Genomic DNA, 56636 nt, shown 5'->3' with positions numbered 1-56636 from the left:
ACGTCGAGCCGGACGGCGTGCTGCCGGAGCCAGTTGGCGAGCTTCCAGCCCTGGGCCTCCTGCGCGGAGCTCGGGTACTGGCCGATCGCGTTCGAGATGGTGCAGTCGAGCGCGTTGCCGGTGTTGTGGTTGCTCGTCGACGGTTCACCCGGCCGGTAGTCACCCACGTAGCACTGCGTCTCGCCGGTCAGCTCGGCGATCTGCGTGCGCACGAACTTCGTGCGGGCGGAGGCGTTCGGCGCCCGGACGGCCTCGGACGGGTTCGTGTTCTCCGGCGGCGTGCCGTAGGGACCGGGGTCGCCGGGGTCCGGGTCGGGGTCGCCGCCACCGCTGTCGCCGATGCGGTGCGAGGCGTTCTCGTTCTTGAGGCCCGCCTTGAGGTTGCCCTTCGCACCCGCGGCGAACGTCTGGTTCGTGCCGCCGTACCCGCTGTTGAAGTAGACGGTGACGGGCTTGCTCGTGCGGTTCCACACCGACGCGGCGTTGTTCTTCACGCACACGCCCTGACCGTTGCCGGAACCCTTGAACTCGTAGCAGCTCGGCTGGCTGTCGCCGTAGTTGGCGACGGAGGTGTCGAAGTCGGACACCGATCCGGCCTGGTCGCTGTTGTAGTACAGGCAGAACTCGTCGTCGTTGCAGACGCCGTCACGGGCCTCGGCCGGCGAGCCGACGCGGTGCGAGGCGTTCTCGTTCTTCAGCCCCGCCTTGAGGTTCCCCTTGGCACCGGAGCCGAACGTCTGGCTGGTGCCGCCGTACCCGCTGTTGAAGAACACCGTGACCGAGCTGCCCTTGCGGTTCCAGACGGACGCGGCGTTGTTCTTGACGCACACGCCCTGGCCGTTGCCGGAGCTCTTGAAGTCGTAGCAGGTCGGCTGGCTGTCGCCGTAGTCCGAGATCGACGTGTCGAAGTCGGACACCGAACCCGCCTGGTCGCTGTTGAAGTAGAGGCAGAACTCGCCCGACTCGCAGACCCCGTTGCGCGCTGTCGCCGCGGAGGCCGGTGCCGTGCCGAACACCACGCTGAGCAGCGCACCTGCCAACGCCGCGAATACCAGTCTTCGTAACACCGTGAGCCCTTCTGTCGGAGGATCCCGGAAATCGGTTGTCGCGATCGCGCGGTGGGTCAGCACCGCTGGCTCGTGGCGGCGGAGCCCTCGCCGCTCGACCACTCGAGCTGGCCGTAGGCCTTGGTGCACACGGTCAGCGTGTTCGCGCCGGAGGACCAGACCTCCTTCTGGTGGTTGCCGCCGCACTTGTAGTCCTCCAGCCCGGAGCTGGTGGAGACGCCGGAGCAGGCCCACCACGTGCCGCTGTGCGAGCTGCGGAAGCCCTCCCACACGTAGGTGTAGGACCAGTTCTTGTTGCAGCCCTTGAACTGCTTCACCGACGCGATGGTCGTGCCGCCCGACTTGATGTACGCGGTGGTGCCGATCTGCGTCACGCCCGACGAACAGGCCGGGTTGGTCTCGGCGTTCGCCGGTGACGCGATGCCGAGCAGCGCGCCCATGACGAGCGCGGCGGTGCCGACGGTGCCGGCGATCCTGGTGAACATCCTTCTCCCCTTGCTGTGTTTCCGTGCGGGTGCGGGTCAGTCGGTGATGTAGCCGGTCACGGCGCAGCCCCCTCAGCAGGCGATCGGGGCTGTCGACTTCATGGCGCCGACACTGCTGAGCAGCGCTCACATCGACCTGACAGGTGTGGTGGGTCAGGTGTCAGCGCCGTGTCAGAACCGCAGCACAACGCCGGTTTCGCCGGTTTTGCGCCGGACGTCAGCGAGCGGTGCGCGAACGGTAAGCGGGTTTCGCGATCGTCGGCGCATGACGTGGATGCGCAAGCCCTGGGTGGGCCCGTTGGCCTTCGTGGTGGTGGCGTTCGTGGCGTTCTCGCTGCCGCCCTACCTGACCGGTGACCGTCTGCAAGCCCGCGTGCAGTCGGACTGGGGACCGCACTACCCCCTGCTCGTGCTGCACGTCGTGTGCGCGTCGGTCGCGATCCTCACGTGCGTGGTGCAGATCTGGCCGTGGTTCCGCACGCGCTACCCCGCCCTGCACCGCCGCATCGGACGCGTGTACGTGTGGGCGGGCGTGCTGCCGTCCGGCCTGGCCGGTCTGGTGATCGGCTGGATGACGCCGTTCGGCCCGGTGGCCGCGGTGAGCAACGTGATGCTGGCCGTGCTGTGGCTGACGTTCACGTGGCTGGCGTGGCGCGCGGCCAGGCAACGGCAGTTCCGCGACCACCGCAAGTGGATGATCCGCAGCTTCGCGCTGACCGTCTCGATCATCACGAACCGGATCTGGGGCGTGGTGGCGTTCCTGCTGCTGGCCGGCAGCGTGCCGGAGGACCGGCTGCCGCAGACGATCGCGGGGATCTCGACGTGGACCGGGTGGACGGTGTCGTTGCTGATCTCGCAGTGGTGGCTGGAACGCAGGCCGGCGCGGCGCCGTGCCGCGGTGGAGCAGCGCGAGGCCGTTCCCGCCTGACGCCGGAGCGACTACGGTCGGCACGCATGAGGCTACTGCTCGCAGTTCTGATGATGGTCGTCCTCGCCCCGGTCGCGTCCGCCTCCCCGGTCACCCCGACCGCGCGGTGCGAGTTCATCCCCACGCCGGAGAACCCGGCCGCCCGCCCGGTCCAGCCGCCCAGGCCGGTCGTCCCGGCCCGCGGCACCGTCAAGGTCACCATCGTGACGAACTACGGCGTGGTGGTCGCGAACCTCGACCGCGCCAACGCGCCGTGCGGGGTGGAGAACTTCGCGCACCTGGCGCGGAGCTGGTTCTACACGATGTCCCAGTGCTGGCGGCTGACGGACACCACGCGCCTGGGCGTGCTGCAGTGCGGTGACATCTACCGGGCGGAGGAAGGCGGCCCCGGCTACCGGTTCGCCGACGAGGTCACCGGCCAGGAGACCTACCCGCGCGGCACGATCGCCTACGGCAACCAGGGTCCCGGCACGAACGGCAGCGAGTTCTTCATCGTCCACTCGTTCGCCAACATCAGTCCCAAGTACACCGTGATGGGCCACGTGACCCACGGCATGGACACGCTCGACCGGATCGTGAAGGCGGGCATCGTGCCCGACCCGGACGGGCTGCTCGACGGCGCGCCGAAGAAGCCCGTGGTGATCCTGCACGTCCTCGCGGCCTGACAGCCGTCCGCGACCGCGTTGTTAGGGTGTCGCGGTGCGGAAGATCCTGGTCATCGGTATCGGCGCGGGCAACCCCGACCACCTGACGGTGCAGGCCGTGAAGGCGTTGCAGACGGTCGACGTGTTCTTCGTGCTCGACAAGGGTTCCGTGAAGCAGGAGCTCGTGGACCTGCGCGCGTCGATCCTCGCCGAGCACGTCACGCGGCCGTACCGCTGGGTCGAGGGCCGGGACCCGGACCGCGACCGCACCCCCGCCGACTACGCCGCCACGATCGCGGCCTGGCGCCGTGACCGCGCCGACGTGGTCGAGGAGTTGCTGGCGGAGCTGGGCGAGGACGAGGTCGGCGCGTTCCTGGTGTGGGGCGACCCGTCGCTGTACGACTCGACCCTGGCGATCCTCGACGACCTGCTGGGGCGCGGCGCGGAGTTCGCCGTGGAGGTGATCCCCGGCGTCACGTCCGTGGCGGCGCTGACGGCCGGGCACCGGGTGTCGTTGAACCAGGTCGGCAAGCCCGTGCAGATCACCACCGGCCGCCGCCTCGCCGAGGGCTGGCCGTCCGATGTGGACGACGTGGCCGTGATGCTGGACGCCCAGTACTCGTTCGAGGGCGTCGACCCGGACACCTGGATCTACTGGGGCGCGTACCTCGGGATGCCGGACGAGATCCTGGTGTCCGGACGCGTCGGCGACGTGGCGGCGGAGATCCGTTCGGTGCGGACCGAGGCTCGGGAGCGCAAGGGCTGGATCATGGACACCTACCTGCTGCGCCGCCCTTGACCGCCTACTCGGCGATCAGCCGTCGCACTGACCGTTCCACGAGCTCACGGGTGGCGTTCGGCGTGCTGAAGGCGAGGATCGACATGTGCACGACCAGGTCGAGCAGGTCGGACGCGTCGAAGTCGGCCGAGACCTTGCCCTCCGCCTGAGCCTGTGCGAGGGCCTCGACCTTGTGCCGGTAGGCCTCGGCCTCCGCCTGGGGAACGTCGTCGAACCCGTTCTCGAGACGGTGGTAGGCCGCGAGCCGCAGCAGCCGCGGCTCCTCGACGTAGGCGTCGAACAGCCGGCCCGCGTAGCCGGGCAGGTCCTCCGGCGTGATGGGTGTGGACGCGATCATGCGGTCGATGTGGATCTTCAGCAGCTCGTCGAACAACCCCTCCTTGCTGCCGAAGTAGGCGTAGATCATCGCCTTGTTGCAGCCGGCCTTGGCCGCGATGCGGTCGACCCGCGCCCCGGCGATGCCGTACTCGGCGAACTCGTCCGCCGCGGCTTCGAGCAGCTTGGCCTTGGTCGCTTCCTTGTCCCTCACCACACCTCACATTCTAACCAACCGGTTGGTCGAATCAACTAACCAGTTGGTTGACAGCGCTCGCGGCTTCTGGTTGTCTGGACTTAGCAACCAAACGTTTAGTTAGTACGAGCGGTCAGGAGCAGAGGTCATGAAGGTCGCACTGGTCACGGGAGCGTCGTCCGGCATCGGCGAGTCCACCGCGGTGGAGCTGCACAAGGCCGGCTACACCGTCTACGCGGCAGCCCGGCGGGTGCAGCGGATGGAGGGCCTCCGGGCGCAGGGCATCCGCACGCTGGCGATGGACGTCACCAGCGACGAGTCGATGGCCGAGGGCGTCGAGAAGATCATCGGCGAGGCCGGGCGGATCGACGTGCTCGTCAACAACGCCGGTTACGGGTCGTACGGCGCCGTCGAGGACGTGCCGCTCGACGAGGCGCGGTACCAGTTCGAGGTCAACGTGTTCGGACTGGCGCGGCTGGTCCAGCTGGTCTCGCCGCACATGCGGCGGGCGGGGAGCGGGAAGATCATCAACGTCTCGTCGATCGGCGGGCGGATCTACGAACCGCTCGGGGCCTGGTATCACTCCACGAAGTTCGCGGTGGAGGGGCTGAGCGACTCGCTGCGGCTGGAGCTCCGGCCGTTCGGGATCGACGTCGTGGTGATCCAGCCCGGCGGGATCAGGACCGAGTGGGGCGGCATCGCGGTCGAGAACCTGGAGAAGACCTCGGGCGGCGGCGCCTACGCCGAGCAGGTGCGGCAGCTGGCCGCGTTGTTCGCGCAGACCGAGCGCGGCAGCGAGCCGAAGGTCATCGCGGACGTCATCGTCAAGGCCGCCGGGGCGAGGAGGCCGCGCACCCGGTACGCGGCGGGGTTCGGGGCGAAGCCGATCCTGTTCACCCGCAGGGTGCTGCCGGACCGGGCGTTCGACGCGATGTTCCTCGGTGCCCTGCGCCTCTTCGGCCGGCCACGGGAGCAGAAGGTCTGAGCAGGTACCTTCGGTTCAGAACCACCGAGGGGAGTCGTGTGCACGAGGGGCTGTCGCCGGAAGCGGAGAAGCTGTACCTCGCGATGGTACGCGGGGGCCAGGCGGAGCTCGGCGCGGCGCACGACGAGCTCGAACGGCTCGGGCTGGTGCGCGAGTCCTCGGTGCGGCCGCCGCGGTCGGTGCTGGCGGCGATCGCCTCCGGCCACGAGGCCGCCGCGGTGCGGGCCCGCGAGACCGCCGAGGTGCTGGCCGCCGCCTACGCCGCACACGGGGCGAACGAGGTCGACTTCGTCGAGGTGCTCCAGGACGCCGGCGAGGTGATCAGCACCTTCGAGGAGATGCAGGGCCGGGCGCGGGCGGAGATCAGGGCGCTCGACCCCGGCTCGTACCTCAGCCCGCAGCCGGAGGCCAGTTCCGCCCAGCCCCCGGCGCTGGCCCGCGGGGTCGGGTACCGGGTCGTCTACGACTCCGAGCTGCTGCAGACCGAGCTCGGGTTCGCGTCGGTGCAGGAGAGCATCGCGGCGGGCGAGCAGGCGCGGACGTTCCCCGGTGTGCCGTTGAAGCTCGTGATCGCGGACTCGGACCGGGCGTTGATCGCGGTGCCGACGGTCACCGGCGGGAACGTCGTGGCGCTGCTCATTCACCCGTCCGTGCTGCTCAGCGCGTTGATCGAGCTGTTCGAGGCGTTCTGGCGGATGTCGGTGTCGATCACCCCCGGCAGCCACGAGGGCACCCAGGAGGAGCCGACGACGGCGACCAGGAGGGTGATGGCGCTGCTCAGCGCCGGTCTGACCGATGAGTCGATCGCGCGGGAGCTCGGCGTGAGCGAGCGGACGGTGCACCGCCGGGTGAGCCGGCTGCAGCAGTTGCTGGGCGCGCAGACCCGGTTCCAGCTCGGCGTGCAGGCGTCACGGCGCGGGTGGCTTTAGTCACCCAAAGTCACGAGCGCACAAACGTTCATCACTCCGCGTGCCTCTTTCGTGACGGTTTTCAGACATGGCGACTTTCTGCCACTACCCAGGAGTGTTAATCGGGCGGTTTCCCCTTTCTCCTCTGGTGCAAGCGCGGCCTCGTCGGCCGTGCGGGGGCAGGAGGGATCCACCAGTGAGGAAGTACTTCAGAGGCGGCATGGCCGCGGTGGCAGGGGTGTTGGTCGCCACCAGCGTCGTGCTCACGCCGACGGCGAGCGCCGCCGCCAAGGCCGACCCGGACACGCAGGCACTCGCGGGCGCGCTGGCCACCCAGAAGATCACCTGGGAGGAGTGCGCGTTCCCCGGCGTCGCCGAGGAGACCGTCAAGCAGTTCAAGACCGTCAAGGGCCTCGCCTGCGCGACCGTCCAGGTCCCGCGCGACTGGCACAACCCGGCCGACGGCACCACGATCGGCATCCGGGTCTCGAAGACCCAGACCGCGTTCAAGGGCACCGCTCGCCAGGGCATCGCGCTGGTCAACCCCGGTGGCCCCGGCGGCTCCGGCCTGCCGTGGGGCCCGGCGATGGCCCTGCGCGCGCCGGTGCTCGCGAGTCAGTACGACTTCATCGGCTTCGACCCGCGCGGTGTCGGCCTGTCCACGCCGCTCACCTGCAGCTACACCGTCCCGAACAGCACCGACGTCGACGTGCTGAACAAGGCGAAGGTCGACGGCTGCCTCGAGAACCCGCTGACCAAGTTCATCACCACCGAGCAGACCGCGTACGACATGGACTTCATCCGCGTCCTGCTCGGCGAGAAGAAGACCAGCTACATCGGCTACTCCTACGGCACGTGGCTCGGCACCTGGTACGCCGCGACGTTCCCGTCGAAGGTCCACCGCATGCTGCTCGACTCGTCCGTCGACGCCTCGCAGTCGACGCTCGAGAACACCTGGGACCTGCAGCCGCGCACCCGCGACCGCCAGTTCCAGGAGGCGCTGCTGCCGTTCATGGCGCGCCACGACGACAAGTACGGCCAGGGCACCGACCCGATGGAGATCCGCCGCAAGTGGGAGAAGGGCGGCGGCACGCGCGAGTTCGTCGGCCAGCTCTTCGTCGCGTGGTTCGTCCTGCCGGCGATGTACGACACCTCGCAGTACCACGCGGCCGCGTCCGCGGTGGCCTCGGTGATCGACGCGACCAACCCGGCGGGCTCCGACGCGGAGAAGGTCGAGCAGGTCGTCGCGAAGATGCTGACCTACCCCGGTCTCACCGAGGAGAACAAGGCGTTCATCGCCAAGGGCAAGCAGAACGCGCTCGCCGCGGTCGCCAAGAAGGAGCGCGTGGCGGTCAAGGCCACGACCGACGCCGCCGAGGTCGAGACCTGGGACGCGACGTTCGAGGCGATCCGCTGCCAGGACGGCCAGTGGAACCAGAACCTGCACTACTGGAAGTACTGGCTGGCCGACCTGACCGTGAACGCGCCGTTCATCGCGCCGTTCATGGACACGCCGCTGTGCGCGTACTGGCCGACGACGAACTCGATGCCGAAGCCGGACAAGAAGACGTTCCCGCGTCTGCTGATCGCGCAGTCCGAGCTCGACGCCGCCACCGCCTACGAGGGTGGCCTGGCCACGTCCAAGGCGCTGCCGAACGCGAAGATGATCAGCGTCGACAACGAGGGCTCGCACGGCCTGTTCCCGTACAACACGGACTGCGTCGACGACCCGATCACGTTCTACTTCCAGACCGGTGCGACCCCGCGCAAGCAGTACACCGGCTGCCAGGGTCTCCCGTTGCCGGGCGAGGACACGACGTTCGAGGTCGGCGGCAAGATGACCAACGGCAAGGTGAAGATCAAGATGATCACGCCGGCGGTCAAGCAGGCCAACAAGATCGTCAAGGACCTGCTGAGCGGGTCCGCGACGGCGGCGGCCGACGAGTCGGGCATGCCGGCCAACCTGTAACACCTCCGGTGAAAGCTGCGGCCCCTGCCACGTTCGTGGCGGGGGCCGTTTCCACTTCGTGCTGGGCACCGGTTCCGCCTCGCGGGGAGCGCCGTCTCCACCTGGCGTCTTCCTAGCGCTGCCACCACTTCTTCTTGACGACGTCGGTGATCACGCACGTGATGTTGTCCGGGCCGCCGTTGCCGTTCGCGAGCGCGACCAGCTGCCACGCCGCCTCGGTTCCGTCCTGTGTGGACAGCAGGATCTCGTGCACGTCGTCGAGGTCGGTGTAGTCGGTCAGGCCGTCGCTGCACAGCAGGTAGCGGTCGCCGAGCTCGGCCTGGTGCCACGTCAGGTCCGGCTCGTGCGAGTTGCCGGACTGCAGGGCTCTCAGCACGTAGGCGCGGCGCGGGTGGACCAACGCCTCCTGCGGCGTCATGCGGCCGGCGTCGACCAGCGCCTGGACCATGGTGTGGTCGTGCGAGAGCTGGCGGAGGTTGCCGTCCCTGACCACGTAGGCGCGGGAGTCGCCGATGTGCGCCAGCTCGAACTCCAGGCCCTCCCAGCGCATCGCGGTGAGCGTGGTGCCTGCACCCTGCGGCACTTCGGCGTCGAGCCTGCGCGCGATCTCGGCCACCGCGGGGCCGAGGTCGTCCTGCCACCCGGCGAGGACGTTCACCGCCAGGGCGCTCGCGAGCTCGCCGTGCTCGTGGCCGCCCATGCCGTCCGCCACCGCCTGCAGGTCGGGGCGGACGTAGACCGAGTCCTCGTTGTGCTCGCGGACGAGCCCGGGGTCGGTCGCCACGGCGATGCGCAGCTCGTGTGTCATCTCTCCAGTAGATCAGTTGTGAAGTGAGTTCACAAGCAATACGGTTGTGAACATGGATGAGACGGTCAACGCCGGCGACATCGCGCGCCTCGCCGAGGTGGGGCGGGCGGCGGTGTCGAACTGGCGGCGGCGGTTCGAGGACTTCCCGTCGCCGGTCGGCGGGACGGCCTCCAGTCCGTTGTACCTGCTGCGCGACGTGGAGTCATGGCTTCGGCGAAACGGGAAGCCGTTCAAGGTCTCCCCGGCCGAACGCCTGTGGACGCGGTTGCGCACCATCGACGACCTGAAGCTCGGCGAGGCGCTGGCCGCCGTGGACGCCGACGTGGCGACGTTCGAGTTTCTTCATGCACGGTACGTGGAAGCGCACTCACGGCTGCTCAACCCGACTCCGCCCGAGGTCATCGAGGCCGTGCTGGCCACGACGGATGGCGCCACGGTGATCGATCCCGCGTGCGGCACCGGCTCGTTGCTGATGGCGTCGACGGGCCGCGAGAAGATCGGCCAGGAACTCGACCCGGTGTCCGCGGTCATCGCCCGGCGCCGGATGCCGAAGGCGCAGATCATCACCGGCGACTCGTTGCGCGAGAACGGGATCGCGCACCTCGCCGACGCCGTCGTGTGCGATCCGCCGTGGCACGACCGGGCGTGGGGCCACGAGGAGCTCATCGGCGACGCCCGCTGGACCTACGGCCTCCCTCCGCGCGGCGAACCGGAACTGGCCTGGCTGCAACACTGCCTGTCGCTGGCCAAGCCCGGCGGACTGGTCGCGGTGCTGCTGCCGTCAGCGGCCGCGTCACGCAGACCGGGCAAGCGAATCCGCGGCAACCTGCTGCGCGCCGGTGCCGTGCGCGGCGTCATGACCGTGCAACCGGGCCGCGACCTGTGGCTGCTGCGCAACCCGATCGGTCGCGCGCCCGAACACATCGCCCTGCTCCCCGGCCCCGGCCCGGTCGAGCCGAACACGCGCGTCATCGACCTGCTGGACGACGACGTCGACCTGAGCCCGGCCCGGCGCAGCGGCACCGACGTGTCCGCCTACCTCACGGCGCAGCCGACGTTCGCCGTGCCGAACCTCCCCGAACTGCAGGCACAACCCGCACCGGGCATGACCACGATCGGCGAACTGGTCCGCGCCGCACCGGGCACGCACGTCGTCACGTCCCCGACCGGCGCCACGTACGAGATCAACCCGAGGCGCCTGGACCCGGACTTCCTGGAGGGAGTGCTGCGCGCGGCGTTCGCCCGCACCCCGACCGGCTCGACGCGTCTCGACGTCCGGCGCACCCAGGTCCCCTCGCTCCCGTTGGCGGAGCAGAAGCGGTACGGTGCGGCGTTCGCGCAGCTCAAAGCACTGGAAGCAGGCTTGGACGATGCGGCGGAACTGGTCCGTCTGGGCTACTCTGGTCTTCTGAGCGGACAGATCCGGCCGGCATGATCGGACTGGTTTCACCCGATCGTGATGTCCTGAAACGCCGTTACGATTCCCTCGCTAACGAGGAAATGCGCGGGGCCGGCGACCGGGACACGGCGGTTAGGCTGCGCGGGTGCTGATCGCCGACCGCTACGAGATCGACGACCTGCCGCTGGGACGGGGCGGCATGGGAGCCGTGCACAAGGGCCGGGACCTGCGCCTGGACCGGCGGGTGGCGGTGAAGCTCCTGCGCCTGCCCGGCAGCGACGAGGAGGTGCGGCAGCGGTTCGCGCGCGAGGCGAGGATCGTCGCCAGGCTGGAACACCCCGGCGTGCCGGTCCTGTACGACTTCGGGACGTACGAGCAGCGCCTGTTCCAGGTCATGCAGTTCGTGGACGGCGTGACCGTCGCCGACCTGGTGGGCGAGTTCGGCCCGCTGCCCCAGGCGTGGGCGGCGTCGATCGCCGCGCAGACCGCCGCCGTGCTGGCCGCGGCGCACGAGCGAAGCATCTGCCACCGCGACCTCAAGCCCACCAACCTGATGCTGTGCCCCGACGGCGCGGTGAAGGTGCTGGACTTCGGCCTGGCGCTGTTGCGGGAGAGCGACGTCGCGCCGTTCAGCCGGGCCGGCCAGATCCTCGGCACGCCGTCGTACATGGCGCCCGAGCAGATCCAGCGCGGGGTCGCCGAGCCGCGCAGCGACCTGTACGCGCTGGGGTGCGTGCTGCACGAGATGCTGACGGGCGAGCAGCTCTTCACCGGGCCGACGGCGTACGCGGTGTTCGACAAGCACGTCAAGGAGGCGCCGCCGCGGGTGGCGGGGCCGCTCGACCCCGTCGTGCAACGGTTGCTGGCCAAGGATCCGGGTGGGCGGCCGGCCACGGCGGTCGAGGTTTTCGGGGATTTGCAGGGGTTCGCGCAGGATTTGCCGCCGTTGCCCGGGTTCGTGCGGGCGGGGTCGGCTGGGGCGATGTACGCGAGTGTGCAGTTGGCTCCGGGGGCTGGTGCGGCCTTCGCGTCGGGGTCGGCGGCGGCCTTCGCGCCGGGATCCGGTGCGGCTTTCGCGCCGGCGGCAGGGTCGGCTTTCGCGCCGGCGGCGGGGTCGGCTTTCGCGCCGGGGGCGGGGGCGGATTTCGTGGCGGGAGCGGGTTCGGCACGCGCGTCGGAGCCCGGTTCGCCGCTCACGCCGGAATCGCGTTCAACCCCCACAACGGCAACCGGCTGAACCCCGCGCCGAACGCCGGCGCGCCACGCCAATCAGGCCCCGCTTCACCCACCGCGCCGGGATCCAGCCCGCCCGTCGCGCTGGAACTCGCTTCGCCCGACACGCCGAAACACGTCGCCCCGCATGCCGGAACCCGCCTCACCGCCAACGGCAGGCCCCGCCTCACCTCCCGCGCCGAGATCCGACCCACCCCGCCGCACCCCTCAAGCCGGTATCCGGTTCACCTCGTGATCCCCGGTGGCCCACAGGTGCTGCACCGCGTAAGCCCGCCAGGGCCGCCACCCCTCCGCCCGCCTGACCAGCGCCGCCGGCGTCGAAGGCAGCCCCAGCGCCTCCGCGGCCAGGCGGATCCCCAGGTCGGTGGGCAAGAACGCGTCCTCGTCCCCCAGGGCGCGCATCAGAATCGTTTCCACCGTCCAAGGGCCAAAACCGGGCAGCGACGACAGCGAAGCGCGGGCCTCCGCGCGGTCGGCGGAGGGTGAAAGGTCCACACCGGACCGCAAAGCCGCCAGTAGTGCCGCCATCGTCCGGCGGCGGGACGCGGGCACGGCCAGCACGGCGGGGTCGAAGTCCAGCGGGAACAGGAACAGGTCCTGCACCGCCGTGCCGCAGGCGGCCACCAGGCGGGCGGCGTGGGTGCGGGCGGCCTTCGTCGAGACCTGTTGGCCCAGCACGGCGCGGATGGCGAACTCCGCGCCGTCCACCGTGCGCGGCACTCGGCGGCCGGGGGCGGCGGCGACGAGTGGTGCGAGCAGCGGGTCGGTCGAGAGTGCGGTGTCCACTGCCACGGGATCCACGTCGAGGTCCAGCAAGAACCGGCAAAGGTCCAGAGCAGTGGCCAAATCGCGAGGATCGCTCAACTCCACTGTGCACGCGATGTGGTCCGGAAACGGTTTCAGCGAGGCGATCCCGTATCCGCGAGGCAATCGCAAGGTGCGGCGGTAGACGCCGTTCCGCCACTCCTCCACGCCGGGCACGGCGGTGGCGATGAGGTGGCCGAACAGGTTGTCGAGGCACAAAGGTGCTTGAAAGGACAACCTTTTGGAGAACGTTTTCCACTGCACGACACCCGAGCATGCCCTGATTCCGAGCGGGACGCTGGCGGAAAAGAGACATCACATTGGACGGGGCCAACCGGGTGACCTGCTTCGCGGCGCGAAAATCCGTGGCTAGTCTGGCTCCTGCGCCGTTGCAACGAGAACAGGTTTCAGCAGGGAAGGGCGGCGTCGCGTGCGATGAGAGCGGCCTGGACGCGGTTGTCGCACCGCAGCTTCGTCAGCAGTCGGCTGACATGGGCCTTGATGGCCCCCTCCGAGAGGTACATGAGCCGAGCGATGCGCGCGTTCGCCATGCCCTGTGCCAGGTACACCAGCACTTCCTGCTCTCGCCGGGTGAGCAGGCTGATGCGGCTGCGGGCGGCGTCGCGGCGTTCCGAGTCGGCGCCGGTGAAGTGGTCGATCAACGCACGTGTGGCGGACGGCGACAGGATCGCCTCGCCCGCGGCGACGGCGCGGACCGCGCCGACCAGCGAGTCGGGTTCGCCGTTCTTGAACAGGAATCCCGCCGCGCCGGCACGCAGCGCGGGGAAGAGCATCTCCTCGGTGTGCGGGGTGCAGAGCATGATCACCTGCGTTCCCGGCACGTGCCTGCGGACCATGCGCACCGCCGCGAGGCCTTCCATGCCGGGCATGGCCGCGTCCATCAGCAGCACCTGGGGGCGCTGGCGGCGGGCGAGCTCGAGGGCGCCGGTGCCGTCGCCCGCCTCGCCGACGACCGCGACCCCGCCGGACCGCTCCAGCACGCCGCGGACTCCCGTGCGGACCAGGACCTCGTCGTCGGCGATGCCGACGGTGATCGTGCGCGGCTTGTCCACCAGCTGCAGACCCCCAGTCGCCCACGAGGTGCTCGGTGTCAACGTCATGCGTGCTCCCTGTCAGACCGGACCAGTCACCAGTTTGTTCCCGAACGAGGACGAGCGGAAGGCAGGCATAACGACCAGGTCGCGAACCGTCTCGCGCATGCGGGGGCGTAACGGGTCGCATCGTGCAGCACACCGCCCACGACCTGCGCCGTTGCCGCAACGAGACGTCTACGCCCTGCCGTTACGGCTGGAGGAGAAGGACTCATGACCAGCACCGGACGTTGCGCGCTGTGCGCCGGCGAGCTGCCTCCCTCCGAGCAGCGCCGGTCCTACTGCTCCAACGCCTGCCGGCAGCGCGCCTACCGCCGCCGTGCCACCGTTGCCGCGCCCGTGAGCAGACAGAACCTGCGCGTGCTGTCGAACCTGCCGGCCGCGCGCGACACGTTCGTCGGCCGCCAGCAGGAGCTGTCGAAGCTGGACCAGCTGCTGCGCCGGCACCGGCTCGTCACGCTGGTCGGCGGTGCGGGCGCGGGCAAGACCCGGCTCGCGCTGGAGATGGCGGGACGGTTGCGGCGCGGGCGCACGGACCGGGTCCTGCTCGTCGAGCTCGGCGAGGTCGTCAACCCCCGCCACGTGCTCCCGGTGCTGGCCAGGGCCCTCGGCGTGCTCGCCCGGCCCGACGAACCGTTGCGCGACACCGTCGTCGAGACGCTCGTCAACATGAAGGTGGTCGTGGTCCTCGACAACTGCGAGCACCTCCTCGACACGTGCGCCGAGCTCACCGGCACGCTGCTCGACCGCTGCCCCGGGGTGCGGGTGCTGGCGACCTCCCGCGAGGCCCTGTGGATCACCGGTGAGGTGAGCTTCCACGTCGAGGGGTTGCCCGTTCCCTCGACGGACCGCGACCTCGTCACGACGGCGGCCCCGCGGTCGGAGGCCGTGAAGCTGTTCGTGGAACGGGCCCGCGAGCGCAAGCCCGACTTCCGGCTGACCGCCGAGAACACCGCCGCGGTCGCGTTGCTGTGCGCACGGCTGGAGGGCATGCCGCTCGCGATCGAGCTGGCGGCGCGCTGGGTGCAGCTGCTGCCGGTCGCGGACATCTGCGACCGCATGGACGAGCCGCTCGAGCTGCTGACGCTGGGCTGCCGGAAGTCGCCGTCCCGCCAGCGTTCGCTGCGCGAGGCGATCGACTGGAGCTACCAGCTGCTCGCGCCGGACGAGCAGTTCGCGCTGCGCAGGCTGTCGGTGTTCGACGGCGGCTTCGACCTCGCCGCGGCCACCGAGGTCTGCTCTTCGGAACGGTCGGCGGAACCCGTTCTCGACGTCCTCTCGCGGTTGCAGGCGAAGTCGTTGCTCACGGCGATCAGCGGGGCGACGAGGTTCCGGCAGCTGGAGTCGATCCGGTTGCACGCCAGGGAGAAGCTGCTCGCGGCCGGGGAGCTGGACATCGCCTACGAGGCGCTGGCCCGCTGGTTCACCGACCTGTCGGACGTGCTGCTCACCGCGCCGCTGTCGGTGCCGGCGGACGTCCAGCACAAGCTCGACAACCACGTCGACAGCCTGCTCGGGACCGTCGAGTGGGCGGCCGAGCGGTCCGACGAACGACTGCTGCTGCTCACCACGGCACTCGCGGACTGCGCGGCCCGCAGCGGCCGGCTCGGGCAGGCGCGGGTGATGCTGCGCGACGCGTTGCGGCGTCCGTCCACTCGGGACGACTACCGCTGCGTCGCGCTGAACCACGCCGCGCGCTTCGCCGCCGAGCAGGGCGACAACGCCGAGGCCGCCGAACTCTCCGCGGAGGCGTCCCGGCTGGTCAGGGCATTGGGGCAACCGGCGTTGGTGATGAGCTCGCGCAGCACGCTGGCGGCGGTGCAGCGGTCGTCGGGCGAGTGGGAGGCGTCGGCGAGGAGCAACACCGAGTGCCTGCGGGTCGCCGAACTGCTGGGCGAACCGCTGGCCCGGGCGAAGTGCCTTGTCGACCTGGCACGCACGTCGTTATCGCTCGGCAAGCACGAACGCGCCGAGAAGGACGTCATGAAGGCATTGCCGATCTCGCGCGCGTCGGGCATGCCCGCGCGGATCGCGTCGGCCTTGAACACGCGTGGCGTCGTGGCGTTGGTGCAGAGCGACCTCGACGAGGCCGAGCACGCCTTCCAGGAGGCGTTGCGGATGGACGGGATCAACCCGCTGACCGCACCGGACGCCTTGGAGGGTCTGGCTGTCGTGGCGTTGACGCGGGGGCAGGCCGAGCGCGCGCTACGACTTGAAGCGACCGGACGTGCGCTCAGGCGTTCCGTGGGCGTGGTGCCGGATCCGTTCTGGGCGGAGAAGGTCGCCGGTGCCATGCGCACCGCACGGCTGATGGTGCCCCTTGCGCGCGCTGAGGCCGCTTCTACGCCACTGACTGCCGAGGAGACCGAGGCGTTCATCCAGGACGAGGTCTGGCTGGACCGCACGGCCGGTGAGGCGCTGGACGACCACGAGCGGCGGGTGATCGCGCTCATCGCGTCAGGGCTGACGAACCAGCAGATCGCGAACCGCTTGAACGTTTCCGTGCGGACCGTCGCGGCACGGTTGCAGCGACTGCGGGAGAAGCTGGGGTTGCGGAGCCGCGAGGACGTCGCGGCGTGGGGTGCCGAACGGGCAATCGGCTGAGTGCAATTTGCACGGACCTCTTTGACACGGAACGACATTCGCGGATTCCGATACCGGTTTCGGACTACTCCATTCGAGTGACGGCACAGGTCTAGACCTTGACCTTCAAGTGGTCTAAACCACAAGGTTCCGTTAACCCCCTGCGTATAGGAGTCCGATGTCCAAGATCCGATGGCATCTAGCTGCACTCTTCGCGGCGGTCGCCGCGATGGTCCTCGGCATCGTCGTCGTGCCCGCTGCGAGCGGTGCCGGCGGCGTGTCCGCCACGTTCACCAAGGGTTCGGACTGGGGAACGGGGTTCGAGGGCAAGTACACGATCACGAACAACAGCGCGTCGGCCCTGACGTCGTGGACCGTCGAGTTCACGTTGCCGGCCAACCACCGCGTCACGTCGTTGTGGGACGGCTCCTACACGACGAGCGGCCAGACCGTCACGGTCAAGAACACCTGGAACGGCAGCATCGGTGTCGGCGGGTCGGCGAGCTTCGGCTTCAACGGCGCGTACACCGGCACGTTCGGTGCTCCGACCAACTGCAAGCTGAACGGCGCGTCGTGCGAGGCGGGCGGGACCAACCCGACCACCACGACCACGACGTCGACCACCACCAGCACGACGACGACCACGACCACCACGACGACCACCACGACCGGCAACCCGCCGCCCGGTGGGAAGATCAACCTGGGCTACTTCGCCGAGTGGGGCGTCTACCCGGCTCGCAACTACCAGGTGAAGAACATCGACACCTCGGGTTCCGCGAGCAAGCTGACGCACATCAACTACGCGTTCGGCAACGTGTCCAACGGTCAGTGCACCATCGGTGAGTCGTACCCGGCGCTCGAGAAGGCCATGACGGCCGCCGAGAGCGTCGACGGCGTGGCCGACACGTGGGACCAGCCGGTGCGAGGCAACTTCAACCAGCTGCTGAAGCTGAAGAAGAAGTACCCGAACCTCAAGGTCCTGTACTCCTTCGGCGGCTGGACCTGGTCCGGTGGCTTCGGCCAGGCCGCGCAGAACCCGGCGGCGTTCGCCGACTCCTGCTACAAGCTGCTCGAGGACCCGCGCTGGGCGAACCTGTTCGACGGCATCGACATCGACTGGGAGTACCCGAACGCCTGTGGTCTCTCCTGCGACACGAGCGGTGCGGCCGCCTACAAGAACCTGATGCAGGCGCTGCGCGCCCGCTTCGGCCAGAACTACCTCGTCACCTCGGCGATCACCGCTGACGGCTCCAACGGCGGCAAGATCGACGCGGCCGACTACGGCGGCGCCGCGCAGTACATCGACTGGTACAACGTCATGACGTACGACTACTTCGGCGCGTGGGCGGCGCAGGGCCCGACGGCTCCGCACTCCCCGCTCACGTCGTACAGCGGCATCCCGACCGCCGGCTTCAACTCCGAGGCCGCGATCTCGAAGCTGCGCGGCAAGGGCGTTCCCGCCAGCAAGCTCCTGCTCGGCATCGGCTTCTACGGCCGCGGCTGGCAGGGCGTGACGCAGGCAGCGCCCGGCGGCACCGCGACCGGCCCGGCTCCCGGCACGTTCGAGCAGGGCATCGAGGACTACAAGGTCCTCAAGACGAAGTGTCCCGCCACCGGCACCATCGCCGGCACGGCCTACGCGTTCTGCAACGGCCAGTGGTGGAGCTACGACACCCCGCAGACGATCACCAGCAAGATCCAGTGGGGCCGCAGCCAGGGCCTCGGTGGAGCCTTCTTCTGGGAGCTCACGGGTGACACCGCGAACGGAGAACTGATCACCGCGATGAAGAACGCCCTGGGCTAGTCCCCCGGGCAGTACTTCGACACGCCGGGAGGGGAGCTGGTCAGCCCAGCTCCCCTTTCGTGTGCCCGGAATCAGCAGAAGACCGCCGTCAGCAGCTTGTCGAACGCGTCACCGGGATCGCCCTCGACCGGTGCGCTGGTGGCGTTGAGCTCCAGCCGCTTCTTCGTGTCCGGCGTCGTCAGCAGCTGCGACGAGTAGCCGGGGATGCCGCCGCCGTGGCCCCACACCTTCGTGCCGCACGGAAGCGTCTCGACCTGCAGCCCCAGGCCGTAGCCGGGACTCACGGCCGTGGTCCTGGTCAGTTCGGCCTGTTGTGCGGGCTTGAGCAGCTTCCCGCTCGCCAGCGCCGTGACGAACGTGTCGAGGTCCTCCGTCGTGGAGATCATCTCGCCGGCCGCGTAGGCGATCGACGGGTTCAGCCTGGTGATCTCGGACGGCTGCCCGCTCACGGTCCAGTAGGCACGCGCGTGCGGGCCCGTGATGTCCGGCTTCGTGCCGGGAACCTCGGTGCCCCTGAGCCGCAACGGCTTCAGGATCCGCTGCTCGACGGCCCTGGCGTAGGGCCCGCCGGTCAGCTTCTCGACCAGCAGACCGGCCACGACGTAGTTGGTGTTGGAGTAGCTCCACTTCGTGCCGGGGTCGAAGTCGAGCGGCTTGCTCGTGGACATCGCGAGCAGCTCCTGCGGCGTCCACGTCCGGTAGCGGATCTCGTCGAACTCGTCGGGAGAGCCCGGCAGGTCCCTCGTGTAGTTGTAGAGCCCGCTCGTGTGCTGCATGACCTGGCGGACGGTGATGCGGCCGTCCACCAGGCCCGGCAGGTACCGGACGACGGGCGCGTCCAGGTCGAGCCTGCCCTCGCCGCTGAGTTGCAGCAGCACGGTCGCGACGAACGTCTTGGTGATGCTGCCGACGCGGAACCGGCCGTCGAGCGGCACGGGCCTGCCGCTGTCGAGGTCCGCCTTGCCCGACCGGGCCGCGAACCGCTGCCGGCCGTCCGTCACGCGGGCCTGCACGCCGAGCGCTCCCCCGCTGCGCGTGACCTGGTCCAGAGCCTGCTGCACGGCATCGCGGCCGACACCCGCCGCGTCGGCCGTCGCGACGCCGGCGGTGGTGAGTGCCAGCAGGCTCGTCGCGGTCACCGTTGCTACCAGTCGAATCCCCATGGCTCTCACCCTGGCCAGCCACGGCGTGAGCCCGCATCCTCCTCCGGTAGCACCGCGCCCCGGGGTTTGTCCCGGGGACGCGGCCCTGGCGACCCGTCGGGGACGTCCCCTGCTCCGTTCGCGCTCAGTACGGGTGCTTCGCCGCCTTCATGGCCGAGACGAGCATCGGCCGCACCTTCGGCCAGTGCACGTCCTGCTGGCACGAGAACGGCGGCACGAACCCGCCGCACCTGCCGGACGAGGCGCCGATCTCCCAGACGAAGCTCGGCACGCCCAGGTCGTCGTACACCCAGTCGTCCGTGGCACCGGAGGAGTTGTAGAGCAGCTCACCGGGCTGGCCGGCCTGGAACCCGCTCAGCGCCGCCATGCCCTGGGCCAGCCTGCGCAGGGCGGCGTCGTTGCCGGTCTTCTGCGTGCTCCAGCCCCACGGGAAGAGCACGTAGTCGCCGTAGCTGTGCATGGAGACCACGGCACCGGTGGTGTCCGTAGCGGCGGCCGCGGTGTCGCCGGGCGCGCGGGTGTCGCGGTAGAGCTTGCGCCACAGCGACTCCAGCGCCCGCACCTCCACCTCGGAGTCGGCGCGGGTGCCCTGGTAGGTCTCGCTGCACCGGTTCGTGGACGAGCCGACCTCGCCCCAGTGCGAGCCGGCGTTGCGGTTGAGGTCGACGCCGCGCGGTCCGCTGGAGCAGGTGCCGTTGACGTTCTTGCGGTGCAGGACCGGGGTGTCGCCGCCGGACTCGACGACCTCGACGCCGTCGGGGTTGGCGATCGGCACCACCCACACCTCCAGGTCGTCGAGCATCGTGGTGAGGTCCGAGCCGACCAGGTCGTCGACGAACCGCCACGCCATGTCGCCGGTGGTGATCTCACGAGCGTGCAGCTGGCCCATCACGAACAGGCGCGGTTTCGGCGCGGTGGGCGTCAACGCGCAGTCACCGGCACGTTTCCGGGTGATGCAGATGGCCTTCAGGTCGTATCCGCCGGTGCCCTGGGTTTTGCGCCAGGAATCGCCGTAGTCGACGACCGTGGCGAGGTCGGGATGCGCCTTGGCGGTCTCGTCGAGATGGGCGAGATGTGCGGTGATAGTCCTATAACCGCCGTAGTACGTCGCGTCCGCGAGAGAGCGCGGAGCCCACTGCGCCGGAGGCCGCACCGTCTCGACCGAGGAGCGGAAGCCGTCGGCGCGCAGCTCGTCGGTGGTGTGCTGGTCGCCCACGACGAACAGGTCGTCGCCGTCGCGCTGTTCCAGCACGTCGTAGCCGAGGCCCAGCAACCGTTGCGCGGACTCGCCCTTCGGTGCCGGTACGCGCAGCACGTATGTCGCTTGTGGACCGTCGGCCGGTGCCGGCGAGGGACTCAGGAGCAGGGCCAGGCAGGAGAACAGGGCGAGGGCGGACCGCATGATCCACGATCATGGGCCGTTCGGCTGATCGTCGCCAGTCCGTTCGACCGACCGGATGATTACCGTCCGGTCCTTGGGACGCGGGAACAGCTCACTTGGCGCGCTGTGACGAAAATCAATACCATTTGACCCAGCACCGCAGCGGTTATTGTGCAGTGAAGCCGAAACCGACTCGACGGACAGCGAGGTTCGCACACACCCCAGTCGCGGAAGAAGCGGGAGATCAGGCCATGGATCATCTCTACAACGACGGTGTCGCTGAGATTTCGTTCCCCTGGCGCGGTTCTCTCGCGGACGACGACGAGGGGCTGGAGCCGACCATCGTCCGCAGCATGGACTGACGAAAACCCGGGGGTCCCACGCATGACCGGCCTGTCCACCCTCATCAGGGGCACAGGCCCCGCGCTGCTGCTCGTGCACGGAGCGGGAGGCAGTGTCCAGGCCAACTACGGGCCGGTCCTCGCACCGCTGACCCAGCGCTTCACCGTCGTGGCACCGGACCTGCCGGGGTCCGGTGCCTCGCCGAACGCCGCGGGGCCGCTGGAGCTGGAGGCGCTCGCCGACGACCTGGTGGCCGTCGCGACCGGGGCCGGGCACGAGTCGTTCTTCGTCGCCGGCTACTCGATGGGCTGCGCGGTCGCCGTGACGGCGGCCGTCCGGCATCCGGAACGGGTGCGCGGGCTGGTCCTGAGCGCCCCGTTCGCCAGGATCGACGCGGCGACGAGGGCCAGGGTCGACCGCTGGGAGTCGTTGCTCGCCGGGCCGCGCGAGCCGCTGGCGCGGTACGTGCTGTCGGTGATGTGCGGCGAGCAGTACCTGTCCCGGCTGTCCCCAGCGCAGGCCGACGGCCTCGTCGAGCTGATCGGCGCGAGCGTGCCGCCGGGTGCCCGTGCGCACCTCGACCTGCTCACCAGGATCGACCTGACCGACGTGCTGCCGCGGGTCACCGTGCCGACGCTGGTGATCGGCGCGTCCGGCGACCGGCTGCTGTCCCACGACCTCGGCAAGCAGGTCGCGGACCTCGTCCACGGCGCCGAGTACGCCGACATCGCGTGCGGGCACGCCATCGCGCTGGAGTCCGCGGCGCCGTGGGCACGGCTGGTCACGGACTTCCTGGCATCGGTGTAGTCCGGAGGCGGTGGGCCAGCGCCGTGTGGCGGCGGCCCGCGCCGACCGTGCGGACGGCCTGGCCGATGGCCCGTTTGCTGCCCACCAGCACGACGAGCTTCTTCGCGCGCGTGACGGCGGTGTAGAGCAGGTTGCGCTGCAACATCATCCACGCGCTGGTCGTGATCGGGATGACCACGCACGGGTACTCGCTGCCCTGCGAGCGGTGGATGGTCATCGCGTACGCGTGGCTGAGCTCGTCGAGCTCGGAGAACTCGTAGTCGACCTCTTCGTCCTCGTCGGTGCGGATCGTCAGCTTCTGCTCGACGGTGTCGAGCGCGATGACGACGCCGAGGGTGCCGTTGAAGACGCCGTTCTTGCCCTTGTCGTAGTTGTTGCGGATCTGGGTGACCTTGTCGCCGAGCTTGAACACCCGGCCGCCGAAGCGCTTCTCCGGCAGGTTGTCGCGCGACGGCGTCAGCGCCTCCTGCAGCACGGTGTTGAGCGCGCCCGCGCCGGCCGGGCCGCGGTGCATCGGGGCGAGGACCTGGATGTCCTTGCGCGGGTCGAGCCGGAACTTGCGCGGGATGCGGTTCGCGACGACGTCCACCGTCGTGGTCGCCGCCTCCTCCGCCTCGTCCGTGGCGAAGAGGAAGAAGTCGGGCATGCCCTGGACGATCGGGTAGTCGCCGCTGTTGATGCGGTGGGCGTTCGTCACGACACCGGACTCCTGGGCCTGCCGGAAGATGTGCGTGAGCCGGACGTTCGGGACCGGGCTCCCCTGCGCCAGCACGTCCCGCAGCACCTCGCCCGCGCCGACGCTCGGCAGCTGGTCGACGTCGCCGACGAGCAGCAGGTGGGCACCGGGCGGGACAGCCTTCACGAGCTTGTTGGCCAGCAGCAGGTCCAGCATCGACGCCTCGTCGACTACCACCAGGTCGGCGTCCAGCGGGTGGTCGCGGTCGTACGCCGCGTCGCCGCCGGGCCTCAGCTCGAGGAGCCGGTGCACGGTGCGGGCCTCGTGACCGGTCAGCTCGGTGAGGCGCTTGGCGGCACGGCCGGTGGGCGCGGCGAGCACGATCTTGGCGCGCTTGGCCTGGGCCAGCCGGACGATCGAGCGGACCGTGAAGCTCTTGCCACAGCCCGGTCCGCCGGTCAGCACCGCGACCTTCTTCGTGAGCGCGAGCTTCACGGCGTCGGCCTGGTGCTGCTCCAGGTCGGTGCCGAGCCAGGCGAAGGCCTTGTCCCAGTCGACGTCGGCGAAGCTCGGCATCCGGTCGGTGTCGGCGTGCAGGAGGCGCTTGAGCTGCGCGGCCATCGAGATCTCCGCGCGGTGGAACGGGACCAGGTAGATGGCGATCTCGTCGTCCGGGAACTCCTCGCGGACGACGCCCTCCTCGTCGACCAGCTCGGCGAGGCACTCGATGACGAGGCCCGCGTCGACCTGGAGGATCTTGATGGCCTCCGCGATGAGGGACTGCTCCGGCAGGTAGCAGTCGCCGCCGCTGGTGGCCTCGGAGAGCGTGAACTGCAGGCCGGCCTTCACACGTTGCGGGCTGTCGTGCGGGATGCCGACGGCCTTCGCGATGACGTCGGCGGTCTTGAAGCCGATGCCCCAGACGTCGCTCGCCAGCCGGTACGGCTCCTCCTTCACGACGTCGATGGCCTTGTCCGTGTACTGCTTGTAGATCCGGACGGCGAGGCTGGTCGAGACGCCGACGCCCTGGAGGAAGACCATGACCTCCTTGATGGCCTTCTGCTCCTCCCAGGCGTCCGCGATGAGCTTGGTGCGCTTGGGGCCGAGCTTCGGGACCTCGATCAGGCGCTCGGGCGTGTGCTCGATGACGTCCAGCGCGGCGACGCCGAAGTGCGTGACGATCTTGTCCGCGAGCACCGGCCCGATGCCCTTGATGAGACCGGAGCCGAGGTAGCGGCGGATGCCCTGGATCGTCGCGGGCAGGATCGTCGTGTAGTCGTCGACGTGGAACTGCTTGCCGTACTGCGGGTGCGAGCCCCAGTGGCCGCGCATCCTGATCGACTCGCCGGGCTGGGCGCCGAGCAGCGCGCCGACCACCGTGACCAGGTCACCTCTGCCCGTGTCGACCTTGGCGACGGTGTAGCCGTTGTCCTCGTTGGCGTAGGTGATCCTCTCCAGGACCGCGTCGAGGACGTTCATGCCCAGAACCTACATCGAGCTTCTGCACACGATCTTCACAACTTGTCCCGGCGTCCTCCACGACCTACCCATAAAGTCGCCGGCATGACAGGTCAGCGCCGGGTGCTCGTCGTGGAGGACGACATCACGATCGCCGAGTCCGTGGCCGCCCGGCTGCGGGCGGAGGGGTTCGTGGTGGCGGTCGCCCACGACGGCCCGTCGGGGGTGGCTCAGGCTGCGGCGTTCCTGCCCGACCTGGTGGTCCTCGACGTGATGCTGCCGGGGTTCGACGGGCTCGAGGTGTGCCGGCGGATCCAGGCGTCGAGGTCGGTGCCGGTGCTGATGCTGACCGCGCGGGGCGACGAGACCGACCTGCTGGTCGGGCTCGCCGTGGGGGCCGACGACTACCTGACGAAGCCGTTCTCGATGCGCGAGCTGGCGGCACGGGTGCACGTGCTGCTGCGCCGGGTGTCGCGGGCGGTGTCGTCGCAGTCGCTGGAGCTGGGCGACCTGGTGATCGACCTGGCCGCGCGCCGCGTGCGCAGGGCCGGCGTCGAGGCGCACCTGACGCCCACGGAGTACGACCTGCTGGTGTTCCTCGCGGAACGCCCCTCCGCCGTGCAGGCACGGGAGCGCCTGCTGGCGGAGGCGTGCGGGTGGCACGAGGGAGCGTCGTCGCGGACGGTCGACAGCCACGTGAAGGCGCTGCGGCGCAAGCTCGGGGCCGACCTGATCAGGACCGTGCACGGCGTGGGGTACGCGCTGGAGGTGCCTCGGTGATGAGAGGTGCCCCGGTGGTGAAGCGCGTGCTGGAGCTGATCGACCTGCTGCCGCGCCCGCTGGACTCGGTGCGGTCGATCAAGCTCAAGCTGGGCATCGTGATCGTGGTGTCGGGGTGCGTGTCGTTCGCGTACTTCCGCTACTCGACGGGGTGGCTGCCGCCGCGGACGACGCTGATGGCCCTGGTCCTGGGGCTGTTGACGTCCCAGCTGCTGGCGCACGGCATGACCTCGCCGCTGCGCCAGATGACCGCCGCGGCCCGGTCGATGGCCTCTGGCGACTACTCGCGCTCGGTGCGCGCCACGTCGTCGGACGAGGTGGGCCAGCTCGCCGAGGCGTTCACGGTGATGGCCTCCGACCTCGCCGCCGCCGACCAGCAACGCCGTGAGCTGATCGCCAACGTGTCGCACGAGCTGCGCACGCCGATCTCGGCGCTGCAGGCCGTGCTGGAGAACGTGGTGGACGGCGTGGCTGTCGCTGACGCCGCGACCATGAAGACCGCGCTGGCCCAGACGGAGCGGCTCGGACGGCTCGTGACGGAACTGCTGGACCTGTCGAAGATCGACGCCGGGGTCCTGTCGTTGAACCGCGAGACGCTGTCGGTGTCGTCCCTGGTCGCCGACGTGGTGGCCGAGGCGGCGGTGGCGGCGCCGTCGGCTTCCTTCTCGATCGACGTTCCCGGAGATCTCGTCGTGTTCGCCGACGGGGAACGACTGCACCAGGTACTGGTGAACCTGGTGGACAACGCTGCCCGGCACGGACCCACCGGGGGGTTGGTGTCCGTGACCGGGTGTTCGTCCGGTTCGTCCGTGGTGCTGGAGGTGCGCGACCAGGGGCCGGGGATCGCCCTGGCCGACCGGTCGCGGATCTTCGAGCGGTTCACCCGAGGGGAGAGGGCGGGCGGTGGCGGGACGGGGCTCGGTCTCGCCATCGCCCGGTGGGTGGTGGACCTGCACGGCGGGACGATCGCGGTGGTCGATCCCGGGTCGTGCATCCGGGTGACCCTGCCCCGCTGACCTCCGCCCGCTGGTTCCGGCTCGCTTTCGTTCGCTGACTTTCAACTGACTTCTGGTTCTGTTCGCGCCGGCTGAGCCGGTGCGACGGTGAAGCGCGCCCGTTTTCGGGCTTGGGAGATGACATGACTGACTCTGACGCCTCTGACGCGACCTCCGGCTCGACGCCGGACGCCCCGCGGGGGAAGGCCGCGGCGCGGCGGTACCGGCAGTTCCGGAAGGTGGGGTACCGGCCGGTGGCGGAGGGCTCAGGTGAGCCCGCCGAGAACGCCGAGAACGCCGAGAACGCCGAGAAGCCTGGCCCGGCGGACGAGAAGCCGGCTGCCGGGCCCGCCCCTGCCACCGCGAGCAAGGCGGGCGCTGAGGCCAAGCCGGGCGCGGGCGAGGAGCCCGCCGCAGCAGACGAGGCGCCACGCCATCTCGCCGACGACCAGGCAGGCTCGCGCAGGGGTACCCCCGAACCGGGAACCCCTGCGACTCAACCTACTCAGGAGGTCCGACAAGATCCTCCAGCGCGCAAGCCGGCGGCCGCGGCTTCGAAGCCCACCGCGACTGCCGGGTCCTCCGCTGAGTCCAAGCCCGCCGACGCGAAGCCGGGGGCCGGCGCCGAGCCGGCCGCCGAAGCACCCGAGCCCGAGGCGAAGCCCGCCGCGGCCGAGAAGCCCGCGCCCAAGCCGGTCGCGGACCCGAAGCCCGCCGCGGAACCCGCCCCGGTCCCCCAGCCCGCCCAGGTCGCCACCGCCACCCTCCCCCCACCGTCACCGTGGCAGGGCCCGCCCCGTTACCCCAACCCGCAGGTCGTCATGTCCACCCCCGGCGTCCCTTTCATGCCCTGGTGGAAGCCACCCACGACCGGCGCTCCCACCAGGGTCCTGCTCGTCGGCCTGGTCGCGGGCCTCGCCGGAGCCCTCCTCGCGCCGGTCAACAACGGCATCGGCTGGTTCCTCGCCGGACTGTGCGGGGTCGGGGCCGTGCTGTTCTACGCGGGCAGGCCCACGGTCGAGCGGGCGCTGTGGCTCGCGGGGGCGCTCGCGTTCCTCGCCATGGGGTTCCTGCGGGCGGCTGAGTGGATCTTCCCGCTCAGCGTGCTGGCGTCCATGCTCTGCGGCTCGATCGCGATGGCGGGCGGCAGGACGGTCAAGGGCCTCGTGTTCGGGTCGATCGGGGTCGGGCTCGCGAGTCTGCGGTCGATCCCGTGGGTGGCCAAGGGGCTCAGCCGGCGCGGGCCGGTCGGGATCCGGCCGTTCGTGTCCGCCGGGGTGGCGGGGGTGCTGCTGCTGGTCTTCGGGTCGTTGCTCGCGGGGGCGGACAAGGGGTTCAACGACTTCCTCGAAGGACTGGTGCCGGACCTCGAGGTCGGCGTCTACGTGCGGATGGGGTTCTTCGGGGTCGTCGCGGCGCTCGGGGCGTTGGGCGCGTGCTACCTCGTGGCGGCGCCGCCGGCGATCAACGAGGACGCCTCGGCTAAGCCGGGGTCGTTGCGGCTCAAGGACTACGGGCTGCCGGTCGGCGTGCTCGTGTTGCTGTTCACCGGGTTCGTGGGGACGCAGCTCGCGGTTTTGTTCGGTGGTGAGGCTTATGTGATGAAGACGGCCGGTGTCACGTTCGCGGAGTACGCGCGGTCCGGCTTCTGGCAGCTGCTGTGGGTGACGATCCTGACGCTCGGCGTCATCGCGGCCGTCGCGCGGTTCGCGGTCAAGGAGACCGCGCGGGAACAGTTGTGGCTGCGGGTTCTTCTCGGTTCGCTGGCTGTTCTCACACTGGTCATCGTGGCGAGTGCCTTGAGCCGCATGTGGTTCTACCAGCAGGCGTACGGGTGGACGGTGCTGCGGTTGCTCGTCGCGTCGTGCGAGGTGTGGCTGGCCGTCGTGTACGTGATGGTGATCGCGGGCGGAATCACGTTGCGCGCCAACTGGTTGCCCAAGGCGATCGTCGCGACCGGTGCCGCGTTCTTCCTCGCCGTGGTGGTGCTGAACCCCGAACGGGTGGTCGCCGACTACAACGTGTCGCGGTTCGAGGCCACGCAGAAGATCGACGCGGAGTACCTGTCGCGGTTGTCGGAGGACGTGGTGCCGGCGCTCGTCAGGTTGCCCGAGCCGCAACGGTCGTGTGCTTTGCAGTACTTGAAGAATCGTCGCGTCGAAGAGGACTGGCGCGACTTCAACCTGGCGCGGTACAACGCCCGCAAATCACTCGAAAGTGTTGCGGTGACTGAGGTCACCTGTGAGCCGACCTACTCGGGTGAGCGGTAGTTCGTTAAGCACAGGTAAAGTGGCAGGTCTGCAAGTTTGCCGAGAGGGTGAGAAGTGACGCTCAAGTGACCATTGCGGCTGAACCCGTTGTCCTTCGATCGATGTTCACGGCAGGCGAGGCGCCCACCCCGCGCACCCTCCTGGACATCCTGCGCACGAGTGCCGAACAGCACCCGGAAGCGCTGGCCGTCGACGACGGCACCACCGCGCTGAGTTACCGCGCGTTGCTCACGGAAGTACTGGAACTCAAGGACAAGCTCGCCGCCGAAGGTGTCGGGGTCGGCGACCGGGTCGGCATCCGCGTGCCGTCCGGGACCGCCGACCTCTACGTCTCGATCCTCGCGGCACTGGCGGCCGGCGCGGCCTACGTGCCCGTCGACTTCGAGGACCCCGACGAACGGGCCGAGCTCGTCTTCGGCGAGGCGCAGGTGAGCGCCGTGCTCGGCGAGGGCCGGTCCCTCGCGCTGCACGGCACCACGCTCGGCGTGCCCGGCGAACCCGGTCTCGACAACGACGCGTGGATCATCTTCACGTCCGGCTCGACCGGCAAGCCCAAGGGTGTCGCCGTGACGCACCGCAGCGCGGCCGCGTTCGTGGACGCCGAGGCGCGGCTGTTCCTGCGCGACGAGCCCATCGGCCCGGAAGACCGCGTCCTCGCGGGGCTTTCCGTCGCGTTCGACGCCTCCTGCGAGGAGATGTGGCTCGCGTGGCGGCACGGCGCCTGCCTGGTGCCCGCGCCGAGGTCGTTGGTGCGCACCGGGATGGACCTCGGCCCGTGGCTGGTCGAGCAGGAGATCACCGTCGTCTCCACGGTGCCGACGCTGGCCGCGCTGTGGCCGGTCGAGGCGCTCGACGACGTGCGGCTGCTGATCTTCGGCGGCGAGGCGTGCCCGCCCGAGCTGGCCGAGCGCCTCGCGGTGCCCGGCCGTGAGGTCTGGAACACCTACGGGCCGACGGAGGCGACCGTCGTCGCCTGCGCCGCGCGGATGACCGGTGAGGGTCCCGTCCGCATCGGCCTGCCGCTCGACGGCTGGGACCTGGTCGTCGTGGACGCGCAGGGCGAGGTCGTGCCCATGGGCGAGTCCGGCGAGCTGGTCATCGGCGGCGTCGGCCTGGCCCGCTACCTCGACGAGGCCAAGGACGCCGAGAAGTACGCACCGCTGCCGTCGATGGGCTGGCACCGCGCCTACCGCAGCGGCGACATGGTCCGCGCCGAGCCGGAGGGCCTCGTCTTCCTCGGCCGCGCGGACGAGCAGATCAAGCTCGGCGGCCGGCGCATCGAGCTGGGCGAGGTCGACGCCGCACTGGCGGCGCTGCCCGGTGTCGCCGGTGCCGCGGCCGCCGTGCGCACGACGCGGGGCGGCAACCAGATCCTCGTCGGCTACGTCGTGGCCGAGGACGGGTTCGACCAGGCCGCGGCCGTCGAGCAGCTGCGGGGCGAGCTCCCCGCCGCGCTCGTGCCGTTGATCGCCGTCGTCGACACGCTGCCGACGCGCACGTCCGGCAAGGTCGACCGCGCCGCGCTGCCGTGGCCGCTGGAGTCCATGGACACCGCGGGTGTGGTGTTCTCGGGCCTGGAGGGCTGGCTGGCCGAGCAGTGGGCCGCGGTGCTGGGCTCCGGACCTGCTTCCGAGGACGCGGACTTCTTCGCGTCCGGCGGCAGCTCGCTGTCCGCGGCGCAGCTCGTCTCGATGATCCGCACTCGCTACCCCAGCACGTCGGTGTCGGACGTCTACCAGAACACGACGCTCCACAAGCTCGCCCGGCGCCTGGAGTCGTACGGGCAGACGGCCGAGGTGCACGAGGTCGCGCCGACGCCGCGCTGGACCGGCCTGGTCCAGACGCTGCTGATGATCCCGCTGCTGACCGTCGCCGGCGCGCGCTGGGTCGTCGCGCTGACGGCGCTGTCGAACGTGCTGGGCTGGACCTCCGTCTCGTGGTGGTGGGTCGCCGCCGGTGCCGTGGTGTTCCTCAGCCCCGCCGGACGGCTCGCGATCTCCGCCGGCGGCGCGCGGTTGTTGCTGCGCGGCGTGAAGCCCGGCGAGTACCCGCGCGGCGGCTCCGTCCACTTGCGACTCTGGACGGCCGAGATGCTGGCGCAGCTGTCCCGCGCCACCGAGCTGTCGGGCTCCTGGGTCACGCACTACGCGCGGGCGTTGGGCGCGAAGATCGGCCCCGGCGTCGACCTGCACTCGTTGCCGCCGGTCACGGGCATGTTGAAGGTCGGCCGCGGTGCCGCCGTCGAACCCGAGGTCGACCTGTCCGGCTGGTGGCTCGACGGTGACCGGCTCCGCATCGGCCGCATCCGGATCGGCGCGGGCGCGACGGTCGGGGCGCGCAGCACGCTGTTCCCCGGTGCGAAGATCGGCAAGCGGTCCGAGGTCGCGCCCGGTTCGGGTGTCGTCGGCTCGGTGCCGACCGGGCAGCGCTGGGCGGGTGTCCCGGCGATCCGCGAGGGCAAGGCGGCGCGCTCGTTCCCGTCGCGGCGCCCGGAGCGGTCGCGGTTCTGGAACCTCATGTACGGCGTCTCGTCCGGTCTGCTGGCCGCGCTGCCGCTGCTCGCGGCCGCTCCGGCCGTGCTGTACGTGCTGCGCCGGCCGGTGACGCTCGCGAGTGCGCTGTGGGACGTGCCGGTCGCCTCGGTGATCTGGTTCGGCTCGTACGCGCTGCTGGTGCTGGCCGCCGTGCGACTGCTCGGCGTCGGCATGCGCGAGGGCCACTACCCCGTGCACAGCCGCGTGGCGTGGCAGGCGTGGACGACCGAGCGGTTGATGAACAACGCGCGCTCGGCGCTGTTTCCCCTGTACGCGTCGCTGTTCACGCCGGTGTGGCTCCGTCTGCTGGGCATGAAGGTCGGCCGTGGCGTCGAGGCGTCCACGGTGGTCGCGCTGCCGAAGATGACCCGCGTGGGCGACGGCGCGTTCCTGGCCGACGACACGATGGTCGCGTCCTACGAGCTCGGCGGCGGCTGGCTGCGCATCGCCACCGCCCGCGTGGGCAAGCGGGCGTTCCTGGGCAACTCGGGCATGACCGCGCCCGGCCGCACGGTCCCGAAGGGCGGGCTCGTCGGTGTGCTGTCGGCCGCTCCGAAGCGCGCCAAGGCCGGGTCGTCGTACCTGGGGATGCCGCCGATGAGGCTGCCGCGGGCGGCCGAGGTCTCGGACCAGTCGCGCACGTTCGACCCGCCCAAGCACCTGATGTGGGCGCGGGCGCTGGTCGAGCTGTGCCGGTTCGTGCCGGTGATGCTGAACGTGGCCCTGGTCGTCGGCGTGCTCTTCGCGCTGAAGGAGTTCGGGCTCTGGTGGTCGGGCGTCGTGCTGTTGGGCGCCGGCGTGGCCGCGTGCCTGGTCGCGGTGGTCGCCAAGTGGGTGCTCGTGGGCCGCTTCAAGACCCGGGAGTACCCGCTGTGGTCGGCGTTCGTGTGGCGCAACGAGCTGGCGGACACGTTCGTCGAGGTGCTCGCGGTGCCGTGGCTGATCGGGTTCTCCGGCGGCACGCCGATCATGAACCTGTGGCTGCGCTCGCTGGGCGCGTCCGTCGGCCGCGGCGTGTGGTGCGAGTCGTACTGGCTGCCGGAGGCCGACCTGGTGTCGCTGGGCGCCGGTGCGACGGTCAACCGCGGCTGCGTCGTGCAGACGCACCTGTTCCACGACCGCATCCTGCGCATGGACCGGGTGGCGCTGGCCGCCGGATCCACTTTGGGCACGCACGGCATCGTGCTGCCCGGCGCGTCCGTCGGCGCTCACACCACGATCGGACCCGCCTCGCTCGTCATGCGCGGAGAGGATGTACCGTCGGGAACCCGTTGGCTGGGCAACCCGATCTCCGCGTGGACATGAGCTTCTCCGTACACCATTACGCACTAGAGCTGGACTACAAGCCGCACTCCGCGCGCCTTTCCGGGCGCGCGGTGCTGCAGGCTTCCTGCACTTCTCCCCTGACGTCGTTCTCGCTGTCCTTCGGCTCCCTGCGGGTCTCGAAGGTGCTGGTGAACGGCAGACCCGCCCGCTACGGGCACGCCGGCGGGGTGCTGAACGTCCGCGCCGCCGTGCGCGGCCAGTTCTCGGTCGAGGTCCGCTACTCGGGCACGCCCAAGCCGATCTCGACGCCCGAGTGGGGCGACCTCGGCTGGGACGAGCTGACGGACGGGTCGATCGTGGCCTCGCAGCCGATCGGCGCGCCGTCGTGGTTCCCGTGCCTCGACGAGCCGTCGTCCAAGGCCTCCTACCACCTGGAGGTGACGGCGCCCTCGCCGTACACGGTGGTGTGCAACGGGGTTCTGGTCGACGGCAAGGTGTCCGGCAGCACCACGCGCTGGACGTACTCGATGGCGTCGCCGATGGCCACCTATCTCGCGACCGTCCAGATCGGACAGTACGTCGAGGCGTTGCCGGGCGTGTGGGCGCCGTCGAGGTTGAGACGACTGGTGGCGCACGACTTCGCCCGGCAGAACCAGATGATCTCGCTGTTCTCGTCGCTGTTCGGCCCGTACCCGTTCGCGAACTACTCCGTCGTGGTGACCGACGACGCGCTGGACGTTCCCGTTGAGGCGCAAGGCCTGTCGACGTTCGGGTCCAACCACGTGGACGGGCGCCGCGGGGCGGAGCGGCTGGTGGCGCACGAGCTGGCACACCAGTGGTTCGGCAACTCCGTCGGGCTGGCCGCGTGGGAGCACATCTGGCTCAACGAGGGCTTCGCCTGCTACTCGGAGTGGCTGTGGTCCGAGGCGTCCGGCGGTCGTTCGGCGGACGCGTGCGCGGCCGGGGCGCGGGACCTGCTGCGGCGCCTGCCCCAGGACATCGTGATCGGCCGGCCGGAGCGCGCCGACTGGTTCGACGACCGGGTCTACAAGCGCGGAGCCCTGACGTTGCACGCGCTGCGCAAGGAGATGGGCGACGACTCGTTCTTCGCGCTGCTGCGGGAGTGGTGCCGGCGCCACCGGCACGGTGTCGTGACGACCGACGACTTCCTGGCGCTGGCCGGGCACCGCGACCTGCTCACCCGCTGGCTGTTCGAGCCCGAGCTGCCTCGCTGACCCACTTCCAGACCAACGGCGGCCGTCCCCCCTTGGGCAGCGCCGCGGCGTGCTCGGCCGTGCGCTCCAGGCCCGGCACGCGGTCCATCGTGCGGCCCAGGTTGGCCGGGTAGGGGCGGTCGCCGGTCAGCGACTCCGTCACGTCGAGCGCCTGCGCCGTGGTGAACTCCGGCCCGAGCAACCCCGCGGTGAACGGCACGTCGCGCCACAGCTTGTCCGCCAGCAGCGGCAGGCAGTCGGCGACGATCCGGTCGTGGTCGAAGGCCAGCGCGGGCAGGCCGCCGATCTCGTTCCACACAGCCAGGTCGCCGGTCGGACGGCTCACGGTCGCCCACAGCGCGATCGAGAGCGTCGGGCCGCGCGGGTCGCGGGACGGCTCGTCGAACATGGCGAGCTGCCCCGTCGCCGTCACCGACTCCTCGGCGAGGCCGAGCTTGCCGGTGACGGCCCTGGTGGTCGCCTCGCGCAGCCGCTCGCCCTTGCCCAGCAGAACGCCGGGCAGGGCCAGCTCGCCCGCGAACGGCTCCAGTGCGCGCGGTGCCACCCCGAGGAGCACCGCGCGGGCGTCCGGGTCAAACCGCAGCGCGATCACGTCCACCGACACCAGCGTCGACTCGATCATGGCGTGGATTCTCCCGCACCTCGTAGTCCGCCCTGGACGGGCCCGCCCCGGTGACGAGCACGTCGACCCCGACCAGTTCTCGCAGGTAGGACACGGGATCGGGCATGTCCTCGACCACCTGCCCCGAGGCGATCTTCACGCCGTCGGCGTCCAGGTGCGTGACCGCCAGGCCGTCGACACCCCCACAGCAATCGACGGAGTAGCGGAGCAGGTCGGCGTCGAGGTGCCCGGCCCGCCACGCGCCCTGGAACTCGCCAGTGCCGTTGTGCACCTCCGGGAACCTCGCGAGCACGGCCGGGTCCTCGGTGGGCAACGGGCCGGCGCCGTGCCGGGTCTGGTAGGTCCTGGTCACGCCGAGCACGCGGGCGCCGCGTCCCCCGAGCAGCGTGCGCGCGTTGCGCGGCGTGACCGTCGACCAGGTCGTGTGTGGGTGGAACCCGTGGGTCTCGTCCAGCAGCACTCCCTGGGCCCCCTCGAAGACGAGCCTGCCCGCGTCCGCGAGCCTGCCCGCCTCGTCGCCGGTCGTGACGCGCACGGCGTCGGCGAACGCCCGGTAGAGCTCGACCAGCTCGTCCACGACCGGCCCGGCGCCGATCAGCGGCTCGTAGAACCGGGCCAGCGCGTCCAGCTTCCGCCGGAGCCCGCGCGGGTCCAGGCAGTCGCCGACGGTCGGGGCGGGGCACGGATCGCCGAGCACCCGCTGGTCCTCGACGACGTCTCCCCGCGCCGCCTTCCGGTCGCCGAGCAGCCCGTACCAGACGGTCTCGCCGATCCCCTTGCCGCACGACCCGTGCCTGTCCTGCCCCCTGGCGGTCTCGCGGGCCCGGTTCGCGGCCACGTGGAACGGCGTGGTGAGCAGCGCCCCCGCGTCGACCGACATCAGCGACAGCGGGTCCGCGACTCCGATGGCCTCCAGCTCACGCGACTCGGTCGCCAGCGCGATCGGTTCGACGAGCACGAACCGGGACAGCCAGGTCGGCACACCCGCGAGCGTGCCGGACCCGAACTGGCTGAACGTGTGGTGCCGGCCGTCGACGACCACGTTGTGCGCGGCCTGCGCTCCCCCGTTGAACCGCACGACGGCCGACACCGGCCCGTTCGCGCACAACGCGTCGACGACGGCTCCCTTGCCCTCGTCGCCGAACCCGAGCCCGACGACGATCACGTGGTCCATCTCAGCTCAGCCTCACGTCGTCGGGACCGTCGATGCCCAGCGGTGCGGCCACCACGGCCCGGCTCGTGCCGCCGACCGTGGCGAGCGCCTTGCCGACCGACTTGCTCTCGGCGACCGACCCGATCTCGGCGAGGTCCACCAGGGCCTGGTCGAGGTCCACGACGCTCTCCTCCAGCCCGATCGTGGCGGCGATCAGCTCGCACACCGCGCCGGGGTCGTCGAGCTTGAGGAAGTTCTGCCCCAGGATCGTCCGCCAGTGCTCACCGATGCTGTCGTCGTTGAAGTACGACGACTGGTTGGGCAGGATGAAGTAGACGTTCCACTTCTTGGCGAGCTCCCGGTACACCGACACGGGGTCGATGTCCTGGCTCACCTCGTCACCGATGACGCGGCGGATGTGCCTGGCCTCCAGCCGCGGCTTGTTCAGCTCGTCGCCGATGATGAACAGGTAGCCCTTGCGGCCGCGCTTCTGCCAGGCGTCGGTGACGACGTGCCGGGCGACGAAGTACGCGGCCAGCTCGTACGACTCGCTCTTCTGCCCGCCGCCGTTGCCCTCGAGGAAGATGTCGCGCAGCTGCTCGTCCATGCGGTTGTCCGACTCGAACTGCCCGACCTGCAACGGCACCCGGTCGCTGTCGGCGTCCCCGATGCCGCCGAACATCAGCTGCGGGTCGGCGAGATACCCCTTGCGCTGCAACAACCCGTGCAGCTTGCCGAGCTTGCCCTGCATGATCCGCGGCACCGCGCCCATCGACCCGGTCACGTCGAACAGCACGGCGATCGGTGTCGAGTCCGCGTGGTCGGGCGAGTCGCGGCACTCGCGGTACCGCACGTTCAGCGGGTCGAGCGACGGGGCGGCCTTCCAGCTCGCCGCGGGCGTCGACTTCATCGAGGCGGTGTAGCCGAAGTCCGCGATCCCCTTGGCCGCGCGGAAGGTCTTCGCCGCCGCGTAGGCGTTGTCATCCCACTTGCCGTGTCCCATCGTCATTCTCCCGTCTTCGGAAGGGCGAACGGGCGGAAGACCCGTGGCCCGTAGAGGTCTTCGAGCAGGTCGTCGTACTCCCCGACCAGGTCGACGGCGTCCGGCCTGCGTCGTGGCTGGTCCTGGCGGCAGCCCTGCGCGAACGCCCGCTGCCGCTTCTCGTTCTGCCGCACCATGTCCAGCATCAGCGTGTGTGCCATGTGGACGTCCGTCGCCGCCGTGGCCGGTTGGTCCCGGTCGATCTCCGGCGGATAGGTGATCGTGCGACTGGTGGCGAGCAGCTTCTGCCCGTCCTCCACAGCGAACGACCAGCCGGCCAGCACGATCCCGTGCTGCTCGGGGTGCACCAGGACGTTGTCCGCGGTGACCGCGCCGTGCACCAGCCCGATCTGGTGCGCGCCCGCCAGCGCTTTGAGCAGCCTGCGGTGCATCCACGCGTAGTCGCGGCCGTCGAGCCCGTTCGGGTACGCGCTTCTGACCTGGGCGAGCGTCACGAACCCGGTGGTGAGCGGGTCGAGCACCGTGAAGGCGCGCGAGCCCTTGGCGACGTCGCCGGACGTGTCGAGCAGGCGCGGGTAGAACGGGCGCAGCCACTGGTTGGTGTCGGTGAAGCGTTCGAGCTCCCGCAGCGCCTGCCATTCGCCGTGCAGCAACGGGTTGAGCGCCGGGTTGCGGACCACCTTGACCACGTGCGGCCCGTCCGCCTCGTAGAGGTTGGCGACGCTGCCCTTCGCGAACGGCTCGCCGATCCGGTAGACGGCCGTCTTGGTCCTCAGCTCGACGGTCGTGCCGTTGGCCCACTCGTGGTGCAGGCGGGTCAGGTCGGCCGACGCCCGGTGGGCCCTCGTGTTGCCCGGACCCACGACGTCGGGGTGCAGGACGGAGGCCAGCGCGTGGTAGCGGCGCCGCGCCTGCTTGCGCTTGGCCTGGTCGGTGGTGCGCGGGCCGAACAGCTGCTCGGCTGTCTTGGCCCGTTCCACCAGGTCCAGGGCCTCCGTCGTCGTGAACATGGTTTGAGTCTATGTAACTCAAACTAGGGTCGCAAGGCCCTTTTCATCAATGTGACTCAAACCGCTCTCCGCCTCAGCGGCGGAGCTCGTCGAACACCGGCAGCCACGGCCCCAGCCCGTGCAACGCCCGCACCGCCATGGCGACGACGTTGGGCGTGTACGACCGATGTGGCGTGAGCCGGTCGGCCTCTTCCGAGGTGAGGCGCCTGCCGACCACGCCTCCGATCCACTCCTCGAAGAAGCCGCCGTCCGGCCACACGCGCACCTTGTGCACGGGCACGGGGATCTCGTCCGGCGGCCGCCAGTTCCCGACGGTCCGCCACGCCCCTCGCCGGAGTTCGTCGTCGAGGGTCTCGAGGAGGAAGACCGGCTCCACCGCGGACAGCGTGCCCACGTCGAACTCCGGCACCGGCTCGACCAGGTCCGGGTGGACCGCGACGAGGACGCTCCCGGCCACGCTCTCCACCACCCTGCCGACGGCGACCAGACCGTCCACCACGGGAACGAAGAACACGTCACCTCGCCGCGTCGTCACGAGGACGCAGGGTATTCGTGAGCGGCCTCATGGTGTTCCTCCCCCAAGACGGCGGGTACCCGACCCCAACCCCAGGAGGAGGAAACGTGCTGTTCGTCGTCATGGGCTGCTCCGTGGCCTTCGCACTGCTCGTGGTGGAGGTGGTCCACCGGCTCGTGCGCCGCTTCGCCCACAGCGGCAAGATGTACCGCCCAGGCCAGCTCTTCGGCGCCCTGCTGGCGGTGCAGATAAGCCTCAGCGCCTACCCGGTCGACCTGCCGGTCGTGCAGCACGCCGTGGGCATCGCGTTGATCCTGGCCGGGGCGTGGTTGCTCGCAGCGCTCATCAGCACCCTTGTGGACGTTTCTCTCTCGCGGATCCGCACGGATGTCACGGACAACAGGCACGCGCGGCGGGTGCACACCCAGATCACGCTCGTGCGCAGGCTCACGTTGGTGGTCATCGGTGTGCTGGCGGTGGGCGCGATCCTGATGACGTTCCCCGGCGCTCGGGCGGTCGGGTCCACCGTGCTGGCCAGTGCGGCCGTCATCGGCGCGGTGGCGGCGTTCAGCGCGCAGTCGTTGCTGGGCAACCTCATCTCGGGGTTGCAGATCGCGTTCAGCGACGCGGTGCGGCTCGACGACGTCGTGGTGGTCGAGGGCGAGTGGGGGCGGGTCGAGGACATCACGCTGACGTACGTGGTGCTGCACCTGTGGGACGACCGGCGGCTGGTGCTGCCGACGTCGCACTTCCTGAAGACGCCGTTCGAGAACTGGACGCGCACGCAGTCGGCGTTGCTCGGGACCGTCGAGCTCGATCTCGACTGGACGGTGCCGGTCGAGGCGATGCGGCAGGAGATGCGGTCCATGCTGGAGGGCAGCGACCTGTGGGACGGGCGGGTGTCCGTGTTGCAGGTGACGCAAGCGACGCAGGGGTTCGTGCGGGTGCGTGCGCTCGTGAGTGCCGCGGACGCCGGCAAGTTGTGGGACCTGCGTTGTCTCACGCGCGAGCATCTTGTGGACTGGGTGCACCGTCAGCACAGTGGCGCGTTGCCGCAGATCCGGACGCGCGCGGTCACCGGTGTCAAGAAGGCGCAACCCACGTCTGACCAGCACACGGACGCCCGTGTGTTCGGCGAGAGCGTGGACGGCGCACTGCGGGAGCAAGCGTTTGCGGGACCGAAGCAGTAATCGGTCGGGAACTTGGTGCAACCGTCTGCCCGAGCCGTTCCGTCCTCTGATCATGAGAAGACCGCTCGCCGTCGCGTTTTGCGCGCTGGCTCTCGGGAGCTGTGGTACGAACGGGACCGCAACCGTGCCGCCCGCGGAGGTCCCCGTCGTGTCATCAGCCAAGCCGGACAAGAACCGGATCGAGCAGGCGAAGCGCGACGGCCACCTCACAGTGCCACTGATGATCTCCGTGCAGCCGGGACGCGACGAGGAGGTCGGGCAGGCACTGAAGAGGCTGGGCGCGACCGTCGAGTCGCGGGATCCCAGAATCGGCTACCTGCGCGCCGAGATGCCGGTCGACAAGGTGGAAGACGCGTATCTGATCATCGGCGTGTCCAGGGTGGACCTGGACGAGCCGCTCGGGAACAAGCTGCCCGAACCGTAGAAAGCCCCAGGATCACGTGGACCCTGGGGCTTTCTGCGCACTTCGGGACTAGCTGACTGCCTGGACGATCACGGCGCCGCGGCCGACGACGTTCTCGTCCGCCGTGCGCACCTCGAGCTCACCGCGCAGCACGCGGCCGGCACCGGGCTGGCCGAGCGGCGTGATGACGCCCGTGGCGTTCCACGTCGCACCGGCGGCGCGGACGGCGTTCGTGTCGTTCACCGTCAGCGTGCCGAGGGCCGCCGAGGTGTAGACGTCGAAGTAGTCGTACGCCGTGGTGCCCTGCGGCACCGAGTAGCCGTCGATCTGGACGCGCCACAGACCCGCTGCCGGGTTGTTCACGGTCGCCGACTCCTCGGAGTCCGCGTCCGCCGACTGCCCCGCCACCACGCACGTGCCGGTGGTGCAGTTCAGGATGAACAGGTCGAGGTCGGCGCCCTGGTCGGCGGTGTTGCCGATCGTGGCGGTGAGCCGCGACGCGCCGGCCGGGACCTGGATGTCGAAGATCTTGCTCTCCAGGTTCGCGATGGTCGGGCGGTCCGACTTCGCGCTGCCGACGGAACCCGCCGCGAGCCGGCCGGTGAAGCTGGCCTGCGCGTTGGTGACGGAGTAGGTCCGCTCGACCGGGGTGCCCAGCGCCGCGGACGCGATGACGTCCGGGTTCGGGCTGATGGTCGTGCCGAGGACGGACGCGGTCACCGAGTACGGCGCCTCGGCGGCGTCGGAGGTGCGGCGCGCCTCGATCACGATCTCCCAGACACCGGCCATCGGGCTGGTGACCGTGCGGCTGGTCGGCGTGCCACCGGCACATCCGGCACCCGCGTCGGGGTTGTAGCAGTTGGTCGACGTGTTCGAGTCGTAGCCGACGCCCTGCGGGGTGTAGCGCAGGAAGCGGACCTGGCCCTTGCCGGCCTCGGCGCCACCGGCGGCCATGTCGACCTTCAGCGCGGTGGTGCCCTTGGGCACGTTCACGAAGAGGCTGGTCGACTGGTTGCGCGCGATCGTGCCGGACTTGGTGACCGAGAACTTGTTGGCGGCGTTGAAGTTCTCCGCCGCGAACACCGCGTTCAGGGTCTGCGCGTCGACGCCGGGGGTCTCCGGGTTGTCGAGCTGCAGCACGGCGCTGTGCGCGCCCGCCGTCTTGGCCTTGACCTTGACCGGGAACAGGACCGGCGTGTTCAGCGGCAGGCGGACCTTCTTCGCCGCCGTGAACGTGCCGTCGTTGCCCTTCCACGACACGTTGTACGTCTCGTCGTCGTGGCCCGTGGTGCGGGTCAGGGTGTAGGTGCGGGTGTACTCCTGGCCCGCGGTCACGCCCTCGCGGTCGTGGATGCCGACGCCGACGTTCGGGGTGGCCAGCAGTCCGCTGAGGACGGTGTTGACCTGGACGGCCGTCGTGACCTTGTCCGGCACGGAGTGCTTGTCCAGCAGCGTCCACGCGGCGTTCGTGTTGAACAGACCGGCACCCTGCTCGTAGGCACCGAGGGTGTCGACGAAGTTCGCGCTGCGCTGGATCGCGTAGCGCAGCTCGGCACTGGTCGGGCGCTGGCCGTTGTGCGTGGCCTTGAACGCGCTCACGAGCAGAGCGGCGGCACCGGTCGCCTGCGGGGCGGCCATCGACGTGCCGTTGAACTGCGAGTAACCGGCGGGGAGGGCGTAGGTGCCCGCCACCGGGCCACCGGGCTGCCAGCGCGGCGTGGTGGAGATCGCCGAACCGGGCGCGACGATGTTCGGCTTGAAGCCGCCGTCCTCGGCGGGGCCGCGCGACGAGAAGCCGTGCAAGCTCTGCTTCTGCGCGGTCTTCGAGCCGTAGTTGGAGAGCCAGGTCTCCTTGGTGATGTACGAGCCGACGCTCACCGCGTCCGTGGCGACCGACGGGTCACCGACGGTGTTGGAGCCCGCACCCGAGTTGCCCGCCGAGATGAACAGCTGGACGTTGTACTCGTTGATCGTGCGGTTGTAGAGCTCCGCGCGGGCGTTGTTGCCGTCGTTGAGCGCCGGGAGGCCACCGATGGAGATGTTCACGACGTCGGCGCCGTTGCGCGCGGCGTAGAGGACACCGTCGATGAGGCCGGAGCTGGTGCAGGACGGCGTGGAGAGGCAGGCCTTGATCGCCATCAGCTTCGCGCCGGGGGCGGCACCGGCCATCTTGCCGTCGAACAGCTTGTAGGCCGAGGTGATGCCGGCGACGTGCGTGCCGTGCGCGGCACCCGCGATGCCGATGTTCACGTACGGCGTGCCCGCGTTGTCGTAGATCGAGCGGTCGGTCTGCACGACGAACGCCATCCGGTCGATCACCGGGGTGGCGGGGTTGTCGGTGCCGAAGTAGCCGACGTCCTGCTTGACCTTGTAGTCGAGCATGCGCTTGTTGTTGGTGAAGTTGCCGTCACCGTCGGTGTCGACGAAGACTTCCTTCGTCGTGATGTCCTGGAGGACGCCGAACGTGTCGAGGCGGTCACCGTCGCGGTTGATGTCACCGCCGGTCTCCGACGCGGCCGTGCCGAGGTCGCCCGCGGTCTCGGCGAAGCGGCCGAACGAGTACGGGCCACCGGTCGCCGGAGCGGTCCACTCGCGACCGCCGTCGGTGAACTTGCCGACCTTGCCGGTCTTGGTCATGGTGACCCAGGTGCCGTCGCCGGAGTTCGTGGCGTTCGCGTTGTACCAGTCGATGATCTTGCGCTCACCGGTGCTGGTCGTCTGCAGGGCCGGGGTGTCGAGGTCGATGCCGGAGTCGATCACGGCGATCGTCGTGCCGCGGCCGTCCCACTTCGGGTGCGCCGTGGCGAACTGGGCCGCCTGCGTGTCCTGGGTCGGCATGTACGGGTTGGTGCGCGGGGTCTTCGCGTCCGGCGCCTTCTGCGGGGCCGGCTGCTCCATGCCCTGCGGACGCGGGTCGTCGAGCGCGATCAGCCCGTCGACGTCCACGGTGCTGACCGAGGCCAGCTTGGCGGCCTTCTCCGCGTTCTCGCGCGGGATGGTCACCTTGACGTAGTCGACGTCCTTCTCGGTCTTCTGGACCGTGGCACCCAGGGCCTTGAGGTCGTTGACGGCGGCGTCGGTCTTGCCGTCCTCGGCGGCGACCAGCAGGTCGACGGTCGGCTTGCCCTCGCGGGCGGCCTGGTCGACGAGCTCGCGGTCCTTCTTGTCCAGCTGCTTGTCAGCGGCCGGCTGCTCCTGAGGAGCGTTCTGCGCGATGGCAGGGGTGGCGGCGAAGCCGAACCCGGCAGTGCCCAACACCGCGGTCAGCAAGACCGTTCCGGTGCGGCGTCTCCAGTTCTTCACGGCGCATGTGCCCTTCGTGGGGTAAAGAGTGCTCCGAAGCACATCTCTTCGCCTCACGAGGGGCAATCGTCTTCCCGGAGCATTCCTCGGATCCACATTGGACTGTTCAGAGTCTTGTCCGGGCAGGAATTTAGTGCTGCACGTTTCTTTTTGACGTTAGAACGTGCAGACGCCTTCCAGTCAAGAGCTGATGGAGGGGAATGTCAAGGCTGCGTCAACGGTGAACGACGTTGGCGTGTAACAGGATCCCGTCACCTGACGATGGACCGATCACCATTTCCGCGCAATAGCGAACGCAATCGTGACCGCACCCTCGCACCGAGACTCCGGCCGGCCGCGACCGCTTTGGGCTGCGTTCCGCACACGGGACAGCCGGCGCGGTGCTTCTGCAACGCCTGCCGGAGTTCCGTCACATTCTTTTGGACCCGTTCGGGAACGACGTCCTTTTTGATCGACAGCAGGCTCAGCTCGGTGAGCGCCACCTTGCCGTGGTCGTGCCGGACCACCGGCGCGATGGTGTGGAAGAGGACCAGGTTGCGCCTTCTGCTCAGCACGACCTCGCGGACGTCGCACCACTCGACCACGGTCTGCCGGTCGAGGCTGTTCGACGTGATGCCCTGCGCGGTGAGCTTCGTGCCCATGCCCAGGCAGCGCCACGCCACGGTGCCGCCCATCAGGAACCACAGGCCGCCGAAGACGTAGCCGTACCAGGGGCCGCCCGCCATCGCGAGAGGCCCGCAGGCGGCCACGGCGGCGCCGAGGCCGAACAGGACCCATCTCCACCTGGTGTGCATGACTCCCTCCTGTTCACCCGAATCGGGCGTTCTACTCCTCAACGCGGGCGCGGCCGGGCTCGTTGAGCGTTCCGCAGGACTGGAGGCTGATCAGGCGCTACCTTGCGCCCATGGACCTCGAGTCGGTCGCCGACGAGCTCTACGGGCTGCCCCCGAAGGAGTTCACCGCCGCCCGCAACGCCGCCGCCAAGCAGGCGGGCGACAAGGACCTCGCCAAGGCCATCGCCGACCTGCGCAGGCCGACCGTGGGCGCCTGGGCGGTCAACAGGCTGGTCAGGGACGCGCCGGAGGGGCTGGCGGAGGCGCTGGGGCTGTCCACGGCGGAGCTGACCATGCGCGAGCTCGGCCGCCGGCGCAAGGAGCTGATGGAGACCCTGGTCTACCGCACGCTGGAGCTGACCGGGCCGCTCGCCGACGACGCCGTCACGCAGGTCCGCGGCACCCTGACCGCCGCGATGGCCGACCCGGACTCGGCCGCGCAGGTGCGGCGGGGCCACCTCACCAAGGCGCTCGAGTACTCGGGGTTCGGGTTCGCCCTGCCGGCGCCGGAACCGGCGGGCGACAGCGGCGAGGACGCCCTGGCCCGCAAGCGGCGGGAGCGGCAGGAGCGCAAGCGCGCGGAGGCCCAGCAGGCGCTGGACGAGGCCGAGCAGGCCCTCGGGGAGGCCCAGGCCGACCAGCTGGCGGCGCAGCGGGCGTTCGACCGGGCAGCCGAACGGCTGGAGGACGCCAAGCGGGTCGCGTCGGCGGCGGAGAAGGCGCGCAAAGCCGCGGAGCGCAAGCTCACCGACCTCACCTAGCGCGACCTCGGGTAGAGGCTCCTGAAGCAGACCTGAAGGAGTTGAGCCTGGTCACACCCGGACCCGACCGGAACACGACGGTGCGGTTGTACGTTCAACTACGTGGTTGGCCGCAGGCGCTCGAGCTGCGTGCCAGGGCGATCCGACACCCCCAGGTCGGCAGAGCCCTTCCGCAGGCGCCGCGTGCTCGCGCCGCGGTCAACCCGCCGTCGACCGGCACACCGGTAACCCCCCTCACCGGCAGTGGCGGTCGGCGGCACCCTCAGGACGGCCGCGGTTCTCGCGGGTTGGACGTGGTTGCTTCTCCCGGGCCTTGCCGGTGTGCTGGACGCATGACGCAGATCGGTGTTCTGGTCGGCAACCCGCGGCCCGCCTCGCGCACTCTGCAGGCGGCCCTGGCCCTGCGCGAGGCGCTCGCCGCCACGCTGGGCGTGCCCGTCGACGGTCCCGTGGTGGACGCGGCGACGCTGGCACCGCAGGTCTTCACGGAACCGGACGCGGTCAAGGCCGCGCTCGACGCGCTGGGGCGGGCCGAGGTGCTGGTCGTGGCCAGCCCCACCTACAAGGCCGCGTACACCGGACTGCTCAAGGCCGTGCTGGACCAGGCACCGTCCGGCTGGCTGAAGGGCAAGGTCGTGGTGCCGCTGCAGATCGCCGCGTCGGACCGGCACGCGCTCGCGGTCGAGGTGCACCTGCGGCCGGTGCTGACGGAGCTGGGTGCGTTGGTACCGCAGGCGTTGTTCCTCAACGAGGCCTCGCTTCCTGCTCATGTCACCGACTTCGCGCTCGACGCGGACGTGCTGAAGGCGTTGGTCCGGTGAGGGACCAGCTGCGCGACGCGTTGAGACACCACGCCCAGGCCGTCACGATCGTCACGGCCACCGGGCCGGAAGGTCCCGTCGGCACCACGGTGTCGTCGTTCACCTCGGTCTCGTTCGAACCGCCGCTGGTCGTCGTGTGGATCGGCGAGGGCGCCTCGGTGTGGCCGGTCCTGCGGACGGCACCGCTGTTCGCCGTGCACCTGCTGAACGCCGCGCAGACCGGCCTCGCCGACCTCTTCGCGACCAAGGGCGTCGACCGGTTCGGACCGGACACGCGCTGGCAGCAGGACGACGACGGCGTGCCGCGGCTGCTGGACGCGCCGGTCCGGTTGCGGTGCAGGACTTCCCGGCGGATCGCCGTGGGCGACCACATCGCGCTGGTCGGCGAGCCGCTCGACATCACGCACGCCGACATCCCCGCGCCCCTGGTGCGGCACCAGGGGCGCTACACCTCAGTCGCCTAGGAGGCGGAGGACCTCCCGCGCCAGCAGGTCGTTCTGCCGGAACGCGGGAGCGTTCGTCCGCGGCCGCGCGAACGCCGCGTAGGCCTTGCCCGTCACGTAGGGCCCGACCGCGAACCGGACCGGGTCGACCTCCCCGCGCTCGTTGACCAGGCGTCCCAGCGGGTCGACCCGGACGAGGCCCGCGGCGTCCTCGGTGATGTCACCGACCGCGCGCAACGACCGCAGCACCGGGTCCGCCGTGCGCGACAGGGAGTGCGTGGGCAGGCGGGCCTCCACCAACCCGTTGGCGCGCAACACCTCCGGTGTCGTCGCACTGCCAGCCAGGAACGCGTCCTCGACCGCCTCGACCCACATGTCGGCGCCCAGGAACCGCACGATCCCCGCGCGGGACAACGCGAGCAGCTCCTCCAGCCGGTCCGGTGGCGGGCCCGACGCCAGGTAGCTGAAGTAGCCGTGCCACCAGCCGTCGAACGGCATGAGCCCCGCCAGCTGGCCGTAGACCGACAGCAGGGCCAGGAAGGCCCCCAGGTCGGCGCTGTGGCGGGGATCCGAGCGCCGGGCCACGTCCGCCTCGACGTAGGAGCGCAGGTACTCCTGGAACTCCTCCGCGGTCGCGAACGTGACGCCGGTCAGCGGCCGGTCGAGGCGTTCGAAGTCGACGCGGTCGGCCGGATCGGGCACCGCGAGGAGCTCCAGCTCGCGCATCTCCTCGCTGTACCAGGGCAAAGCGGCGAACGACACGGCGAACTCGGTGAACGGCATCCGCACCAGGCCGGGGTGACCGGTGAAGAGCTCGTGGTAGTGGCCCCACGCGATCTCCTTGGCCATCAACGGCCACACGTCGCGCCGGAAGTCCAGCTCCTGCCCCTTCAGCTCCTCCGCGACGAAGAAACGCGGCAGCGCCGGACGCGTTCCCTGCAACCGGTAGCCGGTCTTCGAGTGGTACGGGACGCCACGCCGCGACCCCACGTACAGCGTCGGTTCCGCGCCGGAAGGAACGTACGTGAGCCGGCCGTCGGAACGCTCGTACCGGCCGCCACGGCCTTCGGTCAGCAGCACCATCAGGTCGATGAACGCCAGCCCGAACCCCCTCAGCACCACGTCCCCGGTGACCGCGGACAGGTCCGCGTCGGCCGAGTACAGCGGCGGCACGTAGACGAGCCCGTGCTCCGAGGCGTGCTCGGCGAGCTTGCGGTGCTCGGGTTCGAGGTCGGCGTCGAGATGGCCGAGCGCCAGCACGAGCACGTCGGCGTCGAGCGACTCGCCGTTGTCGAGCCACACCCGGTTGCCGACGACCTTCACCGCCTTCGCCTGATGCACGGTCACCGAGATGTTCGGAGGCAGAGATTTCGTCGCGTGGTCGAAGAACCACGCGAGGTACCTGCTCTGCACCTGACGGGAGGGGAACGACACCGGGTCGACGTCGGTCCACTCCGCGAGCGACGGGCCGGGCCTGATCGGGCCCTCGCCGTCGAAGGACTCGTCGGTGAAGACCGTCACGTCCTCGGCCATGGAGTTCATGCGCAGCAACGGGGACTGCTCGTGCCGCCACACCCTGCCCGCGCCGGGCGGGAACGGGTCGACGACGTGCACGGCGAAGGAGAGGGTGGGCGCCTGGGCGGCGATGCGTTCCAGCAGGCCCGCGGTGCGAGGGCCGCCGCCGATGACGACGAGTGTGCGCATGCGCGTCTTTCCGTTGGAGGGCAACGAGAAACGAGCCGCGCCCCTCAACGCGAACACCACCACGGTACCCCGCGCGTGCAAGCAAATCCCGCTCTGTGGACGTCGTTGCACCGGATGGTCCCGAGGTGTGCACTCGGTGGGCGTCTCCCTCAACGCACCCACTCCTGCCACCAGCTCTGGGGAATCGGTCATGCCAGTTGAGTTTCTCGGGATCGCCGCCACGAACGACGGGTCGGAGACGACCCCTCGGTCGTCCGCCGGCGCGTTCGACAAGGACTACACGCTCAGGCTCGCCCGCGCGCACGAGGACCACGGGTGGGACCGCGTGCTGTTCGCCTACGGGTCGGGTGCGCCGGAACCGTCGGCGGCGGCCGCGTACCTGGCCAGCAAGCTCGACAAGCTGCAGATCCTGCTCGCGCACCGGCCGAACGTGTCCTACCCGACGTTCGCCGCGAAGACGTTCGCGACGCTCGACCAGATCAGCGACGGCCGGCTGACGGTGCACTTCATCACCGGCGGCACCGACCACGAGCAGCAGCGCGAGGGCGACTACCTCACCAAGGACCAGCGCTACAGCCGCACCCGCGAGTACATCCAGATCGTCAAGAAGGCGTGGCTGAGCCGCGAGGCGTTCGACCACGACGGAGAGCACTACCACTTCGCGGACTTCGTGAGCGACACGTTCCCCGTCCAGCAGCCGCGGCCGAACGTGTCGTTCGGCGGGTCCTCGCCCGCCGCCTACGCCGCGGGAGGCGCCGAGGCGGACATCTTCTGCCTGTGGGGCGAGCCGCTCGCGGAGACCGCGCAGCAGATCGAGTCGGTCAAGCAGGCGGCGAAGGACGCCGGCCGCACCGACGTGCCGCGCATCCAGGTGGCGTTCCGGCCGATCATCGCGCCGACCGAGGAGCTGGCCTGGGAGAAGGCGCACCGCACGGTCGACCGGATCGAGGCGCGCAAGGCGAACGGCCCGCTGAGCCGCCGGCACTCGCTGACGAACCCGGAGAACACCGGCTCCCAGCGGCTCCTGGCGGTCGCCGACCGCGGTGAGCGGTTCGACCGCGCGCTGTGGACGCCGACGGCCAAGGCGACGGGCGGTGCGGGCAACTCCAACGCGCTGGTCGGCACGCCGGAGACGGTCGCGCAGGCGTTGCTGGACTACTACGACCTCGGCGTGGACATCCTCTCGGCCCGCGGCTACGACCTGCTCGGCGACGCGATCGACTTCGGCCGGTACGTGATCCCCATCGTGCGCGAGGAAGTCGCGAAGCGGGACCGGGCCAAGGCCGCATGACGACTCTCGAGGTGCGCCGCGTCCGGCAGTCCGATCCGGATGCGGCGCCGTTGGTGGAGGAGCTGACGTACGAGTACACGTCCCGTTATGGGCCGATGGGCGCAGAGGAGATGCGGCGGCCGGCCGACGTGTTCGAACCACCGCACGGCCAGTTCCTGCTTTTGCTGGAGTCCGGTGTGGCGGTCGCGGGAGGGGCGTTCATGCGCCACGACTCCGAAACGGCCGAGTTGAAACGAATTTGGACCCATTCGCAGCACCGCCGGCGCGGACTGGCGCGCCGCGTGCTCGTGGAACTGGAAAACGAGGCGCGGGCGTTTGGGTACAACCGGATTTATCTGACGACCGGTCCGCGCCAGCCGGAGGCGAAAGAGCTGTACCTGGCCACCGGTTACACACCGTTGTTCGACGTGGGTACCGACCCGCTCACAATTGGTCCGCTGGCCTTCAGCAAGGTGATTCATTAGTTCAAACGAGTGAATTCACGGCCGAGCCGCCGATTTCCGGACGGGAATCGGCGTTCGGTTGGACAGGTGGTGACTGATCAGTAAGCTTGGCGTTCTGGACCCGCGAACTTCTTGTTCGGAGTCCGACGACCCAGCGGATCACCACGGTCCCCACGAATGGCCACCCGAGCTGAATGAACATGGTCGACAGCCCAGAGCGCGCCGTGAGGTGGGCGGCGGCGATCTCCGACACGCTGCTCGCGAACCTCACCCGCGAGAAGCTGGAGCAGCTCCTCGGCGGATACGTCGAGCAGCTGCTCGACGGCGGCGTGGACGCGGCCAGGCAGGTCGGCCGTTCGATGGTCGAGCACGACTTCATCTCCGCCACGACGCTCGAGGCGACCCTCGCGCACCTGGGTGAGCACCTGCCCGTGACGCCCGCCCAGCTCGGCGCGCTCGCCGCCGGCTACGCGGACGGGCTGCGCGAGCGCACGCTCGACCAGCAGGAGATCAGCCGCACCGCCGCGATCACCGCGATGCGCAGGGCGGAGAGCGCGGTCAGGGCGAGCGAGACCAAGTTCCGGGCCGTGTTCGAGAGCTCCGCGTTCGGCATCATCGTGAGCAGCCTCAAGGGCGACATCATCGACGTCAACGAGGCGCTGCTGACGATGCTCGGCTACACGGCAGGCGACCTGGGCGGGATGAGCGGCCGCGACCTCGTGCACCCGGACGACAGAGCCGGGCTGAGAGAGCTCGCGAAACAGCTCATCGCCTCCCCCTTCGACAACCTCAGGGTCGAGAAGCGGATGGTCCGCAGCGACGGCGAGACCATCCAGACCCACATGGCGATCTCCCTGGTGCGCGAACAGGAGGACACCCCTCCGTACTTCGTCACGATGGTCGAGAACATGGACGAGATGCGCGACCTCCAGTCGCAGCTCGTGCGCCAGAGCCTCAACGACATGCAGACCGGGCTGCCGAACCGCTCCCAGTTCCTCGGCTGGCTCGAGAGCGCCGTCGGCCTGCGCGGGCCGGACACCCTCGCGCTGGTGCAGATCGACGTCGACGGGTTCCGCGGCGTGAACGACGCGTTCGGCTACGAGACCGGCGACCGGGTGCTGATGACCGTCGCCGGCCACCTGCGGGCGGTGTTCCCCGAGGAGGTCGGCAAGATCGCGCGCATCGGCGAGGACGAGTTCGGCGTGCTGCTCATGGACCCGCACGACGTGCCCGCGGTGATCGCGCTCGTCGACGACTTCACGACCCGGCTCGAAGAGGCGACCTGGGTCGAGGGCAACGGCATCGGCGTCACGACGAGCGTCGGCGTCGTGTGGCGGGCGGCGCGCGGCGGTGACGCGGCGGACCTGCTGCGAGCGGCGGACGTCACGGTCGGCTGGGCCAAGCGCGACGGCAAGGCGCAGTGGGCGTTGTACGACAAGGAACGCGACCAGCTCGACAAGGAGCAGTACGCGCTCGCCGCGTCCATCCCGGGCGCGCTGGAGGAGGGCCAGTTCCGCATCGACTACCAGCCGGTCCGCTCGCTGGCCGACGGCTCGGTGCTCGCGCTCGAGGCCAAGATCGCCTGGGACCACCCGGTGCGCGGCGCGCTGTGCCCCGACACGTTCCTCACCCACGCCTCCGCCAACGGCATGATCGTCCGACTCGTCCGCTGGGCGCTCGCGGAGGCGTGCGAACAGGCCGGCGAGTGGTACGCGGCACTGGGTGAGCGCATGCCCGTGCTGTCGATCGACATGCCGACGCGGCTGTGCCAGGAGCCCGAGCTCGTCGCCGAGGTGGTCCGCGTGCTGACCCGCACCGGCTTGCCCGCGTCGAAACTGCGCTTCGAGCTGCACGAACGCCTGCCGGTGCTGCTGAACGACGTGCAGCTGGAGGAGCTGACGATCCTCGCCGAGCACGGCGTCGAGCTGGTGCTCGACCACCTGACCGGCGGCAACGCGGGCGTCGGCAGGCTGCGGATGCTGCCGTGGAGCGGCGTGAAGTTCTCCCCCACCGTCGTGCACGGCCTCGACGCCGGCGCGAACCGGGTGGACAAGACCGCGGCCGTCGCGCTGCTCGAGTGGGCGGCGATCCTGCGGCTGCCGATGTACGCCGAGGACGTCCGCAGCGACGCCGAGGCGTCCCGGCTCGCGGCGCTGGGCGTGCTCGGCGGCCAGGGCTCGCACTTCGGCCCGCCCGTGCCGGCCACCGAGGTCCCGGCTCTTCTCATCTGATTCTTATCAGGGTTTGCACGGGGTTCGGCACAGGTTGCTCACAACTTCGCGGCCCATCGTGGAGTCATGACCGAGCAGAGCTTCCCCGCGATGAGCGGGTCACTGGTGGAACCGCAACCCGCCGTTGTCCCGGCGCCGAAGTTCTGGCGCCGCACGGCCCCGATGCTGACCGCGGCGGCACTCGTCGCCGGCCTGTTCGGAGGCGTCACCGGAGCGGTGGTCGCCTCCCCTGACTCGCCGGCCGCCTCGTCGTCCGTCGTGGCGCAGACGGTCTCGAACACGTCCACTCTGGACTGGAGCACCGTCGCCTCCTCCGTGCTGCCCTCGGTGGTCCAGGTCAACGTCGGCGACGGCCTCGGCTCCGGCGTGATCCTCACCGCCGACGGCAGGATCCTCACCAACAACCACGTCGTGGCCTCGGCCGGCGGCCAGGTGACCGTGACGCTGAACGACGGCCGCGAGGTGCCCGCCACCGTCGTCTCCACCGACCCCACCTCGGACCTCGCCATGCTGCAGGCGTCCGGCGTCTCGGGCCTGACCCCGATCAAGTGGGCGGACTCGGACTCCGTGAAGGTCGGCGACGCCGTGATGGCGATCGGCTCGCCGTCGGGCCTGCAGGGCACCGTGACCACCGGCATCGTCTCGGCGCTGGACCGCAAGGTGACCGTGCCCGGCGAGACCCGCCGCTCGCAGCCCGTGTCGTACCAGGCGATCCAGACCGACGCGTCGATCAACCCCGGCAACTCCGGCGGCGCGCTGGTGAACGCGGCGGGTGAGCTGGTCGGGATCAACTCGGCGATCTACTCGCCGGCGTCGAGCAGCGGGCAGGCCGGGAGCGTGGGGATCGGGTTCGCGATCCCGTCGAACACGGCGAAGCAGATCGTGGGTCAGCTGAACTAGGAGATCACGTCGAACGTGCACTTGGCTCCCGGAGCGGTGGCCAAGCGCACGTCGCACGTGATCAGCGTGGCGCGAAGCTGTTCTGCCAACGCGACGTACGCGGCGTCGTACGGAGTGATGTTGTCCCGCAGCTCCCACATGCGGGACAACAGTGGTGCCAGAGGCATCCGCCGCACGGGAAAACCCGCCAGGTGCTGCACCGCGGCAGGGACCGATGCCGCCAGGCCCTGGTTCTTCCGCGCCATCGTCCGCAACGCGGAGACGACCTCCACGTCGACGTGCGCGGGCGCGAACAACGCGTGACCCGCCGCCATGCGGTCAACGGTCTGCTGACGTCGTGGATCATCAGCGGAGTAGAACGCCGCCAAGACGGACGCGTCGACCACTGCCAGGCTCACGAGGCGTCCCGCACCTCACGCACAGCCGCTGTCGCGTCCTCCAGCGTGACGCCCGTTCCTCCCGGTGGCTGGTAGCCCGCCAGGTAGTCGCCGATGTTCAGCACTTGGGCGACTTCGGTCAGCTTCTCCACGACGAAGGCGTTCAACGACTGGTAACTTGCCGCGGCGCCTTCGGCAAGCGCCGTGTAGACCTCGTCCGGCACATCTCTCAGGTTCACCCGCTTCATGGTGCCATTATGGCACCATGCTGCCCGTTCGGGGCATCCTGAACAGTTGTCCCCAGGTCAGGGCCGCGACCGAGGTCGCGGCCCCCAGCCATCAGGACAGCCAGTCCGGCCTCAACGGCATGTGCGACTCGGTCCCGTCCAGCTTCACCCCGAGCACCTGGTGCAGCTGGATGTTGTTGCGGTCGAACCCGAGCCGCGACGCCGCCAGGTACAGCCGCCACACCCGAGCCCGTGCCTCCCCGACCTCCTCCACGGCCTCCTCCCAGTGCGACTCGAGGTTGCGGCCCCAAGCGGCGAGGGTGAGGGCGTAGTGCTCGCGGATGTTCTCCTCGTGCCGCACCTCGAAGCCGGTGTCGTGCATCAGCGAGACGAGGTGGCCGGGGCCGACCAGCTCGCCGTCCGGGAACACGTACCGGTCGATGAACGGGCCGGACAGCGCCTTCTGCTTGTTGTCCGGCCGGGTGATGCAGTGGTTCAGCAGCCGGCCGCCCGGCTTCAGCTTGCGGTACAGGGCCGAGAAGTAGCCCGGCAGCTTCGCCTTGCCGATGTGCTCGGTCAGGCCGATCGACGACACCGCGTCGAAGCCCGTCTCGCGCACGTCGCGGTAGTCCAGGTGGCGCACCTCGGCCAGGTCCGACAGGCCCGCCTCGACGATCGCCTTCTGGGCGTACTCCGCCTGGTTGCGCGACAGGGTCACGCCGATCGCGCGCACGCCGTACTCGCGGGCGGCGTGCATGACCATGCCGCCCCAGCCGCAGCCGACGTCCAGCAGCTTCATGCCGGACTTGAGCCCCAGCTTGCGGGCCACCAGGTCGTGCTTCTCGTGCTGCGCCTCTTCCAAAGTGGACTCGAGCGTCGGGTAGACCGCGCAGGTGTAGGCCATCGACGGGCCGAGGATCCACTCGTAGAACTGGTTCGAGACGTCGTAGTGGTGGGCGATGGCCTGCTGGTCGCGGGCCTTGGAGTGGCGCAGGCCGCGCAGTCTGGTCTCCTGCGGCGGCGGGCTCACCTTGTGGGACAACCGGACGCGGCCCAGGAACCGCAGCAGCTCCACGCGCTGCGGCCACGGGATCTCGCGCAGGGAGAACTCGGAGAGCCGGGAGAGGCCGGCGTGCACGTCGCCGAGGATCTCCAGGTGGCCGGTCACGTAAGCACGGGCGAGGCCCAGCTCGCCTGGCGCGGAAGCCAGGTAGGACAGGGCTTCCGGTGTCTTGATGTCGATCGCGACCGGAGCTGAGTCAGGCCCGGCGGCACTGCCGTCGTAGGCCTTGAAGCGAACGTCGTTGCCACCGGTGATGCGCTGGAAAATGGAGGCCAACCGCATTCATCGTCCCCTGACACACTTGGCGTACAGATCAGGCAGTCGGTTCGTCTGGTCGTACCGGGCCTTCACGGACCGGTAGTGCGAACCGTTGTAGTGCCGCCAGAACTCGTCCTCCTCGTAGTAGGAGTCGGAGTACAGCGACTTGTGGCCACCCAGCCGCGCCACCTCGCGCTCGATCAGCCGGTTGCGGTCACCCATCTTCTCCCCCGGTCGTACCGGGACCTCCGACCAGAACCCGACGTTGACGTACAACGTGTCCGCGTCCATCGGGTAGAGCGGCCAGCCCGTGGTGTCGCGCAGGCGAACGGGGCACAGCCACACCGGCGAGATGCCGATCTCGCGGTCGAAGAAGTCGAGGAAGTCGGCCAGCCCCGCGACGGGGATCTCGACGTCCTGGATCACCGGTTCGACGTCCACCCGCGGCCGCAGCTGCCGGTGCCTGGCCACGAGCTTGCGGTACACGTCCGACCGCAGGTACCGCTTGGGCCACAGGCGGCGCACGACCGGGTTCTGCGCCCCGAACGCGCGGGAGCACCAGAACCAGTCGGTGTCCCAGCGCCACAGGTAGTCGTGGATCGTCAGGTGGTCCGTCCGTCGCTTCTGGATGGACCGGTAGTAGATGTCGTTGCCGGTGTAGTCGGACGTGTAGGGCGCGATGTCCGCGTAATGGCCCAACGTCAGGTACATCTCGCCGCGCGAGAACACCGTGCCGTCGACGAAGTCCGCCGAGCCGTCCGCGCAGACCTCCTCGATCACCCTGGCGCACTCGGCGTACGAGCCGAACGGCACGTGCCGCAGCCGGACGTACTGCCGCACCGGCTCCAGCTCGATCTCCAGCCGCAGCGCGTACCCCAGCGTCCCGTAGGAGTTGGGGAACGCACGGAACAGGTCGTCGTCCGGTTTCGCGACGACGACCTCGCCGTCACCGGTGAGGATCTCCAGTTCTCGCACGGACTCGTGCGGCAGGCCGTTGCGGAAGGACGTGGACTCGATGCCGAGTCCCGCCACGGCACCGCCGATGGTGATGGTCTTGAGCTGCGGCACGACCAACGGCATCAGGCCGTGGGGCAGTGTCGCGGCGACGAGGTTCTCGTAGGTGGTCATGCCCTGCACCTGCGCGGTGCGTCCGACCGGGTCCACGGACAGGACCTGGTCGAACCTGCCGACGTCGAGCCCGCCGGCCTGATCTGCTCGAAACCGGAAGAGGTTCGACGTCTTCTTCGCGAGCCGCACCGGCGCACCTTCGCGCATCGCGGCGTACTGCGCGCTCAACGCAGCCACGGCCGAGCTGTGCCCATGGTCACTCACGTGGACGACGTTATTCCTCGTCAGCGCCGTTGTCGCGCCCAAAAGCCCGATTGGGCCAGTGATCTCACATCGCGCACTGCCGAAAGTTACTACCGAGTAGTAGCGTGCGGAGCATGGCTACGCACGAGGTGACCAACCAGGTTCCGCCGCTGACCGGTCACGACGTCGCGGACGACCCTGCGCTGCTCACCTGGGTCGACGACGCCGACCTGCGCACTCTCGGCAGGCTCGCCGGCAGCGAGGAGTGGCAGGAGCGCGGCAGGCTCGCGAACGCCCACCCGCCGGTGCTGCACACGCACGACCGGTACGGGAACCGGATCGACGAGGTCGAGTTCCACCCTGCGTGGCACGATCTGATGAACATCGCCGTTTCGCACGGTTTGCACGCCTATGTCGACGGTGCGCATCTCAACAGGGCAGCCAAGTTCTACGTGTGGTCGCAGACCGAGGCCGGTCACGGATGTCCGATTTCGATGACTTACGCAGCCGTGCCCGCATTGCGCGTCTCGCCGGATCTGGCCGCGGCGTACGAGCCCCTGCTCACCGCGCGGACCTACGACTTCGGCCTGCGGGCACCGCTGTCCAAGCAGGGCCTGATCGCCGGCATGTCGATGACGGAGAAGCAGGGCGGTTCGGACGTCCGGGCGAACACCACGGTCGCGAGGCCGGTCGCCGACGGCTACCTCCTGACCGGGCACAAGTGGTTCACCTCGGCCCCGATGTCCGACGTGTTCCTGACGCTCGCGCAGGCACCCGGCGGCCTCACGTGCTTCCTCGTACCGCGGGTGCTGCCGGACGGCACGCGCAACCGGTTCTTCCTCCAGAGGCTGAAGGACAAGCTGGGCAACAAGTCCAACGCCTCCGCCGAAGTCGAGTACGACGAGGCGTTCGCCGTGAGGGTCGGCGACGAGGGCCGCGGCGTGCGGACGATCATCGAGATGGTCAACTCGACCAGGCTCGACTGCGTGCTGGGGTCGGCGGCGGGCATGCGCGCGGGCCTGCGACAGGCGGCCCACCACGCCGCACACCGCAAGGCGTTCGGCAAGTACCTCGTAGACCAACCGGCGATGCGCAACGTGCTGGCAGACCTCGCGATCGAGTCCGAGGCGGCCACGACCGCCGCGATGTGGCTGGCGGAGCACCGGCCGAGGCTCGGGCTCGCCGTCACCAAGTACTGGGTCTGCAAGCGCGGCCCCGTGCACGCCGCCGAGGCGCTGGAGTGCCTGGGCGGCAACGGCTACGTCGAGGACAGCGGCCTGCCGAGGCTCTTCCGCGAGTCGCCGCTGATGTCGATCTGGGAGGGCTCCGGCAACGTGGCCGCGCTCGACGTCCTGCGCGCGATGAAGAAGGAGCCCGAGTCGGTCCAGGAGTTCCTGGCCGCCGTCACCGGCGTGGACCAGCGCATCGACAAGGCGCTGAACGAGCTGGGCACCGCGCTGTCCGATGTGGACGAGTCACAGGCACGCCGAGTCGTCGAGAAGATGGCGTTGATCCTGCAGGGCGCCCTGCTGGTCAAGCACGGCCACCCCGCGGTCGCGGACGCGTTCCTGGGCTCCCGGCTGGGCGGCGACTGGGGAGTCGCGTTCGGCACGCTCCCCAAGTCCACCGACTTCGCCGCGATCATCGACCGCGCAGTCCCGAAGATCTAGGCGCGCACTCCAGCGATCTCCACGTCAGGCGACGGCGAAGCCGAGCTGCTTTGGCTTTGGCTTTGGCTTTGGCTTTTGGCTTGAACAGAAGGTTCCGGTGGGGTGGTCCCGTCACGAGCCGTGGCACAGCACTCGCTGCACCTGAGGAGGGGTGTCAAC

46 protein-coding genes and 1 pseudogene (1 of these 47 running past the window's edge) are annotated in these 56636 nt (G+C 69.9%); 26 read left to right on the top strand and 21 right to left on the bottom strand.

Features of this window, described 5'->3' with window-relative positions; all coding sequences use genetic code 11:
* Together ACFWV3_RS29580 and ACFWV3_RS29575 are read right to left on the bottom strand one after the other, a co-directional pair.
* A protein-coding gene (locus ACFWV3_RS29580; protein ID WP_382415853.1) for a peptidase inhibitor family I36 protein crosses the window boundary here: on the bottom strand, positions 1-1067 show its 5' portion. 142 nt of this gene lie to the left of the window's left edge; the window shows 1067 of its 1209 coding nt (coding positions 1-1067); it begins with the start codon at positions 1065-1067; the stop codon falls past the left edge of the window.
* Between the two features lie 56 nt (positions 1068-1123).
* Entirely contained in the window at positions 1124-1552 is a 429-nt protein-coding gene (locus ACFWV3_RS29575; RefSeq protein ID WP_382415851.1) for a hypothetical protein, read from the bottom strand.
* Between the two features lie 265 nt (positions 1553-1817).
* Between ACFWV3_RS29575 and ACFWV3_RS29570 the strand changes: the two genes are divergently transcribed.
* From ACFWV3_RS29570 to cobF, 3 genes are read left to right on the top strand one after another with little or no spacing between them, the layout of a single operon-like run.
* Positions 1818-2480 (top strand): DUF2306 domain-containing protein, encoded by a 663-nt coding sequence (locus ACFWV3_RS29570; RefSeq protein ID WP_382415849.1) that lies wholly within the window; start codon positions 1818-1820, stop codon positions 2478-2480.
* Between the two features lie 26 nt (positions 2481-2506).
* On the top strand, positions 2507-3145 hold the full coding sequence (locus tag ACFWV3_RS29565) for a peptidylprolyl isomerase (protein WP_382415847.1): 639 nt from the start codon (positions 2507-2509) through the stop codon (positions 3143-3145).
* Between the two features lie 34 nt (positions 3146-3179).
* On the top strand, positions 3180-3923 hold the full coding sequence (cobF, locus tag ACFWV3_RS29560; RefSeq protein WP_382415845.1) for a precorrin-6A synthase (deacetylating): 744 nt from the start codon (positions 3180-3182) through the stop codon (positions 3921-3923).
* A gap of 4 nt (positions 3924-3927) precedes the next feature.
* Here the strand turns inward: cobF and ACFWV3_RS29555 are convergent, their stop codons facing one another.
* A complete protein-coding gene (locus ACFWV3_RS29555) occupies positions 3928-4452 on the bottom strand; it encodes a TetR family transcriptional regulator (protein ID WP_382415843.1) in 525 nt (174 codons plus the stop codon).
* A 130-nt stretch (positions 4453-4582) separates the two neighbouring features.
* Here ACFWV3_RS29555 and ACFWV3_RS29550 point away from each other — a divergent pair, with 130 nt between their 5' ends.
* The 3 genes from ACFWV3_RS29550 to ACFWV3_RS29540 all read left to right on the top strand — a co-directional run bounded on the left by ACFWV3_RS29550 (position 4583) and on the right by ACFWV3_RS29540 (position 8296).
* Positions 4583-5419, top strand: a complete 837-nt coding sequence (locus tag ACFWV3_RS29550) for an oxidoreductase (RefSeq protein ID WP_382415841.1) — start codon at positions 4583-4585, stop codon at positions 5417-5419.
* A gap of 38 nt (positions 5420-5457) precedes the next feature.
* Positions 5458-6348 carry a LuxR C-terminal-related transcriptional regulator gene (locus ACFWV3_RS29545; protein WP_382415839.1) on the top strand — a complete coding sequence of 297 codons (891 nt, stop codon included), beginning with the start codon at positions 5458-5460 and terminating at the stop codon, positions 6346-6348.
* 175 nt (positions 6349-6523) lie between these two features.
* The gene (locus ACFWV3_RS29540) at positions 6524-8296 is read left to right on the top strand and encodes an alpha/beta hydrolase (RefSeq protein WP_382415837.1); all 1773 of its coding nucleotides are present in this window, start codon (positions 6524-6526) and stop codon (positions 8294-8296) included.
* Positions 8297-8408: 112 nt separating this feature from the next.
* Here ACFWV3_RS29540 and ACFWV3_RS29535 read toward each other — a convergent pair whose 3' ends face one another.
* Positions 8409-9104, bottom strand: a complete 696-nt coding sequence (locus tag ACFWV3_RS29535) for a PP2C family protein-serine/threonine phosphatase (RefSeq protein WP_382415835.1) — start codon at positions 9102-9104, stop codon at positions 8409-8411.
* Between the two features lie 52 nt (positions 9105-9156).
* Here ACFWV3_RS29535 and ACFWV3_RS29530 point away from each other — a divergent pair, with 52 nt between their 5' ends.
* Positions 9157-10539: an N-6 DNA methylase gene (locus tag ACFWV3_RS29530; RefSeq protein WP_382415833.1), complete on the top strand. Its 1383-nt coding sequence runs from the start codon at positions 9157-9159 to the stop codon at positions 10537-10539.
* Between the two features lie 109 nt (positions 10540-10648).
* Positions 10649-11500 (top strand): annotated as a pseudogene (locus ACFWV3_RS29525) (serine/threonine-protein kinase); the annotation flags it as partial.
* Positions 11501-11943: 443 nt separating this feature from the next.
* On the opposite strand, the gene ACFWV3_RS29520 reads toward ACFWV3_RS29525, so the two are convergent.
* On the bottom strand, positions 11944-12804 hold the full coding sequence (locus ACFWV3_RS29520; RefSeq protein ID WP_382415831.1) for a DNA-3-methyladenine glycosylase family protein: 861 nt from the start codon (positions 12802-12804) through the stop codon (positions 11944-11946).
* A gap of 143 nt (positions 12805-12947) precedes the next feature.
* Positions 12948-13661, bottom strand: a complete 714-nt coding sequence (locus tag ACFWV3_RS29515) for a response regulator (RefSeq protein WP_382415830.1) — start codon at positions 13659-13661, stop codon at positions 12948-12950.
* A gap of 204 nt (positions 13662-13865) precedes the next feature.
* Here ACFWV3_RS29515 and ACFWV3_RS29510 point away from each other — a divergent pair, with 204 nt between their 5' ends.
* Together ACFWV3_RS29510 and ACFWV3_RS29505 are read left to right on the top strand one after the other, a co-directional pair.
* Positions 13866-16256 (top strand): ATP-binding protein, encoded by a 2391-nt coding sequence (locus tag ACFWV3_RS29510; protein ID WP_382415828.1) that lies wholly within the window; start codon positions 13866-13868, stop codon positions 16254-16256.
* A 157-nt stretch (positions 16257-16413) separates the two neighbouring features.
* The gene (locus ACFWV3_RS29505) at positions 16414-18039 is read left to right on the top strand and encodes a glycosyl hydrolase family 18 protein (RefSeq protein ID WP_382415826.1); all 1626 of its coding nucleotides are present in this window, start codon (positions 16414-16416) and stop codon (positions 18037-18039) included.
* 71 nt (positions 18040-18110) lie between these two features.
* Here ACFWV3_RS29505 and ACFWV3_RS29500 read toward each other — a convergent pair whose 3' ends face one another.
* On the bottom strand, positions 18111-19202 hold the full coding sequence (locus ACFWV3_RS29500) for a serine hydrolase domain-containing protein (RefSeq protein ID WP_382415824.1): 1092 nt from the start codon (positions 19200-19202) through the stop codon (positions 18111-18113).
* 124 nt (positions 19203-19326) lie between these two features.
* The gene (locus tag ACFWV3_RS29495) at positions 19327-20604 is read right to left on the bottom strand and encodes a M14 family zinc carboxypeptidase (protein WP_382415822.1); all 1278 of its coding nucleotides are present in this window, start codon (positions 20602-20604) and stop codon (positions 19327-19329) included.
* 363 nt (positions 20605-20967) lie between these two features.
* Here ACFWV3_RS29495 and ACFWV3_RS29490 point away from each other — a divergent pair, with 363 nt between their 5' ends.
* Positions 20968-21732 (top strand): alpha/beta fold hydrolase, encoded by a 765-nt coding sequence (locus ACFWV3_RS29490; protein ID WP_382415820.1) that lies wholly within the window; start codon positions 20968-20970, stop codon positions 21730-21732.
* Here ACFWV3_RS29490 and ACFWV3_RS29485 read toward each other — a convergent pair.
* The gene (locus ACFWV3_RS29485; protein ID WP_382415818.1) at positions 21707-23887 is read right to left on the bottom strand and encodes an ATP-dependent RecD-like DNA helicase; all 2181 of its coding nucleotides are present in this window, start codon (positions 23885-23887) and stop codon (positions 21707-21709) included. The two genes, ACFWV3_RS29490 and ACFWV3_RS29485, sit on opposite strands and share 26 nt — an antisense overlap.
* 84 nt (positions 23888-23971) lie before the next feature.
* Here ACFWV3_RS29485 and ACFWV3_RS29480 point away from each other — a divergent pair, with 84 nt between their 5' ends.
* From ACFWV3_RS29480 to ACFWV3_RS29460, 5 genes are all read left to right on the top strand, one after another.
* Positions 23972-24646: a response regulator transcription factor gene (locus ACFWV3_RS29480; RefSeq protein WP_330852237.1), complete on the top strand. Its 675-nt coding sequence runs from the start codon at positions 23972-23974 to the stop codon at positions 24644-24646.
* Complete coding sequence (locus ACFWV3_RS29475) at positions 24646-25662, top strand: ATP-binding protein (RefSeq protein ID WP_382415816.1); 1017 nt, start codon at positions 24646-24648, stop codon at positions 25660-25662. The genes ACFWV3_RS29480 and ACFWV3_RS29475 overlap by 1 nt, the downstream gene beginning before the upstream one ends.
* 122 nt (positions 25663-25784) lie before the next feature.
* Complete coding sequence (locus tag ACFWV3_RS29470; RefSeq protein ID WP_382415814.1) at positions 25785-27911, top strand: DUF4153 domain-containing protein; 2127 nt, start codon at positions 25785-25787, stop codon at positions 27909-27911.
* 101 nt (positions 27912-28012) lie between these two features.
* Positions 28013-31750: a Pls/PosA family non-ribosomal peptide synthetase gene (locus tag ACFWV3_RS29465; RefSeq protein WP_382415812.1), complete on the top strand. Its 3738-nt coding sequence runs from the start codon at positions 28013-28015 to the stop codon at positions 31748-31750.
* Positions 31747-32946: a M1 family metallopeptidase gene (locus tag ACFWV3_RS29460; protein WP_382415811.1), complete on the top strand. Its 1200-nt coding sequence runs from the start codon at positions 31747-31749 to the stop codon at positions 32944-32946. The genes ACFWV3_RS29465 and ACFWV3_RS29460 overlap by 4 nt, the downstream gene beginning before the upstream one ends.
* On the opposite strand, the gene ACFWV3_RS29455 is transcribed toward ACFWV3_RS29460, so the two are convergent.
* From ACFWV3_RS29455 to ACFWV3_RS29435, 5 genes are all read right to left on the bottom strand, one after another.
* The gene (locus ACFWV3_RS29455; RefSeq protein WP_382415809.1) at positions 32909-33568 is read right to left on the bottom strand and encodes an NUDIX hydrolase; all 660 of its coding nucleotides are present in this window, start codon (positions 33566-33568) and stop codon (positions 32909-32911) included. The genes ACFWV3_RS29460 and ACFWV3_RS29455 overlap by 38 nt on opposite strands.
* On the bottom strand, positions 33519-34742 hold the full coding sequence (locus tag ACFWV3_RS29450) for an adenylosuccinate synthetase (protein ID WP_382415807.1): 1224 nt from the start codon (positions 34740-34742) through the stop codon (positions 33519-33521). The genes ACFWV3_RS29455 and ACFWV3_RS29450 overlap by 50 nt, the downstream gene beginning before the upstream one ends.
* 1 nt (position 34743) lies before the next feature.
* Positions 34744-35730: a hypothetical protein gene (locus tag ACFWV3_RS29445; protein ID WP_382415805.1), complete on the bottom strand. Its 987-nt coding sequence runs from the start codon at positions 35728-35730 to the stop codon at positions 34744-34746.
* Complete coding sequence (locus tag ACFWV3_RS29440) at positions 35727-36734, bottom strand: adenylate cyclase (protein ID WP_382415803.1); 1008 nt, start codon at positions 36732-36734, stop codon at positions 35727-35729. Before ACFWV3_RS29440 ends, ACFWV3_RS29445 begins: the two co-directional genes overlap by 4 nt.
* Positions 36735-36807: 73 nt before the next feature.
* Entirely contained in the window at positions 36808-37269 is a 462-nt protein-coding gene (locus ACFWV3_RS29435) for a hypothetical protein (protein WP_382415801.1), read from the bottom strand.
* A gap of 86 nt (positions 37270-37355) precedes the next feature.
* Here ACFWV3_RS29435 and ACFWV3_RS29430 point away from each other — a divergent pair, with 86 nt between their 5' ends.
* Together ACFWV3_RS29430 and ACFWV3_RS29425 are read left to right on the top strand one after the other, a co-directional pair.
* Positions 37356-38438, top strand: a complete 1083-nt coding sequence (locus ACFWV3_RS29430; protein WP_382415799.1) for a mechanosensitive ion channel family protein — start codon at positions 37356-37358, stop codon at positions 38436-38438.
* A gap of 148 nt (positions 38439-38586) precedes the next feature.
* The gene (locus ACFWV3_RS29425; protein ID WP_382415797.1) at positions 38587-38862 is read left to right on the top strand and encodes a hypothetical protein; all 276 of its coding nucleotides are present in this window, start codon (positions 38587-38589) and stop codon (positions 38860-38862) included.
* A 48-nt stretch (positions 38863-38910) separates the two neighbouring features.
* Here ACFWV3_RS29425 and ACFWV3_RS29420 read toward each other — a convergent pair whose 3' ends face one another.
* Both ACFWV3_RS29420 and ACFWV3_RS29415 read right to left on the bottom strand, forming a co-directional pair.
* Positions 38911-42144: a S8 family serine peptidase gene (locus ACFWV3_RS29420; RefSeq protein ID WP_382415795.1), complete on the bottom strand. Its 3234-nt coding sequence runs from the start codon at positions 42142-42144 to the stop codon at positions 38911-38913.
* 251 nt (positions 42145-42395) lie between these two features.
* Positions 42396-42938, bottom strand: a complete 543-nt coding sequence (locus ACFWV3_RS29415) for a hypothetical protein (RefSeq protein WP_382415794.1) — start codon at positions 42936-42938, stop codon at positions 42396-42398.
* A 110-nt stretch (positions 42939-43048) separates the two neighbouring features.
* Between ACFWV3_RS29415 and ACFWV3_RS29410 the strand changes: the two genes are divergently transcribed.
* The 3 genes from ACFWV3_RS29410 to ACFWV3_RS29400 all read left to right on the top strand — a co-directional run bounded on the left by ACFWV3_RS29410 (position 43049) and on the right by ACFWV3_RS29400 (position 45023).
* On the top strand, positions 43049-43738 hold the full coding sequence (locus tag ACFWV3_RS29410) for a hypothetical protein (RefSeq protein WP_382415792.1): 690 nt from the start codon (positions 43049-43051) through the stop codon (positions 43736-43738).
* A 332-nt stretch (positions 43739-44070) separates the two neighbouring features.
* Positions 44071-44559, top strand: a complete 489-nt coding sequence (locus tag ACFWV3_RS29405; protein WP_382415790.1) for an NADPH-dependent FMN reductase — start codon at positions 44071-44073, stop codon at positions 44557-44559.
* A complete protein-coding gene (locus ACFWV3_RS29400) occupies positions 44556-45023 on the top strand; it encodes a flavin reductase family protein (protein WP_382415788.1) in 468 nt (155 codons plus the stop codon). The genes ACFWV3_RS29405 and ACFWV3_RS29400 overlap by 4 nt, the downstream gene beginning before the upstream one ends.
* Here the strand turns inward: ACFWV3_RS29400 and ACFWV3_RS29395 are convergent.
* Complete coding sequence (locus tag ACFWV3_RS29395) at positions 45012-46706, bottom strand: FAD/NAD(P)-binding protein (protein WP_382415786.1); 1695 nt, start codon at positions 46704-46706, stop codon at positions 45012-45014. The two genes, ACFWV3_RS29400 and ACFWV3_RS29395, sit on opposite strands and share 12 nt — an antisense overlap.
* 190 nt (positions 46707-46896) lie before the next feature.
* Between ACFWV3_RS29395 and ACFWV3_RS29390 the strand changes: the two genes are divergently transcribed.
* From ACFWV3_RS29390 to ACFWV3_RS29375, 4 genes are all read left to right on the top strand, one after another.
* Positions 46897-47997: an LLM class flavin-dependent oxidoreductase gene (locus ACFWV3_RS29390; protein WP_382415784.1), complete on the top strand. Its 1101-nt coding sequence runs from the start codon at positions 46897-46899 to the stop codon at positions 47995-47997.
* The gene (locus ACFWV3_RS29385; protein WP_382415782.1) at positions 47994-48461 is read left to right on the top strand and encodes a GNAT family N-acetyltransferase; all 468 of its coding nucleotides are present in this window, start codon (positions 47994-47996) and stop codon (positions 48459-48461) included. The genes ACFWV3_RS29390 and ACFWV3_RS29385 overlap by 4 nt, the downstream gene beginning before the upstream one ends.
* A gap of 179 nt (positions 48462-48640) precedes the next feature.
* Positions 48641-50671, top strand: coding sequence for a putative bifunctional diguanylate cyclase/phosphodiesterase (locus ACFWV3_RS29380; protein WP_382415780.1), 2031 nt, complete (start codon positions 48641-48643; stop codon positions 50669-50671).
* Between the two features lie 66 nt (positions 50672-50737).
* Positions 50738-51571 (top strand): S1C family serine protease, encoded by an 834-nt coding sequence (locus ACFWV3_RS29375; RefSeq protein WP_382415778.1) that lies wholly within the window; start codon positions 50738-50740, stop codon positions 51569-51571.
* Here ACFWV3_RS29375 and ACFWV3_RS29370 read toward each other — a convergent pair.
* From ACFWV3_RS29370 to ACFWV3_RS29355, 4 genes are all read right to left on the bottom strand, one after another.
* Complete coding sequence (locus ACFWV3_RS29370) at positions 51568-51969, bottom strand: type II toxin-antitoxin system VapC family toxin (RefSeq protein ID WP_382415776.1); 402 nt, start codon at positions 51967-51969, stop codon at positions 51568-51570. The genes ACFWV3_RS29375 and ACFWV3_RS29370 overlap by 4 nt on opposite strands.
* Positions 51966-52196: a hypothetical protein gene (locus tag ACFWV3_RS29365; protein ID WP_382415774.1), complete on the bottom strand. Its 231-nt coding sequence runs from the start codon at positions 52194-52196 to the stop codon at positions 51966-51968. Before ACFWV3_RS29365 ends, ACFWV3_RS29370 begins: the two co-directional genes overlap by 4 nt.
* A gap of 91 nt (positions 52197-52287) precedes the next feature.
* Positions 52288-53520 (bottom strand): class I SAM-dependent methyltransferase, encoded by a 1233-nt coding sequence (locus ACFWV3_RS29360; RefSeq protein WP_382415772.1) that lies wholly within the window; start codon positions 53518-53520, stop codon positions 52288-52290.
* Complete coding sequence (locus tag ACFWV3_RS29355) at positions 53521-54771, bottom strand: FAD-binding oxidoreductase (protein WP_382416096.1); 1251 nt, start codon at positions 54769-54771, stop codon at positions 53521-53523.
* A 170-nt stretch (positions 54772-54941) separates the two neighbouring features.
* Here ACFWV3_RS29355 and ACFWV3_RS29350 point away from each other — a divergent pair, with 170 nt between their 5' ends.
* Complete coding sequence (locus tag ACFWV3_RS29350) at positions 54942-56477, top strand: acyl-CoA dehydrogenase family protein (RefSeq protein WP_382415770.1); 1536 nt, start codon at positions 54942-54944, stop codon at positions 56475-56477.
* Positions 56478-56636 lie beyond the last annotated feature (159 nt).

The sequence above is a fragment of the Lentzea sp. NPDC059081 genome, from assembly GCF_042738015.1.
Lineage (GTDB): Bacteria > Actinomycetota > Actinomycetes > Mycobacteriales > Pseudonocardiaceae > Lentzea.
This window is presented reverse-complemented; position numbering and strand designations above follow the sequence as displayed.

What these genes read in the sequence shown, in the direction of transcription:
- ACFWV3_RS29575 (WP_382415851.1), bottom strand. Translation starts at nt 1,552, where the DNA reads ATGTTCACCAGGATCGCCGGCACCGTCGGCACCGCCGCGCTCGTCATG.
- ACFWV3_RS29570 (WP_382415849.1), top strand. Translation starts at nt 1,818, where the DNA reads ATGACGTGGATGCGCAAGCCCTGGGTGGGCCCGTTGGCCTTCGTGGTG.
- ACFWV3_RS29565 (WP_382415847.1), top strand. Translation starts at nt 2,507, where the DNA reads ATGAGGCTACTGCTCGCAGTTCTGATGATGGTCGTCCTCGCCCCGGTC.
- ACFWV3_RS29550 (WP_382415841.1), top strand. Translation starts at nt 4,583, where the DNA reads ATGAAGGTCGCACTGGTCACGGGAGCGTCGTCCGGCATCGGCGAGTCC.
- ACFWV3_RS29535 (WP_382415835.1), bottom strand. Translation starts at nt 9,104, where the DNA reads ATGACACACGAGCTGCGCATCGCCGTGGCGACCGACCCCGGGCTCGTC.
- ACFWV3_RS29530 (WP_382415833.1), top strand. Translation starts at nt 9,157, where the DNA reads ATGGATGAGACGGTCAACGCCGGCGACATCGCGCGCCTCGCCGAGGTG.
- ACFWV3_RS29515 (WP_382415830.1), bottom strand. Translation starts at nt 13,661, where the DNA reads ATGACGTTGACACCGAGCACCTCGTGGGCGACTGGGGGTCTGCAGCTG.
- ACFWV3_RS29510 (WP_382415828.1), top strand. Translation starts at nt 13,866, where the DNA reads ATGACCAGCACCGGACGTTGCGCGCTGTGCGCCGGCGAGCTGCCTCCC.
- ACFWV3_RS29505 (WP_382415826.1), top strand. Translation starts at nt 16,414, where the DNA reads ATGTCCAAGATCCGATGGCATCTAGCTGCACTCTTCGCGGCGGTCGCC.
- ACFWV3_RS29500 (WP_382415824.1), bottom strand. Translation starts at nt 19,202, where the DNA reads ATGGGGATTCGACTGGTAGCAACGGTGACCGCGACGAGCCTGCTGGCA.
- ACFWV3_RS29495 (WP_382415822.1), bottom strand. Translation starts at nt 20,604, where the DNA reads ATGCGGTCCGCCCTCGCCCTGTTCTCCTGCCTGGCCCTGCTCCTGAGT.
- ACFWV3_RS29490 (WP_382415820.1), top strand. Translation starts at nt 20,968, where the DNA reads ATGACCGGCCTGTCCACCCTCATCAGGGGCACAGGCCCCGCGCTGCTG.
- ACFWV3_RS29485 (WP_382415818.1), bottom strand. Translation starts at nt 23,887, where the DNA reads ATGAACGTCCTCGACGCGGTCCTGGAGAGGATCACCTACGCCAACGAG.
- ACFWV3_RS29480 (WP_330852237.1), top strand. Translation starts at nt 23,972, where the DNA reads ATGACAGGTCAGCGCCGGGTGCTCGTCGTGGAGGACGACATCACGATC.
- ACFWV3_RS29475 (WP_382415816.1), top strand. Translation starts at nt 24,646, where the DNA reads ATGAGAGGTGCCCCGGTGGTGAAGCGCGTGCTGGAGCTGATCGACCTG.
- ACFWV3_RS29470 (WP_382415814.1), top strand. Translation starts at nt 25,785, where the DNA reads ATGACTGACTCTGACGCCTCTGACGCGACCTCCGGCTCGACGCCGGAC.
- ACFWV3_RS29465 (WP_382415812.1), top strand. Translation starts at nt 28,013, where the DNA reads ATGTTCACGGCAGGCGAGGCGCCCACCCCGCGCACCCTCCTGGACATC.
- ACFWV3_RS29460 (WP_382415811.1), top strand. Translation starts at nt 31,747, where the DNA reads ATGAGCTTCTCCGTACACCATTACGCACTAGAGCTGGACTACAAGCCG.
- ACFWV3_RS29455 (WP_382415809.1), bottom strand. Translation starts at nt 33,568, where the DNA reads ATGATCGAGTCGACGCTGGTGTCGGTGGACGTGATCGCGCTGCGGTTT.
- ACFWV3_RS29450 (WP_382415807.1), bottom strand. Translation starts at nt 34,742, where the DNA reads ATGGACCACGTGATCGTCGTCGGGCTCGGGTTCGGCGACGAGGGCAAG.
- ACFWV3_RS29445 (WP_382415805.1), bottom strand. Translation starts at nt 35,730, where the DNA reads ATGACGATGGGACACGGCAAGTGGGATGACAACGCCTACGCGGCGGCG.
- ACFWV3_RS29440 (WP_382415803.1), bottom strand. Translation starts at nt 36,734, where the DNA reads ATGTTCACGACGACGGAGGCCCTGGACCTGGTGGAACGGGCCAAGACA.
- ACFWV3_RS29415 (WP_382415794.1), bottom strand. Translation starts at nt 42,938, where the DNA reads ATGCACACCAGGTGGAGATGGGTCCTGTTCGGCCTCGGCGCCGCCGTG.
- ACFWV3_RS29410 (WP_382415792.1), top strand. Translation starts at nt 43,049, where the DNA reads ATGGACCTCGAGTCGGTCGCCGACGAGCTCTACGGGCTGCCCCCGAAG.
- ACFWV3_RS29405 (WP_382415790.1), top strand. Translation starts at nt 44,071, where the DNA reads ATGACGCAGATCGGTGTTCTGGTCGGCAACCCGCGGCCCGCCTCGCGC.
- ACFWV3_RS29395 (WP_382415786.1), bottom strand. Translation starts at nt 46,706, where the DNA reads ATGCGCACACTCGTCGTCATCGGCGGCGGCCCTCGCACCGCGGGCCTG.
- ACFWV3_RS29390 (WP_382415784.1), top strand. Translation starts at nt 46,897, where the DNA reads ATGCCAGTTGAGTTTCTCGGGATCGCCGCCACGAACGACGGGTCGGAG.
- ACFWV3_RS29385 (WP_382415782.1), top strand. Translation starts at nt 47,994, where the DNA reads ATGACGACTCTCGAGGTGCGCCGCGTCCGGCAGTCCGATCCGGATGCG.
- ACFWV3_RS29380 (WP_382415780.1), top strand. Translation starts at nt 48,641, where the DNA reads ATGGTCGACAGCCCAGAGCGCGCCGTGAGGTGGGCGGCGGCGATCTCC.
- ACFWV3_RS29375 (WP_382415778.1), top strand. Translation starts at nt 50,738, where the DNA reads ATGACCGAGCAGAGCTTCCCCGCGATGAGCGGGTCACTGGTGGAACCG.
- ACFWV3_RS29365 (WP_382415774.1), bottom strand. Translation starts at nt 52,196, where the DNA reads ATGAAGCGGGTGAACCTGAGAGATGTGCCGGACGAGGTCTACACGGCG.
- ACFWV3_RS29360 (WP_382415772.1), bottom strand. Translation starts at nt 53,520, where the DNA reads ATGCGGTTGGCCTCCATTTTCCAGCGCATCACCGGTGGCAACGACGTT.
- ACFWV3_RS29355 (WP_382416096.1), bottom strand. Translation starts at nt 54,771, where the DNA reads ATGCGCGAAGGTGCGCCGGTGCGGCTCGCGAAGAAGACGTCGAACCTC.
- ACFWV3_RS29350 (WP_382415770.1), top strand. Translation starts at nt 54,942, where the DNA reads ATGGCTACGCACGAGGTGACCAACCAGGTTCCGCCGCTGACCGGTCAC.